Raw genomic sequence first — 57671 nt, 5'->3', positions numbered from 1 at the left:
ACCTTACGGAGAGAAAAGAGATTTTAACTCAGGTGAGCGTAAACCTTACGGAGAGAAAAGAGATTTCAACTCAGGCGAGCGTAAACCTTACGGAGAGAAAAGAGATTTCAACTCAGGCGAGCGTAAACCTTTCGGAGAGAAAAGAGATTTTAACTCAGGCGAGCGTAAACCTTACGGAGAGAAAAGAGATTTCAACTCAGGTGAGCGTAAACCTTACGGAGAAAAGAGAGACTTTAATTCAGGCGAGCGTAAACCTTTCGGAGAAAAGAGAGATTTCAACTCAGGCGAGCGTAAACCTTACGGAGAAAAGAGAGATTTTAACTCAGGCGAGCGTAAACCTTTCGGAGAAAAAAGAGAATTTAATAGCGAACGTCCAGAAAGAAAAGAGTTTAATCGTGACGAAAAAAGACCTTTTGAGGGAAGAAGAGACTCTGGAGCTGATAAAAGAAAGCCAGTAGCCAAAAGATTCGATAAGGGAGATTTTAATAAGCCTCGTCCGAATGCCACTGGAGAAAGACCTTCTTTTGACGAAAAAAAAAAAATAGAGGGAAACGATAAGACAGAAAAGACTTTTGGTTCGGCAAAAGCAAATTTTGGAGGCAAAAACCTTTTCAAAGCTCACCGACCAGTAGAAGAATCTGATAAATGGACTCCAACGTATAAAATTGGACATTATAAAGATACTGCTCCCAAGAAAGTCCAGAAGAAAATAGCTGAATCTGAAAAGAAAAATAGTGCCGAAATTCGTTTGAACCGCTTTATTGCCAATGCTGGTGTTTGCTCACGTCGTGAAGCTGATGATATAATTAAATCAGGTGAGATAAAAGTGAACGGAGAAATTATTACCGAAATGGGCTATCAAGTTCAACCTGGTGATGTCGTGAAAATGGGAAATAAGAAGTTGAGTCGTGAGAAAATGGTGTATGTTTTAATTAACAAACCTAAAGATTTCATTACCACAACCGAAGACCCAGATGACCGCAAAACGGTAATGGATTTAGTAAAAAATGCTTGCGAAGAACGTATTTATCCAGTAGGTCGTTTGGACAGAAATACAACAGGTTTGTTACTTTTGACGAATGACGGAGAATTAGCAGATAAGTTGACTCATCCTTCAAATGAAGTTGAAAAATTATATCAAGTTGAACTTGATAAATCCTTGACAACCGAACATTATGAAGAAATCTTGAAAGGTGTTAAGCTTGAAGATGGTGAATTTAAAGCGGATGAATTAGGTATGGTAACACCTGATGGAATGGTTGTTGGTATCAAAATTCACTCAGGAAGAAACCGTATCGTTAGACGTTTATTTGAATCTTTAGGTTATGAAGTCCTAAAACTTGACCGTACAACTTTTGCAGGATTAAACAAAAAAGACCTTCCACGTGGTTCTTGGAGATTCTTGACTGAAAAAGAAGTGGTTAAATTGAAGTTTTTTAAATAGATAAAAAGTTTTGGTATATCCATAAAAAAATAAGCTCCTGATTTTCAGGAGCTTATTTTTTTGTAATCTCCCAGTGTAAAGTTGTCACCGTAATTCGAATGTTGATATTTGAGCAAGTATTGAAGTTGTATAAACTCACTCAATCACCAAATTTGTTAATCACTAATTATACTCACTCCCACTTCACCTTCACAAAAATATCTGTATTCCTCCCTTTATCATCACTACAAGAAATCTTGATTTTTCCTGCTTCGGGAACAAAGAAAATGGGCGTGTTGGGCGTTGCTTTTTGTAGTAATTTATCGTTAATATACCAATAAATTTCCTTCACATCGTTTCTGACTTGGGCATTTAGCATCAATTTTTGCGTATCGTTTTTATCCAAAATATATTCTGAACCATCCACGGGATAGACAATTTGCGGAGCATTTTCTGCAAAAACTCTTTCACATTTTGGGTTATGCGGAGGAATATTGGCATAAAGAATATGTTTGGTTTCAAACCAACTCACTAACTCTGGGGCGTGATTTGGATAAATCTTTTTCACCGCCCCGCTATCAGGCAAACAATGCGAGCAATAACTCATTCGTTCATCCGCACTTACATATACATATTTGGCGTGCGTACACACAGTCATTTTAGAAACACTCGGAATGTAATAATCCGTTATTTGATTGATACAGAACTCGTTGGGAACATCTCCGCTTTCTGCACAAACCTTTCTCAATGCAATATTCTCAGGTGATTTGAACCATTTTGAGGAAGAATTATAATCAATCGTATTGAAAATATCGAATAATAATGGCGTAGCAATATTTGCTCCCGAAAGTTCTGGAACGCCCTCGCCAGAGAAATTTCCTATCCAAACGCCAACGGTATATTTGGCATTGTAACCAATACTCCAAGCATCTTTTTTACCGAAAGATGTTCCCGTTTTCCAAGCAATTTTGGGCATTCTGTACGTGTAAGCGTAGTTGTTGGGTAAATCTGGACGGGTTATTTGGGTTAGGATTTGATTGATTAAGTAGGTAGATTCGGGGGAAATGATTTCGGATTTCAGATTGACTATTGATGATTGGTCTTCCGATTTAATATATTTCGCCTTTTGAAATTGTCCTTCATTTGCAAAACTTGAAAACAAATTGGTCAACTCTTCCAAAGTCACACCACAACCACCCAAAACTAAGGATAATCCTAATTTGGATGAATTCTTTTTTACCGCTTGAAAATCAGCTTTTTTGAGTTTGTCAACCAAAACGGGCGTAGAAATTTCCTTCAATAATTTCACGGCAGGAATATTCAGTGAATTTGCCAAAGCGTATTCAATCGTGATTTTACCATGAAATAATTTATCAAAATTCTCAGGTACAAAACCGCCAAAATTCGTTGGAACGTCATTAATGGTGGTTTTTGGCGTAATAATCCCTTTGTCGAAAGCCGTTGCGTATAAAAGTGGTTTTAGTGTACTTCCTGGTGAACGAATCGCTCGCACGCCATCCACTTGCCCACCATCCACAGGATTGTTAAAATCTGCCGAACCTATATATGCCTCTACTTGATGCGTTTGGTTGTTGATAACCATCACGGCGGCGTTATGAATATTCATGGCATAAAGCCGACTCACGTAGTTTTGTACAATTTTCTCAATCGTCAATTGCTTATTCCGAATCAAGGAAGAATGAATATTTGCCTCGGTTGGATACTCATTTTTTAGGCGTAAAGAAAGGTGTGGGGCAAGTTTGGGTGCTTCGTGTCTTTTAACGTTTAAAGGTTCGCTCAAAGCATCGTCAATGTCTTGATTATGAAATACTTCTGACTTTTTAAATTCATTCAGCCAACGATTTCTTTCCTTCAAAATGAAGTCATTATTAATGCCCAGACGCAAACTTGATGGACGATTGGGGATAATTGCCAAAGCCATCACTTCAGCCAAACTCAATACATCGGGCGACTTCTGAAAGTACAAAATAGAGGCTGATTTGATACCTTCGATATTTGAGCCATAAGGCACAAGATTTAGATATAATTGGAGGATTTCATCTTTGGAATAATGTACTTCCAACTGAAAAGCCCGCAGGATTTCAATGATTTTATTGAAATATGTTCGACTTTGGGGATTCAATAAACGCACCACTTGCATTGTGATGGTACTCGCCCCCGAGGTGCGTCTGCCCGTGAATACATTACGCACACCTGCTCTTGCAATGGCAAAAGGATTGACCCCAAAATGCCAACGAAACCAACGGTCTTCCTTATAAACAATGGCTTTTTCGAGCGTTGGCGTAATCTCCGAAAACTCCGTTTTCATTCGCCATTTATCTTGATTATTTAAAAAAGCATGAAGCACTTTTCCTTCCGAATCCGTAATTAAAGTAGAATAATTGGGCTGAACTTTGAAGGGAAAAATTAAGTCTAAGGCTACAAAAAGCAACAAGCCGTAAGAAATGACTCTTACGGCTTTATATTGGAAAATTCTTTTTAGGAATGGGATTGTGGTTTGTTTTAAGTGGTTGAGATTCATTCCATTTCTTTAATTTTACTTTCAATAAATTCAGTATGGCGTTTCATTTCTGACTTTACGATTTGATTAATTTCTTCATCGGTTAATTGTTCTGAGTAGGGCTTTTTTATTTTAATAGGCTGTAATTTGGTAGACGTGGTTACATTAATCGCATAATGAGAATCTTCAAAATCAATCATAATTCCGGTTAAGAAAGAAGTCTCTATTAAGCTCAATTGTTTCATATTCTCAAACAGAAATCTGATTCCTATACGTTTTGGATGATAATAATCAGAATTAAGTTTTTGTAAAATAGAATTGATATAATCAATCGTCTTAACATTTCTTCCCCACTTCCACTTATTATCTTCAAAAACTTCCAAGCGATTCTTTAAATAAAACTTTTCAAATTTTTGGGATTGTTTTATAAATGTTTCACTAAGCTTAATAAATGAATTTATATATACTTCTTTAACTGTAATTTTATTTTTATCAATTTTTACAGTGTCTCCCATCCCCTTTAACTTCTGCTCCAACAAAGCAATCTCCTTATCCAAATCATCAGGTTCTTCAATTGATTCTCCCTTTGCTCCTTTAATCATGATGGTTAAAGAATGAATAAGATTTTGAGCAATGTATTCTACAAATGGTTGTAAATTTCCTGCATCGGCTAAACGCAAAACGTTAAAATAATTTTCTTTGTCGTCTGTTCTGATAATGACGGGTGGATAGCCAAATCGCATCAAAATAAAATTCATGATTAACCTTGCCGTTCTTCCATTTCCATCATCAAAAGGATGGATTCTGATAAAACGATAATGAAATTCTGTTGCTAATAGAATGGGTTGAATATCACTTTTTGCTTGCTCTTCTTGATACCAAGCCATTAAATCACCCATTTTTGCAGGCGTTTCTTCGGGTGTAGCAAAGTAGAATATTTCACCCGTTTGCGTTAATACATGATTGGGAACGGTTTTGTATTGTCCAACGCTTATTCTTCTTGTCGTAATAATTCCTTCAGCAGAAATAGACTTTTTTTCGTAAGATTCCTTTAGTAGTAAAGTGTGCAATTCACGAATAAAACTTTCGGTTAATGGGCGTTCTTGCTTTACAATATCTTCAATCCATTTTACTGCTTCATCGTGTCCAGTTATCTCGAAATGGTCTTTTAGAGGTTTTCCTTGTGCTGTTAAACCAAATAGAATGAGTGCTTTTGTTTCGCCATAAGTTAACGTATTTCCTTCCAAATGGTTAGAATGATAATTCCAATCTAAACGAAATTTCTGCATAATCATCCCTTCCTGCTCTTTGCTGAGAGGACGGAATGTGTCTAATTCCTGTTTTAACGCCTTTATTTGTTGGTATATCATTTGATTTTGTAGTTTTAATCAATCTTTTCGCTGACACCAATTTGCAATCGCTCGTCGTATAGTGTTGTTGCGTTTTTAACGCTCCTTACGCCTTCGTCTCCCGCAAATACAACTGAACCGTATTCTCCAAACCCAAATACAAAGCATCACAAACCAAAGCGTGACCGATGGAAACTTCTAAAAGATTGGGGATATTTTGTTGGAAATAACGCAAATTATCTAAACTCAAATCGTGTCCTGCGTTGATACCTAAACCTAATTCATTGGCTTTCTGAGCGGCTACGATAAAGTCTTTAATCGCCAATTCACGGTTTTTGAAATAGTTTTCGGCATAAGGTTCGGTATATAATTCTATTCTGTCCGTTCCTGTTTCTTTCGCTCCTTCTATTATGCGTGGGTCGGCATCTACGAAGATTGACGTTCTGATTCCCGCTTCTTGAAACTGAGCAATCAGGTCTTGCAAACGACTTTTGTGCTTAATCGTATCCCAACCTGCGTTGGAAGTAACCGCTCCCAAAGCATCAGGTACAAGCGTTACTTGTGTTGGACGATTGGCAAGGACTAATTCCACAAATTTGGTTTCGGTAGGGTTGCCTTCAATATTAAATTCTGTTGTAACGACTGCCTTCAAATCATATACATCTTGGTAACGAATATGGCGTTCGTCGGGACGTGGATGTACGGTAATTCCTTCCGCACCAAAACGCTCGCAGTCCAACGCTACTTTTACTACATTTGGATTATCGCCACCTCGTGAATTACGAAGGGTAGCTATTTTATTGATATTTACGCTAAGTTTTGTCATGATATTTAAGGTGTTAGTGGTTAGGGTTTAGGTGTTTGTAAATCTCGAAAATAACGAAGGGACATTGTTGACAAACTTCCCGAAAGTTCTAAAACTTTCGGGAAGTTAAGCACTCTACTTAACTGCCCTAAAAATATTCTCCTAAAATACTAACAAGCAATACCCAATAACCAATAACGATTTTATTACTTTTGTGAATTGAACATTGAAAACAAAACTAATGTTCTGTGAATGTTCCAAAGTTAAGGGCAAATACAAAACACAGAACGTAAAACTTAGAACTTTTTATAAAATGTCTTTAAAAACTAATATTGACAATAGCATTAAAGATGCTATGCGTGCCAAAGACCAAGACCGTCTTCGTACACTTCGTGCTATCAAATCATTGATTTTATTGGAAGAAACTTCCGCAACAAATACAACAGGAGGGGAATTGTCAGCAGATGTTGAATTGAAACTTTTAACAAAAGCGGCAAAACAACGTAGAGATTCATTGGAAATTTTCATTGCTCAAGGACGTGAAGATTTAGCTGAAAAGGAGCAAATCGAGTTGACAATCATCGAAGAATTATTGCCCAAGCAATTAACAGAAGATGAATTGAAAGCAAAATTAGAAGAAATCAAAGCTCGTGTTGGTGCTTCTGCTCCGTCGGATATGGGTAAAATGATGGGCGTTGCTACGAAAGAATTAGCTGGTTTGGCTGATGGAAAAGTAGTTTCTGCGATGGTTAAAGCTCTTTTGGCGTAGTTATTAATTATGAGTTATGAATAAAGCGTTCTGCAATCACTCATAATTCATAACTCACAACTCATAATTATAATGAAGTTAATCGACATTCTTATCCTTCTTCCGACTCTCTGGGGGGCGTATATTGGCTACCAACGGGGCATTATCATCGAGGTAATTTCTATTGCCGCTTTCGTGGTTTCGGTCATTATTGGTTTCCGAGTTTTGGGTTATGCCACCGACTGGATTTCTCCTTTTATTAGTAATCGCCTAACCGAAAAGCTTATGCCGTATATTGGCTTCGGGGCGGTGTTTTTTCCCATTGTTTTTCTGATTAATAAATTAGGTTGGTTACTTCGTAAATCAATCCGTTATACTGTTTTTGGCAGTTTTGACTCACTCGCAGGAGCAATCGTAGGAGCATTTACGTGGGCGTTTGGGATTAGTATTTTTCTGTGGTTGACTTCATCAATCGGTATAAAACTCCCTCCGAAAGAAACCGAAAACACTTATCTTTATCCAATCGTAAAGCCTCTTGCCCCAAAAGTGATTGAAAAAGCAATTGACGTTGTACCGAAGCAAATTGATAAATGGCGAGCGTAGGCTTCATGGAACACAGATGACGCAGATGCTTTCAGCAACGCAGATTTAAACAGATTTTTTTGTTCGAGAATAAATATAATCGGAATTATGTACTTAAAAATGCAAATGCAAATTTGACCCAAATTAACCGCTGACGGGGTGAAAAACCGCCGTCAGGGTCTTCTCCCGTAACCCTGACTGCGGTTTTTCACCCCGTCAGCGGTTTTGCATTAATAATTAATGTAAGTTGCGTATTATAAAAAGCAAAATCTTTCAATATCGACCTAAATTTGGTTTGCCAACTAAATTTACTCTCAATGAAAGATTTTACTATTGCAATTTATTGTTTTGTGGACGATTTATTACTAAAAATTGATAATAAATCTATTGACAAACGTCGTAAACTGAGTAATTCTCAAGTTATCACTACTGTCATTATTTCTGCAAAATACTTTTATGGTAACCAAACATCAGCCTGTGGTTATTTAGCAAGTCATCACGGTTTTAACGTCCCAGACAAGAGTAATTTTAATCGAATATTGCACAGCTTAACAGAATTGATTGCTGATTTATTCTCTGCCTTAGGCGTAATATTCAAGAATCTAAATACCGAAAGTGTTTACCTAATTGACTCATTTCCAGTGCCCGTTTGTAAAAATATTCGTATCTGTCGAACAAAAATAGTGCAAGGGAAGGAGTTTAGAGGGTTTAATGCTTCTAAAAGAGAATATTTTTACGGGTTCAAGGCGGTCCGACGTTTCGGTTCATGTGATTACTACAGGAAAAGGTATTCCAGTTGAGTTTATGGTCACAGCTGGTAGTATTCATGACAATACAACATTCCAAGTAATGGATATAAACCTTCCTAAGAATGGAGATTTATATGGTGATGCCGCTTACTTAAACCAACAACATAGAGAATTACTTTTAGAATTTAATCAAATAAGACTCAAAGCTGCTACTAAGAAAAACTCTGTTGTAAAAAATACGTGGGCAGAAGAACTTGAAAATCGCTATTATCGGAAAACAATTGAAAATACGTTTGCTGAGATTAACGCAAAGTTTCCAAAGAAGATTCATGCAGTAACAGCAAAAGGATTTCTATTGAAAATACTCTGTTTCATCATTATGTATATACTGGATAAGCAATTTTCAGTTTAACGCAACTTACATTAAGTATATAGTTCCGAATATAATTATACTCAAAAAAGAACATTACAATTATTTGATAATTAGCTTAACCTATACAAAATTTTTGTCAACGGTCCCTTTAATCTGCGTCATCTGCGTGCCACACATTATCTCATGGAAAAACTTTTCACAACCATATTTTTATCCTTCACGATTCTCTCAAACTACGCCCAAGAAATCAATTTTGAAAAAGGTTCTTGGCAAGAAACCGTTGCCAAAGCAAAAGCTCAAAATAAGCCTATTTTTATCGACTTTTTCACAACTTGGTGCGGACCTTGTAAAGAATTGGAGCAAAAGGTTTACTCCAAACCCGAAGTCATTCAAAAAATGAACGTCAGTTTTATCAATTTCAAAATTGATGCAGAAAAAGGCGAAGGTCCAGACTTGGCTCGAAAGTTTGACGTAAGTGCCTATCCATTTTTGGTTTGGGCAGATAAAAATCAAAATGTTTTATTGACCGATGCAGGTTATATGCCCGTGAATGAATTTTTAAAATCGGTGGATAATGCCTTGAATCAGTATCGAGAAGGACGTTTAGAAGATTACGAAACGCAATACCGAGCAGGAAAAAGAGATGCTAATTTCTTGGCAGATTTTATCAACAAACGCCATGCAATGGTCATGGATAATCGGGAATTAGTAGAACAATATTTATTGGCAATTCCAACGGCTGAACAAACCTCCGAAAAGACCTTAAAGCTCCTTTCTCAAAACACATTTACGCTCAATGGCAAGGCAATTGAATTACTCCAAAATCAGGCTATTTTCAAGAAATACGGCATCTCAACGCTCGAAACCGTTTCAACAACTATAATGGAATATTTTCGGAATGCTTTGAGAACTAAGAATTTAGATTTATTAGAAAAGTTAGCAGGTTTAAACCTAAAACTTAATCCCGTTGAGGCAGGGCGACAAAATGAGCGTTATCGCATGGAGTTTTACAAATCCATGAATAATACGCCCAAATATTTAGAAACGGCTCAGAATTTAGCTGATAAATATTTGATGAATATTTCAAAAGAAGAATTGAATAAACAGAATTTAGCTCATTTTCAAGAATTTATGTTGCCGTATCGTACAGGAAAGCAAGATTCTGTAAAAATTGGAAAAGTTAGATTTGATGCCATGAAAAAACTGCATAGTCGCTACGCAAGTATTAACTTTGCATCGGATTTAGATGGTTTGGCAGAAGAATTTTACAAAAATGTAAGCGAAAAAGCCGTTCTACAAAAAGCCATTGTATGGGCAAAAAGAGCCAATGAAATCGACGAAACACCCGATTATTGGAACACCTACGCACATTTATTGTACAAAATGGGCATTAAATCCGAAGCAATTACCGCTGAAGAAAAAGCACTAAATTTAGCCAAAACATTGAAAGGGTTGACTTTTAAATATGAAGAAGCATTGGCGAAGATGAAGGATGGGAAGTTGTGATATAATGTTTATAAGCAAGAAGAACAAATAAATTGATATTATAAATATTGTCGTCATGTCATAGGGACGTATCGCATACCAATGCTATCAACTTAAGAAATTTATCTGTCTAACGCTGTCACGGTTTTGAACCCTGACAGCGTTGAAAATGGAATTGTCTCAATTTTGGAACAATTCAAAAGACCTTAAATTGACAGCATTGGTATTGGATACGCCCCTACACAATATCAATTTATTAATTCTAAACAATTATTTTAGTAATTTGAGAATAAATAATATAAGAAATAATAAATGAAAATACTAATAACAGGCGGGGCGGGGTTTGTCGGTTCGGCACTTGCCATCAACATTAAAAGTAATTATCCAACTTACGAAGTTATCTGTTTGGATAATCTCAAACGTAAAGGTTCAGAACTCAATTTGCCTCGTTTGGCGAAAGCTGGGGCAGTTTTTGTTCACGGAGATATTCGTAATAAAGAAGATTTTGATGCTCTTCCAAAAGTAGATTTTGTCATTGAGGCATCGGCTGAACCTTCGGTTTTAGCAGGATTAGACGGAACGCCTGATTATTTGATAAATACCAATTTGGTCGGAACAATCAATTGCTTGAATTATACCAAAAAGTGCGGTGCGAGTTTTATTTTCCTTTCAACGAGCCGTATTTATCCAATCAAAGCCATTGAAAAACTGAATTATGAAGAGCAAGAAACTCGTTTTGCTTTGACGGATAATCAACCCGTTAGAGGGGTTTCTGCCAAAGGAATTGCCGAAGATTTCCCATTAGACGGTGCGAGGTCTTTGTACGGAGCAACTAAATTGGCTTCAGAGTTAATGATTCACGAATACAACGAATTTTACGGCATGAAAACCGTTATCAACCGTTGTGGCGTATTGACTGGCCCTTGGCAAATGGGTAAAATTGACCAAGGCGTTATGGTGCTTTGGGTAGCAAAACATTATTGGGAACAAAAATTAGCGTATATCGGATATGGTGGCTCGGGCAGACAAACTCGTGATATGTTGCACGTGAAAGATTTGTATAAACTCGTTGATTTTCAGATACATAATATTGATAAAGTCAATGGTGAAATCTTGAACGTAGGCGGTGGCGTAGAAGTAAGTGCTTCGTTGCAAGAGTTGACAAAAATTTGTCAAGAAGTAACAGGCAAGACCATTCCAATTACACCTGTAACCGAAAATCGTGCGGCAGATATTCCTTTGTACGTAACGGATAATTCAAAAGTAACGGCTTTGACAGGTTGGAAACCAGAAATTTCAATGAAACAAATCGTGCAAGAAATTACCGATTGGATTACCGAAAATGAAGAATCTTTAGCTTATGTTTTGAAGTAGGAGAGTTGTGCCGTACAAACTTCTCGAAAGTTCTAAAGCTTTCGAGGAGTTAATTCTGCAATTAATTGACAATCAGTCAAGTAGCGTAATAAATAATTTCCTATATTCGTTAAATGTTTTCAAGTTCAATAGATTCGTCAAACTGACCCACCAAACGATATGAAAAAACTATTACTATTTTTCTTATTGATACCTTTCTTAACAACTGCTCAAATTCAAGTCAGCACGAGTTTTAGTTATGCCGTTGAAAAAGGCTTTGGACATGAAGCTAATTTTGCGGGTTCGGGTTTTGAATTGAGTTTAAGAAAGCACCATTCAGATAAATTCAGAACGACCGCAACAACGGGAGCTTACGATATGCGTTTGGCTTTGGTGGCAGTTTCTAATTACGATTATTCATCAAAAGTTTTTGGGTATTCTTATAAAACCGTAGTGCCACTGACGGTAGGAGGTGAGTATTATCTTTTAAGTAAAACCTTGGTAAAACCTTTTGTTGGACTTGAAACAGGAGCTTTTTATACAAAATACGATTCTCAAATTAATGAAGTTTATCGGAGTTATGTACCACCTTTAGAAACTGGCACAAGACTAAATTGGGGCTTTTCACCAAGTTTGGGTATTCATTTACAAGAATATGCCGACCGATTAGGGATTTTCGTCAAAGTAAAATATACAGGAATTACGTACTCAGAAGGGTATAATAATTTAGTGAGTTTAAATGCAGGAATTACTTTCAAATTTGGAAAAAAAATTCTCTGGAAACCACCCGTTATTGAAGTGCCAGAAACCACTCCTTATTATGAGAAAAAATAGGAGGGGGTTGAGAGGAAAGTGGAAATGAGTAAACAAAAAAAGATTGGAAACATAAATGTGTACGGTTATCCCTTTGTCCATTCCTTATAACTTTTTCTCGCCTACAAAAGATAACGGAACTATCTACAATTTGTCGCAGAATAAAATTAGACCACAGATTGTACTGATTCAACGGATTTACACGGATAAATTTAAAGAAAAATCAGTGTAAATCTGTTTTATCTGTTCTATCCGTGGTCTAATTTTGTCTTGCGACAAATTGTAGATAATTCCGAAAGATAATACCAATCCATTACCTCATCAGGTTGAATTTTTATTACATTGCTCAAGACCAATAAAACCAAAGTTCTGGAAGCTAACCAAACTGGCACTTTGGCAATTTCTGAAAACTTCTCAATCGTAATTTTTTGATTTTCAGCTAAATACTCCATTAAAATCTTTTCCTTATCTCCATAAGTAAACTTGATTCCTTCCTCATTTTCACGACGTAAAATTTGTCTAACTTCACGGCTCGCTTGTACCGAACGGTCATTTACTCGTACATAAGCTTTGCCTTTTTCTTCATTTTCGAGTTGAACAAAATGGGGTTTGTCAGAGCTTTTTGGAATTGAAAATACCAATACATCACGTTCATCAGTAACGGCTATTCTTTCTATTTCGTAATGTAAGGCAGGAAAGCAATTTCGTTCAATGGCACGTACCAGAATGTATTCATCCTCATCCACAAATTTTAAACCCGAAATGGTTTTATCATCACCAACACCCACCAAAAGTTTTCCTCCTTTGGTATTAGCAAAAGCAACAATTTCACGGATGATTTTTTCGGGATGATTGGCTTTTAGTTTAAATTCGAGCGTAGAGCCTTCTCCCTGACGAACCAGATTTTTTAAATCCTTCAAATTCATATCCGAAACACGGCTATGGCTATCAGTTTTTTCGAAGTAGGCTGCAAGTCCTTGATTCATAATATTTTATGATTTGGGTATGCTGATAAATAACGCAAGGCTTTACTTAAAGATAATAAATAAAAACTTACGAAAACCTATATTGTCGGCAAATAATTTTTCTTTAAAACTACTAATTCAATAGACTTTATCTATCTTTGCAAAAAAAATAGCTTAAAACATAATAAATCATGTTTTGCTAAGCAAAGAAATAAACTTTGTAGCATTCATTTTCAATAAATATGCAAGCGTTAATCGAGAAATTAGACAATCTTTCATTGGAAGAAGGTCTAAAATATATCACCGAGAACTACAACAATGTAGTATTTTCAAGCTCTTTCGGACAAGAAGACCAAGTAATCACAGATGCTATTTTTCGCAATGATTTGAATATCAGAGTCTTTACTTTGGATACTGGTCGTCTTTTTCAAGAAACTTATGAGTTGATGGATTCTACCAAAACTAAGTATAAGAAAGAGTTCGAAACATATTTTCCGAATACCGCAAGAGTAGAAGCGTTGGTAAAGGAAAAAGGTTTCAACAGTTTTTATTTTTCTGTTGAAAATCGTAAAGAATGTTGTTTTATTCGTAAAATTGAGCCTCTAAAAAGAGCCTTAGCAGGTGCTGAAATCTGGATTACAGGTTTACGTTCTGAACAGTCAGAAAACCGTGCCGATATGAAAATTGTAGAGTGGGACGAAGGCAATAAAGTAATAAAATACAATCCATTAATTCATTGGACTTATGAGCAAGTGCTTGATTATTTGAAAGCTAATCGAGTGCCAGACAATCCGCTTCACCGTAAAGGATTTATCTCAATCGGTTGTTTGCCTTGTACACGTGCTATCCAAGAAGGAGAAAATCCAAGAGCAGGACGTTGGTCGTGGGAAGCCTCACAGAAAGAATGTGGATTACATAGTTGATAGAGAATAATTAATAGAGAATAGTTGATAATTTTGTTAAAAATCAACCCTTAATACTCAATAATCAATGTACAATATTGAAGAAAAAGAATCTGTAATGAAATTTATGTGCTTCTTGATACTTAATAATTAGTACATAATACATACAAGACTATATTATGAATTCTGAAATTCCAAAGCACGGATTTTTTCCTCGTGAACTTGAAGATGAAGCCATTTACATTATGCGTGAAGTGGCGGCACAGTTTGAAAAACCCGCTCTACTTTTTTCGGGTGGAAAAGACTCTATTACCCTTGTTCGTTTGGCTCAAAAGGCATTTTATCCAGGTAAAATTCCTTTTCCATTGGTTCACGTGGACACAGGACATAACTTTCCAGAAACCGTAGCATTTCGTGATTGGCTTGCTAAAGAAACAGGTGCTGAACTGATTGTGAGATATGTGCAAGATTCCATCAATCAAGGAAAAGCAAAGGAAGAAACAGGTAAATATGCTTCAAGAAATGCCCTTCAAACTGTAACCCTTTTGGATGCTATCGAAGAATTCAAATTTGATGCGTGTATTGGTGGTGCAAGACGTGACGAAGAAAAGGCTCGTGCCAAAGAACGTATTTTCTCGGTTCGTGATGACTTTGGTCAGTGGGATGCAAAACGCCAACGTCCAGAATTATTCGATATGTTGAACGGACGTATTGCGATTGGTGAAAATGTAAGAGTATTCCCGATTTCAAACTGGACAGAATTGGACGTTTGGAATTATATTAAAGAAGAAAAAATGGCGATTCCGTCAATTTATTATTCTCACCAACGTCAAGTAATTGAGCGTGATGGTATGTTATGGGCTGATTCAGAACACCTTAACAAAGATGCTGACGAAATTCCATTCGAGGCAACCGTTCGTTTCCGTACCGTTGGCGATATGACTTGTACGGCTGCCGTAGCTTCGGAAGCAGTTGAATTAGATGATATTATTGGAGAAATTCTTTCTGCCGAAATCTCAGAACGTGGTGCCAGAATCGACGATAAACGCTCGGAAGCTGCCATGGAAAAACGTAAACAACAAGGATATTTTTGATGTATTTAGTGAATTGTGATTGAGTGATTTAGTGAATAACACTATCACGTCACTTAAAATGGAGTAATTTTTCATTTCGATTACAATCACTAATTCACTCAATCGCTCAATTACTCAATAAAAAAATGGACATTCTCAGAATTGCAACCGCTGGTTCGGTAGATGATGGCAAAAGCACATTAATCGGACGACTTTTATACGAAACAAAGTCAATCACTAAAGATAAAATTGAAGCATTAGAAACGGCTTCAAAACGTAAAGGCTTAGATTTTCTTGACCTTTCTTTATTAACTGATGGACTTATCGCCGAACGTGAACAAGGTATCACGATTGACGTAGCCAATATTTATTTTTCAACGCCACAACGCAAATACATCATTGCGGATACCCCAGGTCACTTTGAATACACTCGTAACATGGTTACGGGAGCATCAAATACCAAGGTTTCTATGATTTTGATTGATGCTCGTAATGGTGTTTTGGAACAAACTTACCGTCACTTTTTCATCGCATCTATGTTACGCATTCCGAAAGTAATTGTGTGTGTCAATAAGATGGATTTAGTGGGATATTCGGAAGAAAAATTCAACGCAATTAAAGCTGATATTCAAGCGATTGCTGATAAAGTTTCTTTTGATGGACAGGAAGTTACCTTTATTCCAATGTCGTCATTGTACGGACAAAATATTTCGATTCAAGCAACTGAAATGACTTGGTACGCTGGTTTGCCTTTATTGGCGGAATTAGAATCGACTTCTTTTGACGAAATCAAAAAGCCTGCTCGTTTTCCAGTGCAGTTTGTAGTAAGACCCAAAACGGAAGAATTCCACGATTATAGAGGTTACGCAGGTAAAATTGCTTCGGGGTCATTCTCAGTAGGCGAAGAAGTAACGGTTTTACCAACAGGACAAACTTCAAAAATTGCCACTATCGAGAAATTCGGAACGCAATTGCAAACCGCAGGAGCGAAAGAATCGGTAGTGATTACTTTGGAAACTGACGTGGATGTTTCTCGTGGAAATATGTTGGTAAAAGCAGACAATCAGCCAAGCCAATTAAAGGAAATTGCCGCAAGAATTTGTTGGATGGATTCTCAGGCTTTGGTTTCGGGTAAAACATATATGCTTCAACATGGAATTAACGATTCAAAAGCTAAAGTTGTTTCTTTAAGTTCAAAAATTGACGTAGTAAATCAAGAAACGATTGAATCAGGCGTTTCAGAATTAAAATTGAACGAAATTGGCGATATTATTATCAAAACAGCCAAGCCAATTTTTGCTGATAAATACGCCGATAATCCTGCTAACGGAGCATTTATTTTAATAGATGACCAGACTAATTCAACGGTTGGTGTTGGGTTTGTTTTGTAGAAAAAGTATCAAAATTTGATGTTATATCTTTACAGAAGTCGTCCTTTTAAAGGACGACTTCTGTGTTTTCTGCCGTTATTTCATAAATATTCACCTATTGTTTCAACCAGTCCATCCATTCTTTTGCTACTTCATCCCCTCGATAAATTCTGTCAATTATTTTTCCAGAATCGTCTTTTTTTAATTCAAAAAATTGGTGGTCGTGGTTGATATGAGCTTTTAATGTTAGATTTTTCTTCCCTTTTTCGATAAATTCTAAAGGTAAATAGTCTAAAGCAATCGTTACTTCATTGTCTTCTGTTCCATACGCAATGTACAATGGTGTGTTGATTTTCAATAAGTTATCTAAATTTTTGGTGGAAAAAGAATGCCATGCGTAATAGGTATCTCCAAAACTTTTATCAACTGATTTTGGATATTTACAAACATCCTCCCAACCTTTATAAAGTTGGTCAATTTGTTTTTGAGCTTCTTCTGCTGATATTTTGCCATCTTTTACAGCTTGTCGATTACGGAAAATTTCATACTCAAATCGTCTGCCTGCATGACCCGAAAAAAGAATGGTATGCGAAATAGATTTATTAAAATTTGCTACCAAATTTGCCCCGACGGTAAAGCCTTCTGAACCACCACAAAACACTACTTTTTTCGTATCAATCCAAGTTTGTTTTATCAGATAATTAATCACTTGATTGCATTGTGAAGTAGCCTTATCAAGATTATTATTTACCATATATTTTCGGTTCAAAAATGTGGTATCTCCCGTTTTCATACCTTCTTCAAATTTTGCTATATACGTAGAGTCGGCAACTAAACGAGTGCCTAACTTCTGAACCATGACGAAATGATAATCATTTTTGTACGGTTTTATCTGAAAGGGAAATCGGGGGTAATATTTCTCTTGATAAATCTCAATTAAAGGTTCGGGACGAGAGCCTTGTCGGAAGAAAAAGAGTGGTTTTTAAATTTTCAAGTCTTCTTTTGTTCCAAAAACAATGAATGTTGTTGTGTCTTTGCCATCGGGCAAATGAAAAACCTGACAAAGGTCTTCTAAACGAGTAGTTTGAGAAAAACTACAAAAGTAAATGCAAGATAAAAAGGTGAGTAAGAAGAGTTTTCTCATGATTTTGATAGAATTTATTTTCCCAAAACACGGAGTTTTTTAAATAAGCCACAAATCATTTAACATCTTTTAAGTTAAAACCCTCTTTTAACCTAATTTTGCACTTCGTTAATGGCAATCTCAAGCTAAAACTCGAACTACTTCGTATGTTTTACGGTTTTGATTGAAGGAATAAATACCACACAAAAAATGGCAAAACGCAATTTCGGGGCAGAAGTAGCCCCAGAAGACAAGAAAAAAGTGAGTAAGGAAGGTTTCAACAAAGCCTTGAATATTTTTAGATTTACACTTCCCTACAAAGGAACATTCTTTATTGGATTTATATTTTTAGTTCTCTCGCAGATGACTTCCATGAGCATTCCCTTGTTGATGGGGCAGATGGTTGGAGCGATTGTTTCGCCTCAAAAACCTGTTAATCAGGCTCTTGCTAATATTCCAAATAACGGAATTGGGCAGAAAATACAGTCGATGCTAAGTCCGCAATCGGTTAATTTAACGCTTAATGACGTTACCATACTTTTTGTTGTGCTGTTGATTTTGCAAGCGGCTTTTTCATTTTTTAGAGTATATACTTTCACAAGAGTTTCGGAGCAATCAATGCGAGACTTACGCAAGGCTCTTTATACCAAAATTATTACGTTACCGATTCCATTTTTCGAGAAAAACCGTGTTGGTGAACTCATGAGCCGTATTACTACGGATATTACGCAGTTGCAAGATGTACTTTCAATCACTTTAGCCGAACTTTTTCGTCAGATTTTCACGCTCGTGGGTGGTATCATTTTGATTTCGTTTTTATCAAGCAAATTGACGCTTTTTATGTTGATGACGTTTCCGTTTTTGGTAGTTGCTGCCATTATTTTCGGAAGATTTATCCGTAAAAATGCTAAAAAAGTACAAGACGAATTGGCTTCAACGAATATCATCGTGGAAGAAACATTGCAGTCTATCAATGTCGTAAAAGCCTTTACCAACGAAGCCTTAGAAGTAAAAAGATACAGTTCATCGGTTCAAAAAGTGGTTGATTATGCTTTGAAAGCGGCAACATTCAGAGGTGGATTTATCTCATTTATCATCTTCGTGCTTTTTGGTGGCGTTGTTGGCGTGGTTTGGTACGGCGGGAACTTGGTTTTACAGGGTGAATTAGCCTTTAAAGACCTTTTCACGTTTATTATCTACACTGGTTTCATTGGCGGTTCAGTTGGTGGTTTAGGCGATATGTATGCCCAAATTCAGAGAACGATTGGAGCATCAGAAAGAATTTTAGAAATTTTAGATGAGAAATCAGAAATAAGTGTCGATGAAAGAATGGTAAGTCGGAAGTCAGAAGTTGTAGCAACTTCAACGCCTAAAATTGCTTACAAAAATGTCGCATTTGCGTATCCATCTCGTCCAGATATGGAAGTTTTGAAGAATATATCCTTAGAGGTAAAATCAGGTGAAAAAGTGGGTTTAGTTGGTTATTCGGGAGCAGGGAAATCAACGATTGTTCAGTTATTGATGCGATATTATAAACTTTCAAGCGGTGAAATTTTGGTCGAAGGAAAAAACATTAATGATTATGATTTAACCGAATTACGTAAAAAAATTGCCATCGTTCCGCAAGAAGTAATGCTTTTTGGAGGAACGATTTATGAGAATATTTCTTACGGAAACCCAAATGCTTCTGAAAATGAAGTAATTGCCGCTGCCAAAAAAGCCAATGCCTTTGATTTTATTGATTCTTTCCCTGAGCAATTTCAAACCATTGTGGGTGAACGTGGCGTGAAATTATCGGGTGGACAACGCCAAAGAATTGCCATTGCCCGTGCTATTTTGAAAGACCCAGCCATTTTAGTGTTGGATGAAGCCACAAGTGCTTTAGATTCTGAATCGGAGAAACTGGTGCAAGATGCTTTAGACGTTTTGATGCAAAACCGTACTACCATTATCATTGCTCACCGTTTGGCAACTATCCGTAATGTTGATACAATTTATGTGTTGAAAGAAGGCGAAGTTGCCGAAAAAGGTTCGCATGATGCTTTGATTTCAATTGAAGGCGGAATTTATGCTAATTTGGTAAAATTACAGTACGAGAATAATATGGTTCTTGAAGGTTAATAAAGTAGAACAGGTTGGAAAAGACAGGTTGGAAACCTGTACTACTTATCAGTCCAACTAACATAGAAATTTAGTGGTTTTGTAAAGATTATTTTATGATGATTTACTTTGTATAAAGGCTTAATTGTCAGCTGGTTAGTTTATAAATAACCATTAAATACGATTATACCACTTGATAATTAATTTAAAAAACGCAGACTAATATGAAAAAGTCTGCGTTTTTTTGTGAACAAATTTGTCTTTTATAATTAATTTATATATTTTGTACAAAAAAATAATTATATATTCATATTTTGAATACCTATTTATTTGATTTGTCTAAGTGATTTTTTTGAAAACTTATACTCATCAAAATTTTTGTACCAAAAACAATACTATGAACAAATGTATTTTCTTAGACCGTGATGGCGTATTAAATGTGGATAGAGTCGATTATGTATATCGTCTTGAAGATTTAATTATTCCAGAAGGTACGATTGAGGCTCTCCAAAAATTAAAAGCAGCAGGATATTTATTGATTGTGATTACCAATCAATCAGGAATTGCGAAGGGAATTTATACTCGTGAAGACGTTTTAATGTGCCATAATTACTTTCAGGAGCAATGTGGTAATTTGTTAGATGATATTTATTTCAGTCCGCATCACGAAAAATTTACATCGGCTTCGTTGACACGTAAACCTGATTCTTTGATGATTGAAAAAGCGATGGCAAAATATAAAATTGACCCTAATACTTCTTGGATGATTGGTGATGCTCACCGAGACATTACAGCGGGGAAAAAAGCGGGCGTAAAAACCATTCATTTAACTGAAAAACCAGAAGAATCGCAATCGGAAATTACAACCAGTGATTTACTAAGAGCAAGCGAATTAGTTTTGGCGTAAATAAAGTAACTCAGACTTTAGTCTGGAAACGATATTAATTCATTTTCAAAAGTATAAAAATAGACCACGGATTATACAGATTTAACGGATTTACATAGATAAATGTCTGTGTCAATCCGTTAAATCTATTAAATCTGTGGTCTATTTGTTTATGACAGATTCAGACTGAAGTCTGAGTTACTTTTTCTCTGGCAACATAATCACTTTAATCATGTTTTCAGCGAAATATTTTTTAGCAGCGGTTTTGGTACTTTCTACCGTTACTTTTTTCAACATTTCGTCTTCTTTCAATACTTCTTTTACGTCTTCACCGTCTTGATATTGTCCTTGTAAGTAACCCAACCAGAAGCCATTATCACGTAATTGCGTTTCAGTTTGACGTTTCGTTTCTGCTTTAAACTTCTCAATATCAGTAGCTTCTGCTCCAGCATCTTTCACTTTTTGGATTTCTGCTAAAGTACGGCTTACCAATTTTTCCACGTTTTCTGGAGCACATTGGAAGGCAATTCTGAAATTGTAACGTTTTGCAGGTACTTTAGTCGTTGAACCACTTACACCCACACCATAAACACCCGATTCTTCCTCACGTAATTTTTCGATTAATTTGATTTCTAACACTTCTGAAAGTGCTTCAACTTGTGTTTCGTTTTCGGGCGTAACTTCATAGTCACCCGACCAAACCATTGTTACACGTGCTTTAGCTTCTGTTCCTTTATAAAGTGTTTTTTCCACTTTTCCTTTTGGAGGACGAATGCCCAAATCTTTAAACGTTTCCTTGCGTTTTGTTGAAGGTAAACCGCCTAAATATTTCTCTAATAAAGGTTTAATCTCTTCATTTTTGAAATTTCCAACTAATACAAACGTAAAATCAGAAGCATCAGCGTAACGTTCTTTATAAATGTCAAAAGCACGTTGAGCGTCAATTTTTTCCATTCTTTCCTCCGTCATTGGTAAATTTCTTGGAGCGTAGTTACTCAAAATTGCACTTAGTGAATCGTTATAAACTTTCTCTGGTGTAAGCGTTTTCTGCTGATTTGACAAAGCATCACGTTGGGTAGCTAAAAACCCTTTGATAACTTCTCCGTCAAAACGTGGTTGCGTAAAATAGCTATAAATCAATTGCAAAGAGGTTTCAAAGTCTTTTGGTGAAGTTGAACCGTTGAAATTCTCGGAAGTTCCTGTAATGTACGGCATAACTCTTGCTACTTTGCCTGTCATCATTTTACGAAGATTGATTGAAGAAAACTCTCCCAAACCACCAATTGAAGCAATTGTAGAAGCCAAACGAGCGTTATCAGCATCTTTATCGGCGTACAAATTTGTTCCACCCAAGCTATATGCACCAATCAAAATTTCGTCATTTTTGAAGTCAGTTGGTTTTAAAACCGCTTTTACGCCATTGGCAAATGTCAATTCAGTAATGCCTACTTCTGGAATTTGTTTAGTTGCTGTAACTTTTGAACCTACTGGCAATTTTGCGATTAAAGGTTTATCAACTGTTTGGTCAACGTAAGCCGTTACGTTTTTGCCCGCAGTATTCAACCATTCTCTGATTTGTGCTTCGGTTGGTAAAGTTGCTTTGTCTTTTTCGGGAGCCATCAAAATTACTGCACGATTATCAGCCGTAATCAATGTATTACTCAAAGCGTTTACTTCTTCTAATTTTACACCATCTAAATGTTTCTTCGTGAAATCGTAGCTAAAATCTGGCGAAGTCAAATTTTCATCTTCTGTAAATGCTCCGACTAAACCTTCAGCCATTTGCTCAGAATCCGTTTTGTCTTTTTCCTTGAAAGCACGCTCTTGTCCGACCATATATTGGGTTTTCGCACGAGCTAATTCAGAAGCAGCAAACCCGAATTTTTTAGCTCTTTCAGTTTCTTCTAAAATCGCTTTTAAACCTTTTTCAACATTTCCACCTTTGGCAACTACGAAAGAAGTGAAAGCATCAAGATTTCCTAAAAATCCACCGTAACCAGCATATCCGAATTGAAAAGGAGGGTCGGCTTTTTGCGTAAGTTCTTGAATACGAGACGATAACATTTGGTTGAACAATGAACGAACCATACCATCACGACGGTCTTGATAAGTTACGTCTTTGCGTTTTGGTTGTTTGTTCAAAATCTGGATAATCGTATTCGGTTGCTCAGGGTCAGTAACAATCGCAACGTCTGTTCCGCCCGTCAAAGGAATTGTATATTTTGTTCTTTCCTTTTCATTGGCAGGGTTTTGAATACCGCTGAATTTTTCGATAATCATTTTTTCTACCATATCCACGTCAATATCTCCTACAACGGCAACAGCCTCTAAATCAGGACGATAAAAGTCTTGGTGGAATTGTTTTAAAACATCATATTTGAAGTTTTTCAAAACATCGTCTTTACCGATTGGTAAACGTTTTGCGTATTGCGAATTATTCAAAATTACAGGGAAATATTTGTCACGCATACGTGCCTGAGCCCCTTTTCCTGTACGAGATTCTTCCAAAACTACGCCTCTTTCTTTATCAATTTCAGAAGGGTCGAGGGTTGCATTATGAGCCCAATCTTCCAAAATTTGCATTCCTTTTTTGAAAACCTCAATTGAATCTGTCGGAACGGGCAACATATAAACCGTTTCGTCAAAACTCGTGTAAGCATTCAAATCTGCTCCGAAGCGAACCCCAGATTTTTGTAAGAAATTAACCAATTCATTTTTAGGGAAATTTTTCGTTCCGTTAAAATTCATGTGTTCCATGAAGTGAGCAAGTCCTTGTTGTTCGTCATTTTCGAGAACCGAACCCGCTTTAACCGCCAAACGCAACTGAGCCCGATTTTTGGGTTCAGCATTTTTCATGATGTAATATTTTAAACCGTTAGGAAGAACGCCCGTTTTAACCCGAGAATCCATTGGGAGAAGCATTTTGCTCAAATCTTCTTGAGCGAAAGTTGCATGGTTGGAAAGAAGCCCCAACGCCAAACCAGCAACCAGTGTAGTGATTTTTTTCATTTGAAATAGAGTTCCTCTGACCCCAACAGAGGTGTTTTTATTTTAGATTAGGGGGTAATTTGTAGCACGAAAAATTACTCCCGTAGCATAGGCACAATTTAGTGTTATTTTGTAGAATAACGGTGATAAGATTTGGAAATTGTTGTTTGGAAAATATCTAACGGTCAAATTTCTTTAAATACTCTCTTTTTGCGTAAAAGTAGGTGAGTACAAAAAATGTTGCAATATCAACCAATAATAAAAACATATATTCAATGCCAATGCCTTTTGGAGAATAATATAGTACCGCAAGCAAGCCTAATAAGCCAATGCCAAAAATGATGCGTCCTCTAAAAATGCTTACTTTACGCCAAATATCTTCATCTTCGAAATACATAGAAACATTAACAGGAGGCATTGGAATTAGAGAATAATAGTTGCCATAAAGCATGGTTGCCATAAAAATAAAGGTTTCTGAGAGGCTTATGATATTTCCAAACTTAATGTAAAAGAGATATAAAAGCCCTGCCAAACATACTTGGCTAATGGTAAAAAGTAGGTCAACTCTTTTTCCTAAAAAAATCATTTTATCATTTCCGTTTAAAAAAGAATCTCTTTGCGTAAAAATATAGACGCAAGTCATAGAAACATTTAGAATAGAAATGAATGCTAATGGATAGGTTGATTCTTTGTTGCCAGTTTCATTTCTTAGTAGATTTGAAATAAAAAATAGGGAAATTGGTACGATGCAAAGTGCAATTTTTTGAATTAAATTTGGGGTTTTCATAGTGTAAATGTTTTAAGTGATAACGTTTTAAGTGAGTAAATACACAGATTATTGATTCTTCAATTCTTGTTCTATAAAATTCAAAAGTGTTTGTTTATCAGGTAGTTGAAGCATATATTTTGAGATAAATAATTCATTTTCAAGCCCTGCGGTAGCATATTCAACCAAAGCATCATCCTTGTCTGCACACAAAATTATGCCTACGGGTGGATTGTCGCCTTCAGTCATTTCGTTTTTACGGAAATAATTTAGATACATCAACATTTGCCCAGAATCTGCATGGTCAAATTTTCCTAATTTTAGGTCAATTAATACATGACACTTCAATATTCTATGATAAAAAACTAAATCAATTCGATAATGTGTATTGCCAAAAGTGATTCGTTTTTGTCTGGCTTCATAGCAAAATCCTCGCCCCAATTCTGTCAAAAACGATTGTAAATGATTGATAATAGCAGTTTCTAAATCAGTTTCCGAATATTGAGATTTCTCTTCTAAACCTATAAATTCTAAAAAATAAGGATTTCTAACGATGTCTTTGACTTCAAAAGGCTTTTGGTCTTTGATTTTTGCAATAACCCCTTTTTTATCTGTTGAAAGTCCCGTTCTTTCAAATAATAAAGTATCAATTGCTCTCTCCAATTCTCGAACTTTCCACGCATTTTTAACCGTTTCTATTTCATAAAATCGTCTTTTTAAATCAGAATCAAGGCGTAATAATTCTATAAAATGAGAGAAAGAAAGTGTGTTGATAAGCGTTTCAACAGGTAGCATCAATTCCTGATATGAATCATCATTTGGATTTTTTAATTGCTCAGATACTGACTGGTTAATTGCATTTTTGAATTTGGCAGACACTGTCTGCCAAATTTGAGGATAAGTCAAATAAAACTGTCGGAATTGTCGAAGATTTCGGTCTGAAAACCCAATATTACCTTTCAATTTCATTTGTTGTGAAATGTTTAAGAGTAATTGTTTCCCATAGGTTGCCCTGTCTTCGCCCTTCTGTTCAAATTCCACGATATAGCAACCAATCAGCCAATTTCTAATGGTTTGTAAACTATTTACCTGCTTAACTGCCTGCGAGGACAATTGGATGTGAGTAGATTCAATCGAATTTATTAATTGTTCAAAGTTCATTTGACGTTGTTTTAAGGAGTAAAATTATTGTGTTTTAAACTGAACAAACCAAGCCATAATCTCGTCCATTACCGTCATATTGAGGGAATATTCTACAAATTGCCCTTTCTTTACGGCAATGACCAAATCGGCTTGTTTCAGTAAATCAAGGTGATGGGAAATACTGGGTTTTGTCATATTGAATTTATCGGCAATATCGCCCGCATTCATGTCTCCGTCTTTGAGCATTTCCAAAATCTCACGTCGGGTAGTATCATTTAGGGCTTTAAAAAGTATGTTCATGAGGTTTTGTTTTTAGCTTCAGATTCGGCAATAATTTGGGTGTTTTTGTAAATAATGACCCATGAGCCTAAATAGTAAAGTATGAAAATTCCAAATATTCCACCAACGGCAACTTGTTTAGTATTGGGTAAAATCAAGAAAATAATTACTACCAATAAGCCAAAATAGAATTCAAATTTGCCTGTAAGTTTTTGAGATTTCTTGTAAAAAGTATCACCGTAAGTATCGCCATAAGTGGCTGTCATACTGTTTTGAAGTCCCATTTTCTTAGGTAAAACACTCTGGTAATTTCCTTGTATCATGAGGAATATTCCGAAAAGAATAAAAAAGGCGTTATATCCTAAATTGGGCGTATAATTGAAGGAATAATATAGTATAAGTACCGAAGTTAATACACAAAACACAGCCCAAATAATTTTTAACTTTAAATTAAGCTTTTCAAAATCATCACTTTCTGACTTATAAATGCTTTTGATTATTTCGATTAATTTTCCAAAATAGGCAACAGTAAGCATCCCTATAAACCCGATTGCAAAGCTGAAAAACGATTCAAAAAAAGGTTTGTCACGGAATAAAATGACCACAATCAATGGCGAAACATAAGCCAAGATTATTATTATTGTCAATAGAGTTTTTGGTTTTTTCATAGCTGTAAATGTTTGTAAATAAATATTTAGACAAATATCTAAATAAAGATTATTTACTTCCAAATGTTTTGCTGAAAATATTTAGAAGATTGTCTAAATGCTCGAAATAATCGGATGTATACATGAAGGACACAACCGCTGACGGGGTGAAAAACCGCCGTCAGGGTTATATACAAAGAACCCTGACGGCGGTTTTTCACCCCGTCAGCGGTTATTGAAGGCAATTTATGAATTCGTCAAGAAGAATATACTTCCGAAAATAATTATCAGCTATTTTCTAAAACTTTGTTAAGGGAAATGGCAAAACCTCTTTTCTTTGTATTAAAATACTTCCCAAAAATGTATCAACAAACCATCAAAAATATAACCTACCATTTCCCTGACCTCAAAACTTTGATGGCGAAGGCAACGCCTCGGCGGTCGGGGGATGAGTTGGCGGGAGTTGCTGCAAAATCTGCTCAAGAAAGAGTGGCAGCACAAATGGCTTTGGCGGATATTCCGCTTACAACTTTTTTGACGGAGCATCTGATTCCTTATGAAAAGGACGAAATCACTCGGCTCATTATTGATACGCACGATGCACAAGCATTTGCTTCCATAAGTCATTTAACGGTTGGAGATTTTAGGGATTTTCTTTTGCAAGAAACCGTTGATAAACAAATATTAACGAGTTTGCAGAAAGGTCTAACGCCCGAAATGGTGGCGGCAGTAAGCAAAATTATGCGAGTGCAGGACTTGATTACCGTAGCATCAAAATGTGAGGTTGTCACTAAATTCAGAACAACGATTGGTTTGCAGGGGCGTTTTTCGACTCGCTTACAACCCAATCACCCAACGGACGATTTTAGGGGAATTGCTGCCAGTATGATTGATGGTCTTTTTTATGGAAGCGGTGATGCGGTTATCGGGATAAATCCTGCGACGGATAATATTCCGACGGTCATTCGACTTTTAGAAATGTTAGATGCGGTTCGGCAAAAGTTTGAAATTCCGATGCAATCGTGCATTTTGAGTCATATTACCACCACCATTCAAGCCATTGAACGTAATGCTCCTGTTGATTTGGTTTTTCAGTCGATTGGTGGAACAGAAGCAACGAACACTTCTTTTGGCGTTAATTTGAATATTTTACAGGAAGGCTACGAAGCGGGACTTTCGCTAAATCGTGGGACGATTGGCAATAATTTGATGTATTTTGAAACAGGACAGGGAAGTTCACTTTCGGCAAATGCCCATCATGGACTCGACCAACAAACCTGCGAAACTCGGGGGTATGCAGTGGCGAGACATTTTAATCCGCTTTTGGTAAATACCGTCGTGGGTTTTATCGGCCCAGAATATTTGTACGATGGAAAACAAATTATTCGGGCGGGATTAGAAGACCATTTTTGCGGTAAATTATTGGGACTTCCAATGGGCGTTGATGTTTGTTATACCAATCACGCTGAAGCCGACCAAGACGACATGGATATTTTATTAACCCTCTTAGGAACAGCAGGTTGCAATTTTATCATGGGGATTCCTGGAGCTGATGATGTGATGTTACATTATCAAAGTACGTCATTCCATGATGCTCTTTATATCCGACATTTATTGGGGAAAAGACCTGCCCCAGAGTTTGAAGAATGGTTATTGAAAATGAATATTTTTGATGAAAAAATGAGGTTAAAATCGGGAGATGTGAAATTGATAGAGGCGATGAATTTGTAGTGGCGAATCGTATTCCCCAAAATGCCCTAACAGGCGAATGCTATTCGCCACTACTCGCTATTTAAAAGTAATAACCTCATTAAAAATTCCCCTTTTGGCTTGCCAATCTTGTACAGCTTTGCCCGTTCCTGCTGCCCACGGCTGAATTTCATGGTCTTTTTTACGTTTGTAATCAACCAATTCTTCGCTCAATTGTATCTCGCCCGTTGCCCGCACGTGATAGGCAATAATAAGCTGATTCATGCGGTGAAATTCATATAAACCTACCAATTCCACAATTTCAGCATCAAGGTTTAACTCCTCTTTTACTTCTCGCAAAATACCTTCTTCGGGTGTTTCTCCAGCTTCTAAAAATCCTGTGATGAGGGCGTACCAAGTCTCAGGCCAAGCGGCATTCCGAGCCAAAATAATATCGCCTTCGTGTTCAACAATGGCAGCAACTACGGGTGTAGGATTATTCCAGAATACATATCCGCAATCATTACTTTGGTCGGTACATTGAATACGGTCTTTGCCGTCTCTAAATTGGGTTTCCAAAGGTTTTCCACATTGTGGACAGAATTTCATTTTGGACATTTTTAAATTGTGATTTAGTGATTGAGTGAGTTGTGATTGAGTGAATTGTGATTTTTGTATACCCCCTTTTTAATCTGCGTTAAGTTTTCTACATAAAATCCTTTTAAATCTGCGTTACGAAGTATCAGTGTCATCTGCGTGCAATAAACATTAGCTTGGAAACGAAATTTTACCCATCGAAACCGAAGGAATTCCTCTGCGAGAACCAAAATCTGATTCTCCACCTGAAACCGTCTCATTCGCTAAAATGGCAAAAAGTACGGCTTCTTTGGCATCGCCTGAAATACCTAAGTCGTTTGTTTTGAGAAAATTACAAGGCAATAATTCCTTTAGCCATTCAACCAATAATGGGTTGTGCATTCCTCCGCCAGACATATAAATATTGAAGTCTTTAATGTCATAAGCAGTATTATTAATCGTAAAGTTTATCGCTTCCGCAATTGTCTCAGCACTAAAACGAGTTAAAGTTGCCAATAAATCATTTACCAAAATATCATTTGTATTACTTCTCGTCTGTGCTTTTTTGACATATTCGATACTAAATAATTCTGGTCCAGTGGTTTTAGGAAATGCCCCTTTAAAGAAATTATCAGCTTTTAATTCTTCCAAAAGGGCTTGATTTATTGAACCTTGTCGGGCAATTTCAGCATCTCTATCATACGCTTTTTCTGGGAAATATAATCTTGTGAACGCATCAATTAGTGTATTTCCCGTTCCTGTATCCGTCACAAAAACCTCTTCTGGATTCATGGTTGTGGGTAAATACGTAAAATTGGCAATGCCCCCCATGTTGAGCATAATGCGATTTTCACCCTTTTTACCAAAGATAAAGTAATCACCATAAACGGCTAATGGAGCTCCTTCGCCACCTGCGGCAAGGTGTTTTTGTCGGAAGTCAGAAATCGTAATAATTCCTGTTTTTACGGCAATATGGTCGCCATCTCCAATTTGTAAAGTGGCATTCGGGAATTTTTCTTGAAGGTGCAAAATCTTGGGAGCGTGCATGACCGTTTGCCCGTGCGAGGCAACTAAATCAACTTCGGCAGGAGAGATATTCCAAGATTTTAGACATTCTAAAATCATATTGGCATGAAGTACGCCAATCCATTCATTCAATAAAGCAAGGTGTTGAAAATCAATGGTTTGTTTGGCAAAAACTTTACGGATTTCTGTTTTGATTTCTTCTAAATAATCAACGGTATCAAATTGTAATAATTTAACTTCGGTACTTTCACCTGCACCCGAAATCTCGCAAAGAGCCACATCAAGTCCGTCCATTGATGTTCCTGACATTAAACCAATAATTTTTCGAGTAGGTTTTTGGGCAATTTGGTAGAGAGCTTGGAGGTTCTTGTTCATAAGGTTAAAGATTTGATGATGAAATTCAAATTTACGAAGTTTGAATTTATTTACCTTATTTTTAACCATTGCTATTCGATGTATGGGGAAGAGCAAAATTTATTTCAATCAAACAAAGCCAAAAAGCCTTTTAATTCATCTAAGATAAGAGAATCAAAATCCCAGATATGTGGTTTATGTTGAAGGCTATATTCGAGTGTACAGTATGTTCCTGCTTGTTGGCGTTGTTGGTGTGTAGCTGTATCATATTTCAGATAATTATATACCCAGAGTTTATCAAATTCCTTTTGTGAAAGTTTTTCACAGACGACCAGCCCCAATTAATTAAAAACAAGAACAATTATTTCACAAAATAAACCTACTGCCGTTGTCTGTGGAGACACAGACAACGGCAGTAGGTTTAAAACCTTGACTACGTTGGGATTCTCGCTCAGTAGCTCGCATCTTGCGAGTTACGATTATTATCAGGCTTCCAGCCTACATGAATTCGCTAACTTAGGCAAGATGCCTAAAAATAGCCGTAACTCGCAAGATGCGAGCTACTGATTGTCTGATATTTTTTGCGGTTGTTGTGAGTTTTCCTCCAACAACTCGTGCGAAAGCAATCAGATAATCAGTATTACACTTAACAAATTAATAATCATCTATAAAACTATTTGTCCGATTGTTGGTGGAAAACACCAACAAAGGCGAAAAGCCCTAAATCTATTAGATTTAAGGCTTTTCTTATTTTTTCGCTTGAATTTCTAATTTATTTTTTGAAATCAAAGCACTCAGTTTTTCTTTTTCCTTTTGACTCAAAGGCTTGGATTGAATATACTCAATCTCAAAGGGTATTGCTTGTTTTTTCATTTGAGTTATTGATTAAAATATTTGTCTATTAATCTAAATGCCGCAGTTGTGTCAATATACATTCTTAATCCACCAAGCCTTTTTGCCTGCAATTTATCCATGTAATGTTCAATTAAAGCTGTTTTTGAATCGAATACTACATAGCCATCGTAACCAGATTCAAGAGAAACTTTACAAGCATAAGCTACTAAATTACCTGCAACTCCCAAATATACCTTGTTTTGACCTTTATTGAAAGAAGCACTTTCCAAGAGATTCATAAAAATATGGTCTTTCCCGTCAGATATACTCAATAATCCTTGAATTACATCCTCATTTCCTCTTGTAACAAGTTTAAAAACCTTACAACCAGATTTATTATTTTCCTTCTTCCAATCAAATAACCAATCTTTTTCTATTATTTCGTCATTTTTTATGGATAAAATATCAGTCAAAAATCGTTCTTCTGTGAAAGCATTTTCTATTGAATTGGTCAGTTTATCAATTTCTACATCAAGCATTGGTTAGAACTTTTATCATCATAAATTTACCAATTATGTTCTAAAAATCAAAGAAATAAGAAGAGTAATTATGCCTAAATCAGTAGCTTGCATCTTGCAAGTTACGAGTATTATCAGGCTTCCAGCCTATATAAATTCGTTAACTTAGGCAAGATGCCTAAAAATAGTCGTAACTCTCTTTGGTTCAAGCGTCCTTCTCTTTGGTTCAAGCGTCCTCGCTTGAACCAGAGGGGCAATCATTTCACAAAATAAACCATTGAGTTGTCTGTGGAGACACAGACAAGGGCAGAAGAGTAATTATGCCTAAATCAGTAGCTCGCATCTTGCGAGTTACGGGTATTATCAGGCTTCCAGCCTGCATGAATTCGTTAACTTAGGCAAGATGCCTAAAAATACTCGTAACTCTCTTTGGTTCAAGCGTCCTTCTCTTTGGTTCAAGCGTCCTCGCTTGAACCAAAGGGGCAATCATTTCACAAAATAAACCATTGAGTTGTCTGTGGAGATACAGACAACGGCAGTAAAAAATAGTCGTAACTCGCAAGATGCGAGCTACTGAGGAAGAACGCTTTGCTAAACCTACGACCAGTCTGGGGAAAAAGACCCAGAGATAATGCCTCCATAAACTTTTAAATCATCAAGTTGTTGTATGGTAGGGTATCGTTTTTTTTCAAAAAAATCAAGCTCTCTTTTAAGAATAATTTTAAAATCTGACAATATTTTTTCGTAGAAAGAATGAATAAAGACATCTATTGTTTGAAAATTGTCTTTACTTTTTGACTCTAAATTCTCCCATAAATAACCTTCTTTATTAGTTTTGGCAAAAACTGTTAAATTATCAGGTAATGAAAATACTCCATCTTGAAGGCGGTAAACAATTCTTACATTATGAGTAACCCAATGACGTAAATTTAAAAAATCTTTATACTTTTGGCTATATTCTCCTTGAATTAAGATTTGGTTTTCATTGCATTTACAATCTCTTTTTTCTTTTTTCTTCGTTATAGTTATTTCCCCATCTTCTTTTTTTAACATGTCACATATTTTGTCAAATATCTCTATTGAATTATAGATTATAAATACAGCTTGTAGTAACTGTGATTCAAACATTAATAACTTATTTCCAACATCATCATCCTCTGGTGCATTTGGATTTTCTTCCAATATTTTTTTTAAAATAAGCAAGTTCCTGAAAATAGAATAATTCCATTGCCAAATTAACTTACGAGTAATATTTCTTCCCTCACCTATTCCGAAAATCTCTACTGGTTTTGCAGTACCATCATTTCCAATGTACTTTGACCAGATGACTTCATAATTTTTAATTTGAGAAAGTATTTCATAATTGTTTCTCTCTAAAATATCTCCATGATTTTTTAAGTTTTGCATTTTATTATTGTTTTAAAATAGCTAAATATATCAATTTTACCCTACCCCTTCAACTCCTCCTTCAAAAACTTAGCCGTATAACTCCCTTTCACCTTCGCTACTTGCTCTGGGGTGCCTTCTGCGATGATGTTTCCGCCTTTTTGTCCTCCCTCTGGACCGATGTCAATTACGTGGTCGGATACTTTGATTACGTCTAAATTATGCTCAATAATCAAGACGGTATTGCCTTTGTCTGCCAATCGGTTGAGGACTTCCAAGAGTTTTTTGATGTCTTGAAAATGGAGTCCAGTGGTGGGTTCGTCCAAGATGTACATGGTTTTGCCCGTGTCTCTTTTCGAGAGTTCTTCGGCTAATTTTACTCGTTGGGCTTCTCCTCCCGACAGCGTTGTCGCTTGTTGCCCGATGGTGATATATCCCAAACCTACTTCGTTGAGCATTTGTACTTTGCGAGCAATTTTTGGCTGATTTTCAAAGAATTCTACCGCTTGTTCTACCGTCATATCCAACACATCGGCGATTGATTTTCCCTTAAAACGAACTTCCTGCGTTTCACGGTTGAAGCGTTTTCCTTTGCAGGTTTCGCAAGCTACGTGTACGTCGGGCAAAAACTCCATTTCAATTTTTTTCATGCCTGCACCTTCGCAATCTTCACAGCGTCCACCTTTCACATTGAAGCTAAAACGACCCGCTTTGTAGCCTCTAATTTTAGATTCGGGCAACTCTGAGTACAAGGTGCGAATGTCCGTAAACATACCCGTATATGTAGCAGGATTCGAGCGTGGCGTGCGTCCGATGGGCGATTGGTCAACTTCGATTACCTTGTCCAAATGTTCCAAACCCTCCACCGATTTATGAGGCATGGGTTCTTTTTTTGCGTAAAAAAAATGACGGTTCAAAATCGGATACATCGTGTCGTGAATCAGCGAAGATTTTCCCGAACCACTCACGCCTGTTATCGAAATCATTTTCCCCAAAGGCAGTTTTAGCGTAACATTTTTCAAATTATTACCCGTTGCTCCTTTGATAATTAGTGTATTACCGTTTCCTTTTCGGCGTTGTTTGGGTACGTCAATTCCAATTTTTCCACTCAAAAAATTAGCCGTTGTTGAGTTATTTTTTAAGAAATTTTCGGGCGTTCCTTGTCCCACAATCGCCCCGCCGTGTCGTCCTGCTCCTGGACCAATATCCACAATATAATCCGACTCCAACATCATGTCTTTGTCGTGTTCAACGATGAGAACCGAATTACCCAAATCACGTAAATCTTTGAGGGCTTGAATCAATTTTACGTTGTCTCGTTGGTGCAAACCGATGCTTGGTTCGTCCATGATATACAACACGTTGGTCAATTGCGTACCAATTTGCGTAGCCAAACGGATGCGTTGGGCTTCTCCGCCAGAAAGTGTTCGTAATGAACGATTTAGCGTTAAATATTCCAAGCCAATACCCGTCAAAAAGCCAATTCTCTTTCTGATTTCTTTCAAAATTTCTTTGGCAATTACGTTTTGGCGTTCATTCATTCTTGGCTCTAAATCGGTAAACCATGTCGCCAATTCGGCAATGTCCATTTCGGCTAATTGAGCAACGTTTTTATGGTCAATCAAGAAATGAAGCGACTCTTTTTTTAGTCTCAAACCTTTGCAATCGGGGCAAGTATTCACGACCATAAAGTCTTTTATCCAGTCTTGAATCTTCTCCGAACCTGTTTCTTGCTGACGTTTCAAAAACGTTACGATGCCTTCATATTTGGTATTCCAATCTGTGCCTTCGTATTTTTTGGAAGGAACAGCCACAGGCGTATCTGTACCATGAAGCATGACTTCGATGGCTTCGGCAGGGAATTTTTCGATGGGCGTTTTCAGACTCACTTTGTAAGGTTTCAGCAATACTTCTAATTGCTTAAAAATCCACATATCACGGAATTCCCCAATCGGAGCAATGGCTCCTTTTTCAATGCTGAGGGTTTTGTCGGGTAGAATCGAGTCTTCGGTAATTTCCTCCACTTTGCCCAAACCTTGACAAGTCGGACACCAGCCGTAAGGCGAGTTGAAAGAGAAATTATTGGGTGACGGTTCGTCGTAACTAATGCCCGAAACAGGATCCATCAAGAATTTTGAAAAATTACGAACCTCATTTTTTTCATCACGTGTCATCATGATGCCTTTCCCTTGATTCAAAGCCGTTTGCACGGATTGTGATAAACGAAAACGGTCTTCGGTTTTGACGATAATTCTATCAATTACAATTTCTATATCGTGAATTTTGAAACGGTCGAGTTGCATTTTAGGCTGAATATCCATCACCACGCCGTCCACACGTACTTTGGTATAACCCAATTTCTCAATTTGAACAAATAACTCACGGTAATGACCTTTACGTCCTTTTACGACAGGAGCCAAAATAATCAATTTTTGGTTTTGATAATCTTGCAAAATCACGTCAATAATTTGGTCGATAGATTGCTTAATCATCTTCTCGCCCGTGACGTAACTAAACGCTTCGCCCGCTCGTGCGTAGAACAAACGCATAAAATCGTAAATTTCGGTAACGGTTCCAACGGTCGAGCGTGGATTTTTGGAAGTCGTCTTTTGCTCAATCGAAATCACGGGCGAAAGTCCATTGATTTTATCCACATCTGGACGTTCCATATTGCCCATAAAACTACGTGCATAGGCAGAAAATGATTCCATATAACGGCGTTGCCCTTCCGCATAAATGGTATCAAAAGCTAAGGAAGACTTGCCTGAGCCAGAAATTCCCGTAAAAACCACCAATTTATTGCGTGGAATGGTGAGGTCAATATTTTTAAGATTATGTTCTCTTGCACCAAGAATTTCGATATTCTCGTGTCCTGTAATGTCTGAATTATTATTTGCCATATTGTGGGGAGTAGGGGTTGGGGTTTAGGGGTTGATTTTAAACCTGAGCCTCTAAAACCTAACACCTAATTGAACCATAAAGTTAAAGAAAAGCCCACGTTTTTGGCGTGGGCTTTTTGGGTTTTTATTTGAGTTTAAAGAAGTTTACAAATTCCCTAAAATACCTAATACCAAACTTGCTGAATTGTAAGCGGCTATTGAGCCAAAAACATTCATGTCCACATGGGCTTTTGAGTTGGCATTATCGCTGATACTTCTGAGGATTAAACATGGTATTTTTAATTCGTAACAAACTTGTGCTACGGCTGCACCTTCCATTTCGGTAGCATCGGCTTTTACTTTATTTTGGAGTTCTTTTACTTTTTCATCTGAATTTACAAAAACATCGCCAGTGGCTACAATTCCTGTCATAACCTTTACTTTTCTACCTACAATTTCTTTGTATTTCATTAGATTTGACACTTTTTGGGCTTTTTGTAGTAGAATAGAATCGGCAGGGAAATATAGCGGATTTCTTGATTTATCCGTTGGGTTAAAGGTTTGCCAAAGCACCATGCCCGTAGAGTCAATTTTTCCGAAATCGTGTTGAATAGTCGATTTGGCAATGACCATATCTCCAGGCATAATTTCAGGATTGACTCCTCCTGCAATACCCGTAAAAATCAGTTGTTGAGGTTGCCAATTCATCAATAAAATGGTGGTAGTCATGGCAGCATTTACTTTGCCTACGCCCGTGAGTGCTACCACTACTGAACGCCCACGCAACTCTCCTGTAAGAAAACGAATGCCTTTGAGATTGATGATTTGTTTGTGTTGAAGTGAGTCTTCTAACAGTTTTACTTCGTCGCTGAATGCACCCAAAATAGCTGTTAGTGGTTTCTGGGCTTTTGTGTGAAAAGAAAATAATAAAAATAATAATGCTATTTTTTTCATAAATGTGATGAATTGCACAATTCTTGTTCTGAGTATATTTGTTAACAAAATTACCATTTACTCATTTCCCAATGCTATTCTGCATTGAAAAACAATGTTATTCACTAAATTTAGTAAATAATTAAACACTAAAATATAATTTCTGTACATTCTACGTACCCCAGTAAGTTTATTTCCCTTCACCGCCCAAAACGATTAATAAGAACTTCCATTATTAAATCCTTAACTCGCTTAACAATGAACTACTCATTGAACGCCTACGCTCAACCACTTACGGTTGAACAGGCTGCTCATTTATTACGCAGGGCTACGTTTGGCCCTACCCAAGCCAATATTGCAGCATTTACTGGGGTTAGCTCAACGCTGGCAATTCAGACTTTAATTGATAATATTAATTACAATCCACCTCCGCCTGTTGATTTGAATGATGCCAAAACGACGGCTGGACAGGAATATGTAAATACTGCTTATGATTCAACACTTGGGCGAAATTTTGAATTTAGATTTTATTACAAATATTGGTGGATAAATATGATAACCATGCAACATGGAAATCCATCAATTATTGATAAAATGACGCTTTTTTGGCAGAATCATTTTGTTACTACCGAAGCCGCTGTTGATGAGTATCGAGCTGTCTATAAGTATTTTATGAAAGTTAGGGGGCGTTCATTAGAGAATTTCAAAGACTTTGTACGTGATATTACTTATGACCCTGCCATGCTGAAATACTTGAATGGGCATGACAATCAAAAAGGAACGGGTGGGGTTGCTTCAAACGAAAATTATGCTCGTGAATTACAAGAATTATTTGTGGTGGGAGCGAAGGATTTTGCAGGAAATAGTAATTATACTGAGAATGATGTAAAAGCGGCTGCCAGAGTATTGACGGGTTGGAGATATAGAAATTTTTATTCAAACGGAACAACTTTTGTGGAGAGTTACTTTACTGCAACTCGCCATGATACTGCCTCTAAAGTTTTCTCTGCCAGTTATCAAAATAAAGTCATCAATACTCCTACAACATATCCTGGCTATAGTAATGCAGGTGAATTTGAAATAGATGAACTTTTGACTACCCTGTTTGCTCATCCAGAAACATCAAAATTCATTTGTAGAAAATTATACCGCTTTTTTGTTAATCCCAATGTTACCCAAGAAATTGAGGACAATGTAATAATTCCTTTGGCCAATATTTTTAAAAGCCCTGACCCAATCACAGGCAGAACCTTTGAAATAAAACCCATTATCTACAAACTATTATCTTCTGAACATTTCTATGATGTAGGAAACATTGGAGCAATCATTAAATCTCCAGCCGAGTTTATCATTGGAGCTTATCGTTTCTTTAATTTTCAAGTTCCCATGATTGATGCTGGAAACTTGATTAACAGCATTAAAAATCATCGAGTGTATGCCCAATATTTGTATGATAGAATGAATGAAATGCAAATGGCTTTGCTCGACCAACCTACGGTTTTTGGCTATGATGCGTATTTTCAAACGGGATATTCAAGAAACTGGATAAATACTTCGCAAGTTGGTCTTCGTAACTCATTCACGGATAGATTAATTTCTGGTAGAACAGTTGTTTCTGGTATTACGCCATTAGTTACTATCAAAATAGATATGTTAGCGATGGTTGATTTAACAAATGTTAATCATAATCCAACAATTCCATTACCTCCCAATTATGATGTTACCAACTGCGTGCATATTGTGGATTTAGTGACAATGAATTTATTTGCAACGGGACTTACTGCCAATCAAAAAACATTTTTGATTGATACCATTTTTATGATTAATCAACCCCGAACAAATTGGCCAACCCAATGGGCTGCTTACAAATCAAACCCAACGACAACAAATATTAATACGGTAAAATCCAAATTAGAAGCCTTGATGAAATACTTACTCAGAATGGCAGAATATAGTATTTGTTAAAGTACAACAGGAATTTTTCCTGTAAACAATCAATTATCCATAAAGCAAATAGCATCAAAATATACAATTATGAAACGTAGAGATTTCCTTGCTGCCACATCCTCTTTTTTAGTTCCAGTAATGGTGGGCGGAATGGGGGTGAAAGCCTTCGGAGCTAATTCTCCACTTGTGCAATCCCTGATGAAAACGGATGCACTCGCCAAAGACCGTGTTTTAGTTATCATATATCTTAATGGTGGAAATGATGGATTGAATACCGTTATTCCACTCGACCAATATTCTCAATACAATACTTTAAGAAGCAATATTGCCATACCACAAGCGTCTGTTTTACCAATTGGAAATGGACTGACAGGTTTACATCCAAGTATGACAGGCTTGAAACAACTCCACGATAATGGAAAAGTGGCTGTTGTTCATTCGGTTTCTTATCCAACTCCCAACTATTCACATTACCGAGCTACTGATATTTGGATGACAGGTTCGGATTCCAATGTGCAAACAGATACAGGCTGGGCGGGGAGATATTTAGAAGACAGATTCTTAAATTACCCAACACCCCCAATTACAGACCGTGATGCAGCAAATGCCACAATGGAAGACCCATTAGCAATTCAGATTGGTTATTTGACTTCTACAACTGTTTTGGGGAGCAACCAGTCGATGGCTGTGGCAATTAATGACCCCGCCAGTTATGCTACTTTGGTCGGTGGTGGTAGCGGAGGGACTTCTCCAGATTTACCATGTTGTGAAGCAGGTGATTTAGTAGCTTTTATCCGTCAACAACAAGCGTTAGCCATTGGTTATTCAGCTGAAATTACGGCAGCTCATAATGCTGGAAATATTACGCCAGCTCCTGTATATCCTACAAGTAATTCTATTGCTGACCAATTGAAAATTGTAGCAAGATTAGTTGGAGGAGGTTTAAAAACCAAAATTTATTTCCTTTCGATTGGAGGCTTCGATACTCACTCGGGACAAGTGCAATCTGGTGGTGGAACCAATAATAATTTGGGTGGACACGCTACTTTGTTAGGAAGAGTTTCGGCAGGAATTACGGCATTTCAAGCTGATTTACAGCAGAGAGGGGTGGAAGATAAAGTTGTTGGATTTACTTTTTCAGAATTTGGCAGAAGAGCCAACTCTAACTCAAGTGCTGGAACAGACCACGGTGTAGCCGCTCCAATGTTTGTTTTTGGTTCAAGTCTGAAACGCCAAATGGTTGGAAGAAATCCAAATATCGGAGGTTATTCTAATTTACCGACAGATTTGAACGGTACAACGGGTAATCAAGATTTAAAAATGCAAATCGACTTCCGAAGAATTTATTGGGATATTCTCATCGACTGGTTCGGAAGAAGCAAAACCGATGCGACTTCAGTATTGTTAAATAAATCTTTTGATACAGTTTCATTATTTACGGATGAAGTTTGTACGATAAAAACAGGAAGTTGGCACGATGAAAAAACATGGTCGTGTGGACGTGTGCCTTTTACAACAGAAAATGCCAAAATTTGTGCAGGTCATACCGTTTCACTCAGTGCCAATGCAACGGTTAAAAATCTTCAAAACTACGGAAATTTGAATATCGCTGCGGGTGTAAAACTTTCGGTTGCTGGTATTTAAGTTTTGTCTGAACTATGATTTACTTGATGTAAAGATTTTTCTTAGACAATCTTAAAACCTACCCAACTAATCATATTTGAAACAAACAAAAAACGGTCAGATGATTTATTTCATCTGACCGTTTTTATATCAAATCCTAAATTGAATTAATCTTCTAATGTCTCCGCTTGGCGTTGCTTGTTCACTCTTGCAGATACACCAATACTGATTTCATAAAGTCCCAAAAGTGGTAAGGTTACCAAAAGTTGAGAAATCATATCGGGTGAAGGCGTAATAATTGCCGCAATAATCAAAATTACTACCAAAGCATGACGACGATATTCACGCATGAATTGTGGCGTTAGAATACCAACCATCGACAATACATAAGCAATCATTGGCAACTGAAAGGTAATTCCACAGGCCAAAGTCATCGTTGAAAGCAATGAAATATAATCATTAATATCAAATTGATTTTGGATAGCATCATCTAATTTGAAACTTGCCAAAAAGTTAATCGCCATTGGTGAAACCACATAATACCCAAACGCCACACCTGTAAAAAACAAGACTGAAACCCAAAATACAGCTCCTCGGGCAGCTTTAGCTTCTTTTTCTTTTAATCCAGGTTTTACAAAACGCCAAATTTCCCAAAAGAAATAAGGAAAAGACAGCAATAAACCTACCATGATTGACTGCGTAAGAGCCATCATAAATTGCCCTGATACTTCTCTACTTTGTAAAATAAAGTCTGCTTGTTTGAAGCAAAGTCCATCTACGCCTGTTAAATCTGCTAATTTACAAAGCATACGGTTTGTCCAAAATTCTGATTTGGAAGGAGCCATAATAATGCCCCCAAAAATCTCTTTCTGAAAAACCCATGCTCCAATTGTAAAAACAAAAATGGCAATTAACGAACGTATTATATGCCAACGTAATTCTTCAAGATGGTCAATAAAGGACATTTCTGTTCCTTCGGTTTCGTCTAATTCGTGTTCAAAATCTTGGTCTAAAGCCATTTGTGTTTATTATTATATCGAGAAATGCTTCTCGTCATATTTCTTGGATTAAAATTTACCTCACAAAGTTACATCAAAAACACAAAAAACCCCGACAACGTTTAGGATTGTCAGGGTTTTTATAATGTACTATGTATGTAGTATTAAGTATTAAGAGAAATTTTATCAACAGATACTATATCCTAAGACTTAACTTTGTACTTAAATTTATACATATAACGGAAATGCTTCCATCCATTTGTTTACTTCTGTTCTCACAGAACCAATGAAAGTCTCATTGTCGTGATTCATCAAAACGCTGTCAATTAGTTCTACAATGTGCAACATTTCTGCTTCTTTCATACCACGAGTTGTCATGGCTGCCGTACCCACACGCATACCTGATGTTACAAATGGCGATTTATCATCAAACGGAACCATGTTTTTGTTGATAGTAATATCAGCTTTTACCAAAGTATTTTCTGCTAATTTACCTGTCAATCCTTTTGGACGTAAGTCAATCAACATCAAATGGTTATCTGTTCCGCCAGAGATAATTTTGTATCCTTTGTCAACAAATGCTTGTGCCATTACTTGAGCGTTACGTTGTAATTGCTCGGCATACGTTTGGAAATTATCCGTTAAAGCTTCTCCGAAAGCAATTGCTTTTGCTGCAATAACGTGTTCCAATGGTCCACCTTGTGTTCCTGGAAAAACGCCACCGTCTAACAACGCTGACATCATTTTCAATTCACCTTTCAATGTTGTTAAACCAAATGGATTCACAAAGTCATTACCCATCATAATTAAACCACCACGAGGACCTCTCAAAGTTTTGTGCGTAGTTGTGGTTACAATATGGCAATGTTGCATTGGATTATTCAATAAACCTTTCGCAATTAATGCTGATGGGTGAGAAATATCCGCTAATAAAATTGCCCCAATTTGGTCAGCAATTGTACGTAAACGAGCATAATCCCAATCACGAGAATATGCTGAAGCACCACAAATAATCAATCTTGGTTTTTCTTTCAAAGCGGTTGCTTCTACTTTATCCCAGTCAATCAAACCTGTTTCTTGTTCAACGCCATAGAAAAATGCTTGGAAGTATTTTCCTGAAAAGTTTACTGGCGAACCATGTGAAAGGTGACCACCATGAGAAAGGTTGAAACCTAAAATTTTATCACCTGGATTTAAGAATGATAAGAAAACCGCAGCGTTTGCTTGAGCTCCAGAGTGAGGCTGAACGTTTGCCCAAGATGCTCCGAAAAGTGCTTTTGCACGCTCAATCGCAATGGTTTCTACTTGGTCAACTACTTCACAACCGCCATAATAACGTTTTCCTGGAAGTCCTTCTGCATATTTATTAGTCAAAACTGAGCCTTGAGCTTCCATGACTTGTTTTGAAGTAAAATTCTCAGAAGCAATCAATTCGATTCCGTACTCTTGACGGTGAGCTTCTTGATTAATCAAATTAAAAATTTCGGTATCTCTCTCGAGTGTGAAAGTTGCTGTTGCCATTGGTAAATTCAATGAGTGAATGTTTTAGGTAATAGGTTTTAGGAATTGGGTTTTAGGGAATAGTTTTTAAGATTAACCAAAATAAGTAATGCCTTAAAATACTAAAACCTAACATCTAATCCCTAACACCTCCGAATGAGCAAATATTCTTCAAAAACTTCTTGAAATATTCACAAAATCAAATGATTAGACTGTTTTTCGGTGTAAAAATAAGGCTTTAAAATGGATTGTGAAAACAATTTTTTTGAATGTCGGCTGACTTACCTTTGAAGAAGACCAAATCATTCAATTTTACATTTATTAAACTTAAATTTCATTTATTCATGAACAAATTAATAACAATTATCCTGATAATGAGTTTCTTTTCAACCTTTGCTCAGGACAAACCCTTCGCCTTGAAAGTAGGTGATAATGCTCCTAATTTTGTAGGAAAAGACCATAACGGAAAAATGATTAGTCTCAAAGAATTAACCGAAAAGGGAAAGGTCGTTTTGATGTTTTATCGAGGAGCTTGGTGTCCTTATTGCAATAAATATATGAGCCAATTGGAGCAAGCTTTACCAGAATTTAGTGCAAAAAATGCAAAGGTTATTGCCATAACTCCTGAACCTGAAGAGTCTATTAGCAAAGCTGTCGAAAAGACAAAATCAACATTTTCAATAATTTACGACAAAGACCGTAAGATTATGAAGGATTGGAAAGTGGCTTATTCAATGTCGGACGATATGCAAACTAAATATAAAGGCTACGGATTGGATTTAGAAAAGAAACAAGGAGATTGGATACTTCCTGTGCCTGCAACTTATGTAATTGGGCAAGATGGAAAGATAGAATTTGTACATTTTGATGAAAATTATCAGCAACGAGCAAATATTGAAAATATTTTGAAGAGTTTGTAATATTTGGTATATTTTTTGTTAAATAAATGGGTACACTAACGAGTATAAATAACCCATGAAAAAAACGTTCCTTTATGCAGTATTGATGATTTTTATCGTCAATGTTTCTTTCGCTATTCCCGCAAAACCTTTCAAATTATTAGCTAACAAAGAATATAAATTTTTTGATGTAAAATTATTTGATGAACAACAAAGTCGTATTGCATCAATACTTTCTAAAAAATCGTTTGAGCCAATCAAATCATTAAGTAATTCTAAAATTTCACTGAAAGCTACGCTTGATGAGAATTATAAAGCAAAATTATCGTGGGTTAGTGCTGTGGGTAAAGATGCGAAAATTTATGTGATTCAGATTAGTCATGATAGAGAGACTTTTTATGATTTAGTGGAGGTGAAAGTTGACCCTAAAAATGATGAAAGGTCATTATATACATTTGTTGACCCTAAAATGTATATCGGTACAAAATATTACCGTATTATGGAAATTGATGAAGAAGATAAAACTATCATTTATGCCCCTGTAAAATTTACGGTTGATGCTGTTCCTGCTCCAAGTGAAATTGTAAAATGCTTGCAAACAGATGAAAATAATGTTATTCATATCAAAACAGGAGATAGTAGATTAATCCCAATTTTGACTACTGAAACTGGTATGGGTATTCCTTGCGACTATAAATACAGTGAGGCTACGCAAACAGGAGTATTGAAGCCTTTATATTATTTAGCAGGAGGAAATTATCATTTGAAAGTGAGAATGGGAAATAATGAAGCTAAATATGTGGTTTCGGTGAATGATTTAGACGGAATGCAGTTTTAAATTATGGTATTGGTGATGAGGGAAGTGGTTAGGAGGAAAATCCAATTGAAGGAAGAGTAAAAATTAATAAAGTTTCTATAAATACAAATCCCGCTGAAGGTAGATTTCTATCATCAGCGGGATATTTTTTTTGAGTAGTATTAAGTCCTAAGTATTAAGTGTTTAGAATTAATAAATTGATATTGTGTAGGGGCGTATCTAATACCAATGCTGTCAATTTAAAGTCTTTTGAATTGTTCCAAAATTGAGACAATTCCAGTTTCAACGCTGTCAGGGTTCAAAACCCTGACAGCGTTAGACAGATAAATTTATTAAGTTGACAGCATTGGTATGCGATACGTCCCTACGACATGACGACAATATTTATAATATCAATTTATTTGTTCTTCTTGCTTATATCCTAAGTATTAAAAAAATTAGGTATATATTTCTTAATACTTAGGACTCAAGACTTAGGACTTAATATCAGTCTTCTCCACCACGTACTCCCGAAAGAATCGTTGAGCCGAAGAACATCGCATTTAAAAATAACTTATTTGTACCGTACCAAAATGCTCTAAAATTTGGATTATCCGTCATCACAATCACTTTTCCAGCACCAAAACTCGTTGCTACCACTGATGGCGTATTTTTCAATAATTTCTTGTTACGTTCTGTGATATAGCCACTTACCAAAGGTTCGTTGGTATAAATCAGCGGAGCATTGTAAGGGTCTTTTATCTTTTCCAAGAAAATAGTATTGTCTCTGAAAACACTCAAAGTGTTTTCCTTAAATCCATAACCAATGGGGTGCGTTGGGTCGATTTTTACTTGAAAAATAGCCCCGCCAATTTGCTGAGCTCCTTTGTATCGTTCTGCCAAAGCGTAAGGTTTTGGAGCAGACGTATCAGCGGGAATTGCTTTGATTTTTACAGGAGAAAGCCCTTTGGCAACCACCCAATTCACGGCATCGGTCATGGCAATTAACACACCGCCACCACGTACCCAAGTTTTGATTTTCTCTTCATCTAAACTGCTATAATCACCACTTGAAAGGATTAAAGTATTGTATTTTTCCAAACTCATACGGTTCGTTTGCGTAATATCTGCCATTGTTAAAGGAAGATTTACACGAGTGTCCAATAAATGCCAAGTTTCGCCCGCATCGTTTGGATTTACATTTAAACCCGTCAACATCAAGGCTTTAGGCTGACGCATAGAAGCAAAGTAGCTACTTCCCAAATCAATTCCTGTGGGTGTTAAACCCGTTTTTACACCATAGAAATTCACGCCATCACGTTCTGCCAAAGTTTGTAAAAGCGTATTGAGCGACTCAAAATTGGCTTGCTGATTTGAGCCTGCCGTAATTTCAATGGTTCCGTAACTAAATTCTTTCGTTCCGCCTTCCACTACGCCCATAAATGGTTCGGTGGCAACTTTCAATTTGTAGCCTTTTTTCTGTAATTCGTAAGCGGCTCTTGGGGTGAAATAACTGTTCCATTCAAAAACATATCCGTAGGCACTTTTGCCAATTACTTTTCCTTTTGGAAAATCATTTGCCGTCAATTTTGCTCCTAAAGTCAAAGGCGTTTTTACTTCTGAATATGGCACGTTAAAACAATGTGGCATCGACCAAGCCGAAATATCGTAGAAAAGCGAATCTTCAAAAGTGGTACGTTTTTCGAAAATTCCCTGAATTAAACGATATTGAGGCTGATTCAATGGTACCACGAATGACGTTCCTTTTTTGAAAGATTTGCCGTCTAAAGTTTCGTCTTTAGCGATTTCATACACATCAATTTCGTGCTGACGTAAAATGCGGGTCATTTCCCATATTTTCACGGGGTCATTTCCACCGCCAAAAACGTAAGATTGAACAGGTGAAGCGTTCTTTTCTTGGTAAAAACTACGCTGATAATCCAATAATTCTTGACGTAAATTTCGAGCTGATTTTAGGGTTGAAAGCGTCGTGGTGAATTGATTTCTAACGGTAAAGGCAAAACTCATATTGCCGTTTTGAGTTTCTTGCAAATGCCCACGAGAGCTGGCTTGTTCAAACAAAATACCGATACAACCTTGCACGTCGGGGAATGTTGAGCCTTTTCCGTAGTAAAAATCGTCGTAACCTTCTTTTGTGAAATATAATGAACCGATTTTATCCAAAGCTTCAGCATGAAATTTGCCAATTTTTTCGGTTAAATCAATATTCTTTTTAGGCGTAAGTGGGTGAGTACGAGCAGGAATTCCAGGTTGGAAAAAGAATGAAGAATTGGGACCCATTTCGTGGTGGTCAGTCAAAATATTCGGTTTCCATTCGTGATATTTCTGGATTCTTCCTTTACTTTCTGGGTGTTGCGTGTAAAGCCAATCACGGTTTAAGTCGAACCAATAGTGGTTATAACGTCCACCAGGCCACATTTCGTTGAGTTCACGACTGTTTGGGTCAGACACTAAGTTTTGGCTTTTATTGGCATTTACCCAACTCGAAAAACGTTCTCCGCCGTCGGGATTAATTCTTGGGTCAATTAAAATGACCGTTTCGTTCAAAAGCGAGTCAATTTCTGTACCCTGAGCCGCTGCCAAATAATAGGCTGCTAAAACCGAAGCATTCGTTCCGCTGGCTTCGTTTCCGTGAACAGAATATCCCATCCAGACCACAATCGGCATATTTTTCGTGTCTAAACTTGCTGATTTTTCGGGTTCAACCAAAGCGTGGTGGTCGGCTTTAATTTTATCAATATTCGATAAATTTTTGGGTGACGAAACCGTCATCAATAACAAAGGACGATTTTCGTAAGTACGACCATATTCTGTCAATTGTACCCGATTGGAGAGTTCAGCAATTTTCTTGAAATAAACCACCAGTGCATCGTGCTGAATGTGCCAATCGCCCACCTGATAGCCCAAATACTGTTGAGGTGTTGGTATTTTGGGGTCGTAACTGACATTTTGAGGTAAATAATAACTATTGGGAACTTGTCCGAAACTGAAATGAGCCAGTAGCAAAAACAAAAAAGCGGCGAACCGCTTTCTGTGAGTTATTTTAGGTAAATGGTTTTTCATTATGTTGGTTTGTTGAAATAAATTATGTTACACAATAATAGTTAAAAATTGTTTTTTATCCAACCTGCTTTGCCTTGCTCGCCCTGATTTATAACCCCAGTGGAACAGTCAGGCGTGGGCTGGTCTTACGTTTTTAACGCTAATAAATGCGACACTTCGCAAGACCAATAATATACTGATTGCAAATCAGTGTAAGCGATATTAATGATTTTAGTATGAGTGCATTTTCTGATTTTAGTCTATATAATTTGCTGAAATCTATCTATATTTGTACATATAAAATTCAAGTAATGACAATAACAATTCATGCCAATTCTGCAAAAAATATCAAGCTAATCAATAAAATATTGGTAGCTGGAAATTTTTCGTTCCAAGAAAAAGAAACACCTAAAAAAAGTAATGATTTATCCGCACATGACTTTAGGACTATGATTAAGTATAAAAAACCTCGTATAGTTGGTAAATCACTACAAAATTTATGAAAGGAAAAGTATCTCCACTTGAAATTATTGAAGCCAATTTCTACTTTCCAAATGATGGATCATTTAAACCACATCCTGTTCTGGTTGTATCAACTTCAGAACTTTTTGATGAAGAAGAAATCTTCTATGGTGTCTTGATGACTACTAAAAACATTATTCCCAAATACACGATAAAAATCGAATCTGCTTGGCTAACAAAATCACCAAATAAAGATGGATATTTTGCTACACATTTTGTTCAGATTTTTACGATGGATGATGTTACAAAGAAGAATAATACTTTTCTAAAACCAGAATATTTTGATAGAGTAAAATCAAAAATTATCAAATCTGTTTTTCATGAAATCTAAAAAAATATACGAAGTTGTAATTGATGACCCTAAAACCTTAAAAGCATTTGGGGAATTGATGCTAATGCTTGGATTTGAAGAAAAATCAAAAAATGAATACATCGAAAAATCAAAAGTAATCAAAAGTAAATAATGGGTCTTTTATCCTCAATGTCCCCAAAACAAAGCCCCAACCGCAAACAAATCAATAATCCAGAGCGTTGTGGATACTTCTTTATATTTTCCCGTTCCAACTTTTAGGATTGTCCAAGACAAAAATCCCCAAATAATTCCTTGCGTGATGGAGTACGAAAATGGTATTAAAATCATTGCTAAAAAGGCAGGAATGGCATAGTCTAATTTCGACCAATTGATTTTTGTGATGGGTTTTATCATAAAAACACCCACAATTACCAAAGCAGGTGCAGTAGCAATGGCAGGAATAATGGACAATAAAGGCGATAAAAACATAAAAGGCAAAAACAAAATTCCTGCCGTGATGGCGGTCAGTCCACGTCGTCCGCCTTGTTCAATGCCCACTGCCGATTCTATGTATGCCGTTCCCGGACTTGTGCCTAAAATTCCTGCCAATAAAGTGGCAACGGCATCGGTCAAAAGAGATTGATTGACATTGCGTGGCTCACCGTTTTCATCGTATAAATATGCCGCTTCAGCAAGTCCTACAAAGGTTGAAAGACTATCAAACAAATCCGTAAAAACAAAAGCAAAAACCACGGGAATTAGAGAGAATTTCAATGACCCCATAAGGTCTAATTGTCCGATTAAACTAAAATCTGGTTTGGCAAAAATTCCTTGATAATTAACCAACGCTCTTTGTCCAAAATTTATGGCAGAAGCATCTCCCCAATAACGCCCAATCGGAATGGCGAGTAAAGTCGTCAGTACAATTCCAATAATAATTCCGCCTTGCACTTTACGAATTATCAGGATTGAAGTCAGAAATAATCCGAATAAAAACGTTAAAACAATCGGGTCTTTCAAATTAGCAATCCCGATTAAAGTGGCAGGATTCGACACAATAAACTTAGCATTTTCAAAACCTATTAAGCTGATAAACAAGCCAATACCTGCCGAAATGGCAAAACGTAATGGTTTTGGAATTGCTTTAACAATATGCGTTCTGACGTTGAAAATCGACAGAATCATGAACAAAACGCCCGCCCAAAATACAGCACCCAAAGCCACTTGATAACTAATGCCCATTCCTTTGACGGCAGTGAAGGTGAAAAAGGCGTTCATACCCATTCCAGGGGCAACAACAATTGGGTTTTTGGCATATAAACCCATCATCACACTACAAAAAAATGAAAGCAAAACGGTAGCCGTTAGCACCGCAGAGAAAGGCATTCCTGTTTGAGAAAGTATCGCTGGATTGACCACGATAATGTACATAGTGGCTAAAAATGAGCTTACGCCCGCAAGTATTTCAGTTTTTCGGGTGGTTGGAGACATATTTTAATTCAGTAAATTGATGTTCCGATAAATTTAATCAAAGATTTTTTGATTGGCTAATCAATATAAAGTATCTTGAGAAAGTAGAAAGTAGTTTGGTTATTTGTACTTATAATTACGAGTTACAATTAGCCCCATTTACGATTTTACGACACAATATTTATAATATTTTCTACAAACACAACATCAAATTACAAACATCTAAAAATATGGCAAAACACCTTGAAACTGGTAAAAAAGGAGAAGATTTAGCAACGCATTTTTTGGAAGAAAAAGGCTATGAAATTGTAGCCCGAAATTATCGTTTTGGAAGAGCCGAAATTGATATTATCGTGAAAAAGGATATTTTTCTAATATTCGTAGAAGTAAAATCGTTGACAAACACTAAATTTGGCAACCCTGAAATTAATGTTACAAAGAATAAAGTAAAATTGGTAACGAAAGCGGCAGGAAACTTTGTTTATAGTACAAATTGGCAACAACAAATTAGATTTGATATAATCTCTGTGATTTTTAAAACAGAAGAAAATGTTGAAATTACCCATTTTGAAGATGCTTTTTATTAGTAACATAGGTTTTCAACCTGTTCAGTAAAATTTAAAAGACCGATTGACAGATTGGAAATCTGTCCTACAAATAATGCTCAAAAAAGAACGATATAAACAACTGATTGGCTATTTCTCTGAAAATTTCCCGATTGCAGAAACTGAATTAGCCTATCGCAATCCTTATGAATTATTAGTGGCAGTGTCTTTGTCGGCTCAGTGTACTGACAAGCGTGTAAACATCGTTACGCCTCCACTTTTCGAGCGTTTTCCCGATGCTGAATCTCTTTCTAAAGCAGAATTTGATGAGGTTTTTTCATATATCCGTTCCATTTCGTATCCAAATAACAAAGCCAAACACCTGATTGGCATGGCTCAACGTTTGGTTAGAGAATATAATTCGGAAGTGCCAAGTTCAATTGAGGAATTACAAACACTTCCTGGAGTTGGTAGAAAAACGGCAAATGTCATTGTTTCGGTCATTTATAATCAGCCCGCAATGGCAGTTGATACGCACGTTTTTAGGGTTTCACATCGGATTGGTTTAGTCCCAAAATCTGCAACAACTCCTTTGGCAGTTGAAAAAGAATTAATCAAATATATTCCAACAGAATCCGTACCTGTTGCCCATCATTGGCTGATTTTACATGGACGCTATATCTGCGTTGCTCGCTCGCCAAAATGCGGAGAGTGTGCCTTGAAAGGCTTGTGTAAGCATTTTGAAGCATTAGAAAGAAAAGTGATGAAAGCGGCTGAGAAGGAGAAAATGCTCTTAACGTAGTCAGCGTTCAAAACCCTGACTACGTTGTTAAGTATGTGGTTTAATTTATACAAAAACATATTCTGTATAAATTTTAAATCCAAATTCTAAACCTTAGTGTCTTCGTGCCTTCGTGGCAAAACAAAAACATACCTCAAAATGATAGAATATTTACAACAAAATTGGATTGAAGTTGCTGGAATTATTACCTCCGTTCTCTGTGTTTGGCTCAATACTCAGCAGAATATTTGGGGTTGGTTTTGGGCAATTGTTGCTTCTGGAATTTATGCCGTAACCTTTTTCCAATCAAAATTATATTCCGATATGGAATTGCAGTTGGTTTTTATCGTTTTGAGTATTTATGGTTGGTACGAATGGAAATTTGGAGGAAAGCAACAAACAACCTTAACTGTTAGTAAAATTCCGACGCAAATTGCTATTATTTGTTCGGGATTTTTAGTCACATTTACTTTAGTTTCGGGTTATATTCACAGTAAAAATACCGATGCAAGTTTGCCTTATTTAGATTCATTTCTAACCGCAATGAGTTTGGTTGCTACGTGGATGGCAGCCCGTAAGTATCTGGAAAACTGGGTGGTATGGATTGTAGCAAACGTTTTTTATGTAGGAATGTACTTTTCAAAAGGACTTATTGGAACGAGTATCCTGTATTTTATCCTAATTCTTTTGCCCATCAAAGGTATTATTGATTGGAGAAAATCTATGACACAACCTCAGTAGCTTCCCTCAAAAAAACACCATCTGTTTTTACTTCCAAAATTACTTCCCGCCCCACAGGCATAGCCCAATTTTCGGGTTCATGTCCGACAGGGAAACCGTAACAAACAGGGAAGTTATATTCAGCAACGGCTTCTTGAATAATCTCATTGGCAGTTTTTCCGAAGGGAACATTATTATCTTGGCAATCTGAGAAATGTCCAATAATTAGACCTGCTAAATTTTTCAATTTCCCTGCCCGTTTCAACTGAATCATCATACGGTCGATACTGTACAAATATTCATTGACATCTTCCAAGAATAGAATTTTGCCGTCGTAATTTATATCAGATTTTGAACCAAAAATATGTGATAAAATAGCTAAGTTTCCACCAATTAATTGTCCTTTGGCAAAACCCAAACGATTCATTTCTTGTGAATTAACTTGGTAATCAAGCATTTCTCCAAATAATATTTTCTTCAGACTTTCTAATGATTTTTCTCCACCTTCTTGCAAAAACAATTTGGGCATTGTAGCGTGCAAACTTTCAATATTGAGGGTATGAATGTGAGACAAAACAGCGGTAATATCCGAAAACCCCACGACCCATTTAGGAGACTTTTGAAAATCCGTAAAATTAATAGAATCCAATAAACGAGAACTTCCATAACCACCACGAGCCGAGAAAATAGCCTTGATTTCAGGATTATTCAACATCAACTGAAAGTCATTTGCACGTACTTCGTCTGTACCTCCAAATTGATGATACTCACTCATGACAGATTCCCCAATAAAAACCTTTAAACCCCAAGTATTTTCCATCAATTTGATAGTAGGTTGTATTGCTTCAAAATCTACTTTGCAGGCTAATGCTATAATGCCTACGGAATCACCTTTTTGTAATGGAGTTGGTCGCAAAATATGAGTTTTTTTAATTAAAATGAGAAAACAAAATCAGTGGGCTATCGTTTGTCTTGTGCCAAACCCTTTATTGTTCCGAACAAAATTAAGACGCTCTTTAACCTTAATCAAATAAAATAATCACCCTGTTTGCCAATCTCCACTTCTTTGGTAGGAGGGATGTATTCGCTTGTGAGTGTAACTTCTTGAATATCAGATATTTTGGTTAGGTCTAATGACACAATGCCAGAGCCTTCTTTGTCACTAAACATGGGTAAGAACTTGGCACCCGCTACAAGTTCACGAGAATGGTATGAGGTACGGGTATGAACTGTCTGATTGAAAGTATCTTCTGTGGCTCTTATTAAAATTAAAAACTCTGCATCTAATTTTACAAGTTCTTCTTTACTCAAGCCAAACATGGGGCTGGTTTGGGTAATGGCATGAACAATTGTCCAGTTTGTCGGAAAGAAATTGACTTTACTTCGTTCTAAATCTAAGCCATAATAACGTCTGAGAAGTTTTCCGTTGGGTTGTTTTTCAAGAATTGACATGGCAACTTCTACTTGAAGGTCAATGAGTTGATTGGCTCTTTCATTGACGATTCTGAACATAAAACCTGTAACGTCGAGATACGGAGAAATAATGGCTTTGTCGGAATATAAAATATGAGCAACAGGTCTTGAAAAACGCCCGTATAACAAACTGGTAGCCAAGGCAAAAATCAATAATCCTAACAATGATTCAACCGCTGCGACTGAACTTGCCCAAAAACCAATCGGAGCGATGCGTCCGTAACCAACCGTAGTAAGGGTTTGTGAAGAAAAAAAGAAAGCATCCATCAATCGACTTCTCACTGATGTCATATCAGCACCTTGCAAATTTTCAATGCCAACTAATTCATAAATTCCCGCAAAAATTAGGTTTAATATTAAATAAAATGAAGCAATTAACTCAAAAAATCTCCCCCAAGAGCATACCACTAAACGATTGAAGATATTTAGTTCGCTCCAAAAACCGCCTCCTTCACGCTTTACATTGAAACTCCCATCACGGTTCAACAACCGAGTGTCGGGGTCATTTATTTGTGTGCCAAAACCTAAGTCTCGGCGTTTTTCCTCAGCTTCAACAAGTTTATCTTTTTTAGGATGAAGTAAATTCATATTCGAGTAGTTTTAATAACTCACTAACCTATTTGGGCAGGTTTTCGTTTCATTATTCATCTTTCTTCCAAACGTATAAAATTAATTACGGTGAAAATATTGACTATCAGTACAAAAACATATACTAAATGAATTATTTTTGTCTGAAATTACGTTACAATCACTAAACATTCGTCGTCTAAGGAATGTGTTAGTTTCTAATCATCAATTCAAATGAGAACTCTTCTATTAATTGCTATATTATTTTCATTAACTTTTGTAGGTAATGCTCAAACCGCCACTCAACACGCAGGTCAAAAAATTCATTGGATGACGCTTGAAGAAGCTTTTGCAGCAACCCAAAAAGAACCTCGTAAAATTTTGGTTGATGTCTATACAGGCTGGTGTGGTTGGTGCAAAGTGATGGATCAACGTACTTTTCCGAATGATAAGGTGGCGAATTTTGTCAATGAAAAATTTTATGCTGTTAAGTTAGATGCCGAAATAAAAGATACCATCAGAATTGGCACGCAAAAATATATTTGGCAAAATGGTTATAATCAGGCGGGAGTGGCTCTTTTGCAAGGGAAAATGTCTTTCCCGACTATCGTTTATTTAGACGAAAAATTTAACATGATTCAGCCCGTTCCAGGTTTTCAAGAAGCTCCTCAGTTTCATCAAGTAATTACTTTTTTTGGTGATGACCACTATAAAAAAGGTAATTGGGAACAATTCCAAAAAGACGTTTATCCAAAACAATACGGAGAAGGGAAAAAATAAACTACCTTTCAATCCTGAGAAGCCTTGCCAACCGCAAGGCTTTTTTTATGGCTAATACTGAATTTGTGCTATTAAATACGGAACTATCTACAATTTGTCGCAGAATAAAATTAGACCACAGATTGTACTGATTCAACGGATTTACACGGATAAATTTAAAGAAAAATCAGTGTAAATCTGTTTTATCTGTTCTATCCGTGGTCTAATTTTGTCTTGCGACAAATAGTAGATAATTCCGATTAAATATCTCTGAAAATCTTTATTGAATTTTCCTTTTTCTTGTTTAAATTCCCCTTTAATTGTAATTGAGGAAATATTTACTTTTGTTTCCTTCCAAAATAAAACTTCTATTCTGATTAAAATACTATGCAAACCTTCTTAAAAATCACCTTGTACTTTCATATTGCCGCAGGATTCCTTGCTTTAGTAACGGGACTTGTACCGATGTTTTCAATAAAGGGTGGGAAAGCTCATATATTTTGGGGAAAGGTTTACTTTTGGGCAATGTTTGTGGTTGCTCTTACGGCTTTAATTCGTTTTCAGATGAAATTAAACCTCATTTTCTTAGCAGGAATTGCCGTTTTTAGTTTTTATAATACCTTCACAGGTGTACGATTGGTTCATCGAAAAGAAAGTGGAAAACCTGTTTTTCTTGATTGGTTTGCGTCAATATTAGGAGTTGTTTGTTCTCTCGGAATGGTTTATTTTAGCTATTTAGCCTTCAAAATGGATAATGTTTTCTATACCGTTTTATTCCTTGTTTTCGGAATATTTATGTTTCTCTTAGCTTTTGAAGATTTAAGTATTTTTGGAGGAAGAAAAACAATTGAAAGTGAAGAAGGAACGCCTGTACCTATTCTTTATTGGTTTCAAAACCATATTTCACGCATGGGAGGTTCGTATATTGCTACGGTTACTGCTTTTTTGGTGGTGAATAATCCACCATATATTCCTGGTTTAGTAGTTTGGATTGCCCCAGGAGTTATCGGAGGAATCATAATTGCCAGAACTCGTGCTTATTATTTGAAGAAATTTGAGAAAACAAAATCTGAACTATGATTTATAAAATTAATGGATTTTATAAATTTTAAAAAGTCATAAAATCCATTAATCCCAAAAATCTTAGTTCAGACAAACTTAATTTATTTCATTTTTCTACGTGCTTTTTTCGCTTCCGTTAATAATTTTTTCGCTTCGTCACGCTGGGTAGCTTTGCGGTCTGTGTCTTCAATCACTTGCTTGAAATACTCAATGGCAGTATCGTAATCTTTTTCCTGTGAGGCAATTTTTCCCAAAGCCAACATCGACGACCAATAATATCCTGAGTTGGTTGTGCCTGTATTTTTGGCAAAAGTTAATGTTTTCTGATAATATTCTTTTGCTGTTTTGAAGTCTTTGTCATAATTGTAAGCGTAATATGCCAAAATATAAGCGGCATAACGCCCACTCACACCTTCATAACCTGCGTAATGCTCATCTATTTTAGATAAAATACTTCTTGATAATTCTTTAGCTTCATTCACTCTGCCAGAAACAAAGGCACAACGAGCATGAAAACGATGAAAGAACGGATTATCAGGATATGCCTCATGGGTGTATTTAGATAAATCTAAGGCTTTGTCGTTCATGTTTTCTAAGCCATAAATTTGCAAAAGAAAATAACGAGCTTCAGTACGTGTGTAAAAAGCATTATAACTTACTTTTTCTAACTGCTTGATTCCCTTTGGTTTATCTCCCTTCGGAAATAGCCAAAGCACAGGGCGAAGCAATGGATAATTTTCTTTTACGTAATAAAAATAATAATTGTAAAGTCCATCACCGAACATCAATTCTGGACTAAAATCAGCAAAACTTCTTGATTTATCTAAATATTTCAAAGCACTTTTTGCCGCAAAAGTAGCTTTCGACCAATGTTTTCTCTCAGAATGTAAACGTCCTTTAAATGCGAATGCCGCCGCCATAATAAACGCTGCTTCGGGGTTTTCGGAATCATCCCAAATTTTCATGGCTTTATCAATACTTTTATCCATGTACCCCAAACATTTTTCGTCGTAAAGGGCATTTTCTGTATTGGGTACAATTTTCCACCATTCCATTAACCCCAATAAAAAATCAGGAAGTGGGTGGTCTGGATATTTTACTTTTAGATAACCAAACTCTCTTTCTGCTTCGTAAAATTTAAAATTATACATGTGATTGATAGCGGTTGTTGCCTCAATCTGTACTTCGTTGGTGAGTAATAACATTCCTTTAGAACGTTCCTTTTCGGCTTTTTCAGTGTCTTTCCACCACTGAGCCGTTACCGTCTGCGATTGTACGAATAGGCACAAACAAAGGGTAAATATTTTGATGATAAGATGAGATTTCAATATGGTATTCATGTCAGAGTTTCTTTCTTTTTGTGCAAAATTAACGAAAAGCGATGGCAAAAAGTATTTTTAAACTTTCTACGATTTTCACTTTTACACAAATGGTAAAGAAATACATTTCAAAATGTAGATTTTCGAAGAGTAAGATTCTTTTAAAACAAAACAGTCTCAAAGTGAATTACCTTGAGACTGTTGAAAATGTAGATTTTTATGGTTCTAAAAACCTGTTCCTACTGTAAACGCTCTTACAGAACTTGGTAAATCAGCCAATTTTGTAGCTGCACCAGAAGTAAGGTTTATTGTATAAATTGATGAAGTGCTTCCAACTTTTAAGGCTGCATAAGCAATGCCACCTCGACTTGTAATGTCAAATCCGCCTGCGGTTTCAACATTAACGCCCAATGCTCCAATTTCTACTTGCGTTCCGTTATTAGGCGGGTCTTGTTTTGTTAATTTATCAGTTGTGGCATCTATATTGAATAATACTGTTGTTGTTGCTCCTGCAAAATTATTGGTATAAGCTGATGCCGAAATATTTGGCGTTCCAGGATTTAAAGCTCCATCAACCGCTGCAATTCCGCCTGTATCAGGATGTAAACGAAGGTTTTGACCTGTTCCACTGATGCAACGAATTCTATCAACGGTTGGATTAAAATCAAAACCAAAAGTTGTTCCAGATAATAAGGTA

General features: G+C 36.5%; 52 protein-coding genes (2 of these 52 running past the window's edge). 25 read left to right on the top strand and 27 right to left on the bottom strand.

Annotated elements, in window-relative coordinates; genetic code table 11:
• Positions 1 to 1444, top strand: partial view of a pseudouridine synthase gene (locus tag VB796_RS11835; RefSeq protein ID WP_323346752.1) — the 3' portion only. Its footprint begins 635 nt before the window's first position; the window shows 1444 of its 2079 coding nt (coding positions 636-2079); its start codon lies off the left edge, out of view; it ends in the stop codon at positions 1442 to 1444.
• 172 nt (positions 1445 to 1616) lie between these two features.
• Here VB796_RS11835 and pbpC read toward each other — a convergent pair whose 3' ends face one another.
• The 3 genes from pbpC to VB796_RS11820 all read right to left on the bottom strand — a co-directional run bounded on the left by pbpC (position 1617) and on the right by VB796_RS11820 (position 6119).
• Positions 1617 to 3965, bottom strand: coding sequence for a penicillin-binding protein 1C (pbpC, locus tag VB796_RS11830; protein WP_323346751.1), 2349 nt, complete (start codon positions 3963 to 3965; stop codon positions 1617 to 1619).
• A complete protein-coding gene (locus VB796_RS11825; protein WP_323346750.1) occupies positions 3962 to 5314 on the bottom strand; it encodes a Fic family protein in 1353 nt (450 codons plus the stop codon). Before VB796_RS11825 ends, pbpC begins: the two co-directional genes overlap by 4 nt.
• An 85-nt stretch (positions 5315 to 5399) precedes the next feature.
• Positions 5400 to 6119, bottom strand: coding sequence for a pyridoxine 5'-phosphate synthase (locus VB796_RS11820; protein ID WP_323346749.1), 720 nt, complete (start codon positions 6117 to 6119; stop codon positions 5400 to 5402).
• Positions 6120 to 6411: 292 nt separating this feature from the next.
• Between VB796_RS11820 and VB796_RS11815 the strand changes: the two genes are divergently transcribed.
• From VB796_RS11815 to VB796_RS11785, 7 genes are all read left to right on the top strand, one after another.
• Positions 6412 to 6867: a GatB/YqeY domain-containing protein gene (locus tag VB796_RS11815; RefSeq protein ID WP_323346748.1), complete on the top strand. Its 456-nt coding sequence runs from the start codon at positions 6412 to 6414 to the stop codon at positions 6865 to 6867.
• Between the two features lie 72 nt (positions 6868 to 6939).
• Positions 6940 to 7449, top strand: a complete 510-nt coding sequence (locus VB796_RS11810) for a CvpA family protein (protein ID WP_323346747.1) — start codon at positions 6940 to 6942, stop codon at positions 7447 to 7449.
• Positions 7450 to 7745: 296 nt separating this feature from the next.
• Positions 7746 to 8228, top strand: coding sequence for a hypothetical protein (locus VB796_RS11805; protein ID WP_323346794.1), 483 nt, complete (start codon positions 7746 to 7748; stop codon positions 8226 to 8228).
• On the top strand, positions 8140 to 8589 hold the full coding sequence (locus tag VB796_RS11800; RefSeq protein WP_323346746.1) for a transposase: 450 nt from the start codon (positions 8140 to 8142) through the stop codon (positions 8587 to 8589). Before VB796_RS11805 ends, VB796_RS11800 begins: the two co-directional genes overlap by 89 nt.
• Before the next feature lie 144 nt (positions 8590 to 8733).
• On the top strand, positions 8734 to 10056 hold the full coding sequence (locus tag VB796_RS11795) for a thioredoxin family protein (RefSeq protein WP_323346745.1): 1323 nt from the start codon (positions 8734 to 8736) through the stop codon (positions 10054 to 10056).
• A 291-nt stretch (positions 10057 to 10347) separates the two neighbouring features.
• Positions 10348 to 11409, top strand: a complete 1062-nt coding sequence (locus VB796_RS11790) for an NAD-dependent epimerase/dehydratase family protein (protein ID WP_323346744.1) — start codon at positions 10348 to 10350, stop codon at positions 11407 to 11409.
• A 159-nt stretch (positions 11410 to 11568) separates the two neighbouring features.
• Entirely contained in the window at positions 11569 to 12222 is a 654-nt protein-coding gene (locus VB796_RS11785; RefSeq protein WP_323346743.1) for a hypothetical protein, read from the top strand.
• A gap of 227 nt (positions 12223 to 12449) precedes the next feature.
• Here VB796_RS11785 and VB796_RS11780 read toward each other — a convergent pair whose 3' ends face one another.
• Positions 12450 to 13187 (bottom strand): ATP-binding protein, encoded by a 738-nt coding sequence (locus VB796_RS11780; RefSeq protein WP_323346742.1) that lies wholly within the window; start codon positions 13185 to 13187, stop codon positions 12450 to 12452.
• A gap of 221 nt (positions 13188 to 13408) precedes the next feature.
• Here VB796_RS11780 and VB796_RS11775 point away from each other — a divergent pair, with 221 nt between their 5' ends.
• The 3 genes from VB796_RS11775 to VB796_RS11765 all read left to right on the top strand — a co-directional run bounded on the left by VB796_RS11775 (position 13409) and on the right by VB796_RS11765 (position 16532).
• Positions 13409 to 14089, top strand: a complete 681-nt coding sequence (locus VB796_RS11775) for a phosphoadenylyl-sulfate reductase (RefSeq protein WP_323346741.1) — start codon at positions 13409 to 13411, stop codon at positions 14087 to 14089.
• Between the two features lie 158 nt (positions 14090 to 14247).
• Positions 14248 to 15162, top strand: coding sequence for a sulfate adenylyltransferase subunit CysD (gene cysD, locus VB796_RS11770; RefSeq protein ID WP_323346740.1), 915 nt, complete (start codon positions 14248 to 14250; stop codon positions 15160 to 15162).
• Positions 15163 to 15287: 125 nt separating this feature from the next.
• Positions 15288 to 16532 carry a sulfate adenylyltransferase subunit 1 gene (locus VB796_RS11765; protein ID WP_323346739.1) on the top strand — a complete coding sequence of 415 codons (1245 nt, stop codon included), beginning with the start codon at positions 15288 to 15290 and terminating at the stop codon, positions 16530 to 16532.
• Positions 16533 to 16626: 94 nt separating this feature from the next.
• Here VB796_RS11765 and VB796_RS11760 read toward each other — a convergent pair whose 3' ends face one another.
• Positions 16627 to 17370 (bottom strand): hypothetical protein, encoded by a 744-nt coding sequence (locus VB796_RS11760; protein WP_323346738.1) that lies wholly within the window; start codon positions 17368 to 17370, stop codon positions 16627 to 16629.
• A gap of 123 nt (positions 17371 to 17493) precedes the next feature.
• On the bottom strand, positions 17494 to 17655 hold the full coding sequence (locus tag VB796_RS11755) for a hypothetical protein (protein WP_323346737.1): 162 nt from the start codon (positions 17653 to 17655) through the stop codon (positions 17494 to 17496).
• A gap of 189 nt (positions 17656 to 17844) precedes the next feature.
• Between VB796_RS11755 and VB796_RS11750 the strand changes: the two genes are divergently transcribed.
• Together VB796_RS11750 and VB796_RS11745 are read left to right on the top strand one after the other, a co-directional pair.
• The gene (locus VB796_RS11750; RefSeq protein ID WP_323346736.1) at positions 17845 to 19755 is read left to right on the top strand and encodes an ABC transporter ATP-binding protein; all 1911 of its coding nucleotides are present in this window, start codon (positions 17845 to 17847) and stop codon (positions 19753 to 19755) included.
• A gap of 376 nt (positions 19756 to 20131) precedes the next feature.
• Entirely contained in the window at positions 20132 to 20641 is a 510-nt protein-coding gene (locus VB796_RS11745) for a D-glycero-alpha-D-manno-heptose-1,7-bisphosphate 7-phosphatase (RefSeq protein ID WP_109741259.1), read from the top strand.
• A gap of 177 nt (positions 20642 to 20818) precedes the next feature.
• Here the strand turns inward: VB796_RS11745 and VB796_RS11740 are convergent, their stop codons facing one another.
• From VB796_RS11740 to VB796_RS11720, 5 genes are all read right to left on the bottom strand, one after another.
• Positions 20819 to 23629: a M16 family metallopeptidase gene (locus VB796_RS11740; RefSeq protein ID WP_323346735.1), complete on the bottom strand. Its 2811-nt coding sequence runs from the start codon at positions 23627 to 23629 to the stop codon at positions 20819 to 20821.
• A gap of 157 nt (positions 23630 to 23786) precedes the next feature.
• Positions 23787 to 24395: a hypothetical protein gene (locus VB796_RS11735; RefSeq protein WP_323346734.1), complete on the bottom strand. Its 609-nt coding sequence runs from the start codon at positions 24393 to 24395 to the stop codon at positions 23787 to 23789.
• Positions 24396 to 24443: 48 nt separating this feature from the next.
• The gene (locus tag VB796_RS11730) at positions 24444 to 25535 is read right to left on the bottom strand and encodes a PDDEXK nuclease domain-containing protein (RefSeq protein WP_323346733.1); all 1092 of its coding nucleotides are present in this window, start codon (positions 25533 to 25535) and stop codon (positions 24444 to 24446) included.
• Between the two features lie 24 nt (positions 25536 to 25559).
• Positions 25560 to 25817 (bottom strand): autorepressor SdpR family transcription factor, encoded by a 258-nt coding sequence (locus VB796_RS11725; protein WP_109741255.1) that lies wholly within the window; start codon positions 25815 to 25817, stop codon positions 25560 to 25562.
• Complete coding sequence (locus VB796_RS11720; RefSeq protein WP_323346732.1) at positions 25814 to 26464, bottom strand: hypothetical protein; 651 nt, start codon at positions 26462 to 26464, stop codon at positions 25814 to 25816. Before VB796_RS11720 ends, VB796_RS11725 begins: the two co-directional genes overlap by 4 nt.
• 339 nt (positions 26465 to 26803) lie before the next feature.
• Between VB796_RS11720 and VB796_RS11715 the strand changes: the two genes are divergently transcribed.
• Positions 26804 to 28174: an ethanolamine ammonia-lyase subunit EutB gene (locus VB796_RS11715; protein WP_323346793.1), complete on the top strand. Its 1371-nt coding sequence runs from the start codon at positions 26804 to 26806 to the stop codon at positions 28172 to 28174.
• Between the two features lie 57 nt (positions 28175 to 28231).
• Here VB796_RS11715 and VB796_RS11710 read toward each other — a convergent pair whose 3' ends face one another.
• The 8 genes from VB796_RS11710 to VB796_RS11675 all read right to left on the bottom strand — a co-directional run bounded on the left by VB796_RS11710 (position 28232) and on the right by VB796_RS11675 (position 36659).
• Positions 28232 to 28741 (bottom strand): NUDIX domain-containing protein, encoded by a 510-nt coding sequence (locus VB796_RS11710; RefSeq protein ID WP_323346731.1) that lies wholly within the window; start codon positions 28739 to 28741, stop codon positions 28232 to 28234.
• 159 nt (positions 28742 to 28900) lie between these two features.
• A complete protein-coding gene (locus VB796_RS11705) occupies positions 28901 to 30109 on the bottom strand; it encodes an anhydro-N-acetylmuramic acid kinase (RefSeq protein WP_323346730.1) in 1209 nt (402 codons plus the stop codon).
• Positions 30110 to 30213: 104 nt separating this feature from the next.
• Entirely contained in the window at positions 30214 to 30429 is a 216-nt protein-coding gene (locus VB796_RS11700; RefSeq protein ID WP_323346729.1) for a hypothetical protein, read from the bottom strand.
• A gap of 406 nt (positions 30430 to 30835) precedes the next feature.
• Positions 30836 to 30961 carry a hypothetical protein gene (locus tag VB796_RS11695; protein WP_323346728.1) on the bottom strand — a complete coding sequence of 42 codons (126 nt, stop codon included), beginning with the start codon at positions 30959 to 30961 and terminating at the stop codon, positions 30836 to 30838.
• A 5-nt stretch (positions 30962 to 30966) separates the two neighbouring features.
• Entirely contained in the window at positions 30967 to 31461 is a 495-nt protein-coding gene (locus tag VB796_RS11690) for a hypothetical protein (RefSeq protein ID WP_323346727.1), read from the bottom strand.
• Positions 31462 to 32037: 576 nt separating this feature from the next.
• Positions 32038 to 32847: a hypothetical protein gene (locus VB796_RS11685; protein ID WP_323346726.1), complete on the bottom strand. Its 810-nt coding sequence runs from the start codon at positions 32845 to 32847 to the stop codon at positions 32038 to 32040.
• A 41-nt stretch (positions 32848 to 32888) separates the two neighbouring features.
• Positions 32889 to 35726, bottom strand: a complete 2838-nt coding sequence (gene uvrA / locus VB796_RS11680) for an excinuclease ABC subunit UvrA (protein WP_323346725.1) — start codon at positions 35724 to 35726, stop codon at positions 32889 to 32891.
• A gap of 144 nt (positions 35727 to 35870) precedes the next feature.
• Positions 35871 to 36659 carry a 5'-methylthioadenosine/adenosylhomocysteine nucleosidase gene (locus VB796_RS11675; RefSeq protein WP_323346724.1) on the bottom strand — a complete coding sequence of 263 codons (789 nt, stop codon included), beginning with the start codon at positions 36657 to 36659 and terminating at the stop codon, positions 35871 to 35873.
• Positions 36660 to 36896: 237 nt separating this feature from the next.
• Here VB796_RS11675 and VB796_RS11670 point away from each other — a divergent pair, with 237 nt between their 5' ends.
• Together VB796_RS11670 and VB796_RS11665 are read left to right on the top strand one after the other, a co-directional pair.
• Positions 36897 to 38603, top strand: coding sequence for a DUF1800 domain-containing protein (locus VB796_RS11670; RefSeq protein ID WP_323346723.1), 1707 nt, complete (start codon positions 36897 to 36899; stop codon positions 38601 to 38603).
• A gap of 69 nt (positions 38604 to 38672) precedes the next feature.
• Positions 38673 to 40229: a DUF1501 domain-containing protein gene (locus tag VB796_RS11665; RefSeq protein WP_323346722.1), complete on the top strand. Its 1557-nt coding sequence runs from the start codon at positions 38673 to 38675 to the stop codon at positions 40227 to 40229.
• Positions 40230 to 40375: 146 nt separating this feature from the next.
• On the opposite strand, the gene tatC is transcribed toward VB796_RS11665, so the two are convergent.
• A complete protein-coding gene (gene tatC / locus VB796_RS11660) occupies positions 40376 to 41227 on the bottom strand; it encodes a twin-arginine translocase subunit TatC (RefSeq protein ID WP_323346721.1) in 852 nt (283 codons plus the stop codon).
• A 207-nt stretch (positions 41228 to 41434) separates the two neighbouring features.
• The gene (gene glyA / locus VB796_RS11655) at positions 41435 to 42727 is read right to left on the bottom strand and encodes a serine hydroxymethyltransferase (protein WP_323346792.1); all 1293 of its coding nucleotides are present in this window, start codon (positions 42725 to 42727) and stop codon (positions 41435 to 41437) included.
• A gap of 323 nt (positions 42728 to 43050) precedes the next feature.
• On the opposite strand from glyA, the gene VB796_RS11650 reads away from it, so the two are divergent.
• On the top strand, positions 43051 to 43626 hold the full coding sequence (locus VB796_RS11650) for a peroxiredoxin-like family protein (protein WP_323346720.1): 576 nt from the start codon (positions 43051 to 43053) through the stop codon (positions 43624 to 43626).
• 55 nt (positions 43627 to 43681) lie between these two features.
• A complete protein-coding gene (locus tag VB796_RS11645; protein WP_323346719.1) occupies positions 43682 to 44443 on the top strand; it encodes a hypothetical protein in 762 nt (253 codons plus the stop codon).
• Positions 44444 to 44908: 465 nt separating this feature from the next.
• Here the strand turns inward: VB796_RS11645 and VB796_RS11640 are convergent, their stop codons facing one another.
• Positions 44909 to 47485, bottom strand: a complete 2577-nt coding sequence (locus VB796_RS11640) for a M14 family metallopeptidase (protein ID WP_323346718.1) — start codon at positions 47483 to 47485, stop codon at positions 44909 to 44911.
• Between the two features lie 478 nt (positions 47486 to 47963).
• Here VB796_RS11640 and VB796_RS11635 point away from each other — a divergent pair, with 478 nt between their 5' ends.
• Both VB796_RS11635 and VB796_RS11630 read left to right on the top strand, forming a co-directional pair.
• A complete protein-coding gene (locus VB796_RS11635; RefSeq protein ID WP_323346717.1) occupies positions 47964 to 48317 on the top strand; it encodes a type II toxin-antitoxin system PemK/MazF family toxin in 354 nt (117 codons plus the stop codon).
• A complete protein-coding gene (locus VB796_RS11630; RefSeq protein WP_323346716.1) occupies positions 48307 to 48450 on the top strand; it encodes a hypothetical protein in 144 nt (47 codons plus the stop codon). The genes VB796_RS11635 and VB796_RS11630 overlap by 11 nt, the downstream gene beginning before the upstream one ends.
• A 14-nt stretch (positions 48451 to 48464) precedes the next feature.
• Here the strand turns inward: VB796_RS11630 and VB796_RS11625 are convergent, their stop codons facing one another.
• Positions 48465 to 49769 (bottom strand): NCS2 family permease, encoded by a 1305-nt coding sequence (locus tag VB796_RS11625; protein ID WP_323346715.1) that lies wholly within the window; start codon positions 49767 to 49769, stop codon positions 48465 to 48467.
• Positions 49770 to 49978: 209 nt separating this feature from the next.
• On the opposite strand from VB796_RS11625, the gene VB796_RS11620 reads away from it, so the two are divergent.
• From VB796_RS11620 to pnuC, 3 genes are all read left to right on the top strand, one after another.
• Entirely contained in the window at positions 49979 to 50335 is a 357-nt protein-coding gene (locus VB796_RS11620) for a YraN family protein (RefSeq protein ID WP_323346714.1), read from the top strand.
• A 73-nt stretch (positions 50336 to 50408) separates the two neighbouring features.
• Positions 50409 to 51095 carry an endonuclease III gene (gene nth / locus VB796_RS11615; RefSeq protein WP_323346713.1) on the top strand — a complete coding sequence of 229 codons (687 nt, stop codon included), beginning with the start codon at positions 50409 to 50411 and terminating at the stop codon, positions 51093 to 51095.
• Positions 51096 to 51233: 138 nt separating this feature from the next.
• Positions 51234 to 51815 (top strand): nicotinamide riboside transporter PnuC, encoded by a 582-nt coding sequence (gene pnuC / locus VB796_RS11610; RefSeq protein WP_323346712.1) that lies wholly within the window; start codon positions 51234 to 51236, stop codon positions 51813 to 51815.
• Here pnuC and VB796_RS11605 read toward each other — a convergent pair.
• Positions 51796 to 52710, bottom strand: a complete 915-nt coding sequence (locus VB796_RS11605) for an LD-carboxypeptidase (RefSeq protein ID WP_323346711.1) — start codon at positions 52708 to 52710, stop codon at positions 51796 to 51798. The two genes, pnuC and VB796_RS11605, sit on opposite strands and share 20 nt — an antisense overlap.
• A 110-nt stretch (positions 52711 to 52820) precedes the next feature.
• Positions 52821 to 53855, bottom strand: a complete 1035-nt coding sequence (locus tag VB796_RS11600; RefSeq protein WP_323346710.1) for an ion channel — start codon at positions 53853 to 53855, stop codon at positions 52821 to 52823.
• 213 nt (positions 53856 to 54068) lie between these two features.
• Here VB796_RS11600 and VB796_RS11595 point away from each other — a divergent pair, with 213 nt between their 5' ends.
• Positions 54069 to 54614 carry a thioredoxin family protein gene (locus tag VB796_RS11595; protein WP_323346709.1) on the top strand — a complete coding sequence of 182 codons (546 nt, stop codon included), beginning with the start codon at positions 54069 to 54071 and terminating at the stop codon, positions 54612 to 54614.
• A gap of 366 nt (positions 54615 to 54980) precedes the next feature.
• Positions 54981 to 55673: a DUF2306 domain-containing protein gene (locus VB796_RS11590; protein WP_323346708.1), complete on the top strand. Its 693-nt coding sequence runs from the start codon at positions 54981 to 54983 to the stop codon at positions 55671 to 55673.
• An 83-nt stretch (positions 55674 to 55756) separates the two neighbouring features.
• Here the strand turns inward: VB796_RS11590 and VB796_RS11585 are convergent, their stop codons facing one another.
• Together VB796_RS11585 and VB796_RS11580 are read right to left on the bottom strand one after the other, a co-directional pair.
• Positions 55757 to 56995 carry a tetratricopeptide repeat protein gene (locus tag VB796_RS11585; protein ID WP_323346707.1) on the bottom strand — a complete coding sequence of 413 codons (1239 nt, stop codon included), beginning with the start codon at positions 56993 to 56995 and terminating at the stop codon, positions 55757 to 55759.
• Positions 56996 to 57199: 204 nt separating this feature from the next.
• On the bottom strand, positions 57200 to 57671 hold the end of the coding sequence (locus VB796_RS11580; protein ID WP_323346706.1) for a DUF4394 domain-containing protein. The gene runs 1040 nt beyond the window's last position; 472 of the gene's 1512 nt are visible here — the last part of the coding sequence; its start codon lies beyond the right edge, outside the window; the stop codon is at positions 57200 to 57202.

This window comes from Arcicella sp. LKC2W (genome assembly GCF_034931005.1).
In the GTDB taxonomy this organism is placed as follows: domain Bacteria; phylum Bacteroidota; class Bacteroidia; order Cytophagales; family Spirosomataceae; genus Arcicella.
This window is presented reverse-complemented; position numbering and strand designations above follow the sequence as displayed.

Excerpts from the sequence above, each read along its gene's own strand:
- pbpC (WP_323346751.1), bottom strand. The coding sequence starts at position 3,965 with ATGAATCTCAACCACTTAAAACAAACCACAATCCCATTCCTAAAAAGA.
- VB796_RS11825 (WP_323346750.1), bottom strand. The coding sequence starts at position 5,314 with ATGATATACCAACAAATAAAGGCGTTAAAACAGGAATTAGACACATTC.
- VB796_RS11820 (WP_323346749.1), bottom strand. The coding sequence starts at position 6,119 with ATGACAAAACTTAGCGTAAATATCAATAAAATAGCTACCCTTCGTAAT.
- VB796_RS11815 (WP_323346748.1), top strand. The coding sequence starts at position 6,412 with ATGTCTTTAAAAACTAATATTGACAATAGCATTAAAGATGCTATGCGT.
- VB796_RS11810 (WP_323346747.1), top strand. The coding sequence starts at position 6,940 with ATGAAGTTAATCGACATTCTTATCCTTCTTCCGACTCTCTGGGGGGCG.
- VB796_RS11805 (WP_323346794.1), top strand. The coding sequence starts at position 7,746 with ATGAAAGATTTTACTATTGCAATTTATTGTTTTGTGGACGATTTATTA.
- VB796_RS11800 (WP_323346746.1), top strand. The coding sequence starts at position 8,140 with ATGCTTCTAAAAGAGAATATTTTTACGGGTTCAAGGCGGTCCGACGTT.
- VB796_RS11795 (WP_323346745.1), top strand. The coding sequence starts at position 8,734 with ATGGAAAAACTTTTCACAACCATATTTTTATCCTTCACGATTCTCTCA.
- VB796_RS11790 (WP_323346744.1), top strand. The coding sequence starts at position 10,348 with ATGAAAATACTAATAACAGGCGGGGCGGGGTTTGTCGGTTCGGCACTT.
- VB796_RS11785 (WP_323346743.1), top strand. The coding sequence starts at position 11,569 with ATGAAAAAACTATTACTATTTTTCTTATTGATACCTTTCTTAACAACT.
- VB796_RS11780 (WP_323346742.1), bottom strand. The coding sequence starts at position 13,187 with ATGAATCAAGGACTTGCAGCCTACTTCGAAAAAACTGATAGCCATAGC.
- VB796_RS11775 (WP_323346741.1), top strand. The coding sequence starts at position 13,409 with ATGCAAGCGTTAATCGAGAAATTAGACAATCTTTCATTGGAAGAAGGT.
- cysD (WP_323346740.1), top strand. The coding sequence starts at position 14,248 with ATGAATTCTGAAATTCCAAAGCACGGATTTTTTCCTCGTGAACTTGAA.
- VB796_RS11765 (WP_323346739.1), top strand. The coding sequence starts at position 15,288 with ATGGACATTCTCAGAATTGCAACCGCTGGTTCGGTAGATGATGGCAAA.
- VB796_RS11760 (WP_323346738.1), bottom strand. The coding sequence starts at position 17,370 with ATGGTTCAGAAGTTAGGCACTCGTTTAGTTGCCGACTCTACGTATATA.
- VB796_RS11755 (WP_323346737.1), bottom strand. The coding sequence starts at position 17,655 with ATGAGAAAACTCTTCTTACTCACCTTTTTATCTTGCATTTACTTTTGT.
- VB796_RS11750 (WP_323346736.1), top strand. The coding sequence starts at position 17,845 with ATGGCAAAACGCAATTTCGGGGCAGAAGTAGCCCCAGAAGACAAGAAA.
- VB796_RS11745 (WP_109741259.1), top strand. The coding sequence starts at position 20,132 with ATGAACAAATGTATTTTCTTAGACCGTGATGGCGTATTAAATGTGGAT.
- VB796_RS11740 (WP_323346735.1), bottom strand. The coding sequence starts at position 23,629 with ATGAAAAAAATCACTACACTGGTTGCTGGTTTGGCGTTGGGGCTTCTT.
- VB796_RS11735 (WP_323346734.1), bottom strand. The coding sequence starts at position 24,395 with ATGAAAACCCCAAATTTAATTCAAAAAATTGCACTTTGCATCGTACCA.
- VB796_RS11730 (WP_323346733.1), bottom strand. The coding sequence starts at position 25,535 with ATGAACTTTGAACAATTAATAAATTCGATTGAATCTACTCACATCCAA.
- VB796_RS11725 (WP_109741255.1), bottom strand. The coding sequence starts at position 25,817 with ATGAACATACTTTTTAAAGCCCTAAATGATACTACCCGACGTGAGATT.
- VB796_RS11720 (WP_323346732.1), bottom strand. The coding sequence starts at position 26,464 with ATGAAAAAACCAAAAACTCTATTGACAATAATAATAATCTTGGCTTAT.
- VB796_RS11715 (WP_323346793.1), top strand. The coding sequence starts at position 26,804 with ATGTATCAACAAACCATCAAAAATATAACCTACCATTTCCCTGACCTC.
- VB796_RS11710 (WP_323346731.1), bottom strand. The coding sequence starts at position 28,741 with ATGAAATTCTGTCCACAATGTGGAAAACCTTTGGAAACCCAATTTAGA.
- VB796_RS11705 (WP_323346730.1), bottom strand. The coding sequence starts at position 30,109 with ATGAACAAGAACCTCCAAGCTCTCTACCAAATTGCCCAAAAACCTACT.
- VB796_RS11695 (WP_323346728.1), bottom strand. The coding sequence starts at position 30,961 with ATGAAAAAACAAGCAATACCCTTTGAGATTGAGTATATTCAATCCAAG.
- VB796_RS11690 (WP_323346727.1), bottom strand. The coding sequence starts at position 31,461 with ATGCTTGATGTAGAAATTGATAAACTGACCAATTCAATAGAAAATGCT.
- VB796_RS11685 (WP_323346726.1), bottom strand. The coding sequence starts at position 32,847 with ATGCAAAACTTAAAAAATCATGGAGATATTTTAGAGAGAAACAATTAT.
- uvrA (WP_323346725.1), bottom strand. The coding sequence starts at position 35,726 with ATGGCAAATAATAATTCAGACATTACAGGACACGAGAATATCGAAATT.
- VB796_RS11675 (WP_323346724.1), bottom strand. The coding sequence starts at position 36,659 with ATGAAAAAAATAGCATTATTATTTTTATTATTTTCTTTTCACACAAAA.
- VB796_RS11670 (WP_323346723.1), top strand. The coding sequence starts at position 36,897 with ATGAACTACTCATTGAACGCCTACGCTCAACCACTTACGGTTGAACAG.
- VB796_RS11665 (WP_323346722.1), top strand. The coding sequence starts at position 38,673 with ATGAAACGTAGAGATTTCCTTGCTGCCACATCCTCTTTTTTAGTTCCA.
- tatC (WP_323346721.1), bottom strand. The coding sequence starts at position 41,227 with ATGGCTTTAGACCAAGATTTTGAACACGAATTAGACGAAACCGAAGGA.
- glyA (WP_323346792.1), bottom strand. The coding sequence starts at position 42,727 with ATGGCAACAGCAACTTTCACACTCGAGAGAGATACCGAAATTTTTAAT.
- VB796_RS11650 (WP_323346720.1), top strand. The coding sequence starts at position 43,051 with ATGAACAAATTAATAACAATTATCCTGATAATGAGTTTCTTTTCAACC.
- VB796_RS11645 (WP_323346719.1), top strand. The coding sequence starts at position 43,682 with ATGAAAAAAACGTTCCTTTATGCAGTATTGATGATTTTTATCGTCAAT.
- VB796_RS11640 (WP_323346718.1), bottom strand. The coding sequence starts at position 47,485 with ATGAAAAACCATTTACCTAAAATAACTCACAGAAAGCGGTTCGCCGCT.
- VB796_RS11635 (WP_323346717.1), top strand. The coding sequence starts at position 47,964 with ATGAAAGGAAAAGTATCTCCACTTGAAATTATTGAAGCCAATTTCTAC.
- VB796_RS11630 (WP_323346716.1), top strand. The coding sequence starts at position 48,307 with ATGAAATCTAAAAAAATATACGAAGTTGTAATTGATGACCCTAAAACC.
- VB796_RS11625 (WP_323346715.1), bottom strand. The coding sequence starts at position 49,769 with ATGTCTCCAACCACCCGAAAAACTGAAATACTTGCGGGCGTAAGCTCA.
- VB796_RS11620 (WP_323346714.1), top strand. The coding sequence starts at position 49,979 with ATGGCAAAACACCTTGAAACTGGTAAAAAAGGAGAAGATTTAGCAACG.
- nth (WP_323346713.1), top strand. The coding sequence starts at position 50,409 with ATGCTCAAAAAAGAACGATATAAACAACTGATTGGCTATTTCTCTGAA.
- pnuC (WP_323346712.1), top strand. The coding sequence starts at position 51,234 with ATGATAGAATATTTACAACAAAATTGGATTGAAGTTGCTGGAATTATT.
- VB796_RS11600 (WP_323346710.1), bottom strand. The coding sequence starts at position 53,855 with ATGAATTTACTTCATCCTAAAAAAGATAAACTTGTTGAAGCTGAGGAA.
- VB796_RS11595 (WP_323346709.1), top strand. The coding sequence starts at position 54,069 with ATGAGAACTCTTCTATTAATTGCTATATTATTTTCATTAACTTTTGTA.
- VB796_RS11590 (WP_323346708.1), top strand. The coding sequence starts at position 54,981 with ATGCAAACCTTCTTAAAAATCACCTTGTACTTTCATATTGCCGCAGGA.
- VB796_RS11585 (WP_323346707.1), bottom strand. The coding sequence starts at position 56,995 with ATGAATACCATATTGAAATCTCATCTTATCATCAAAATATTTACCCTT.